At 68.2% G+C, this 55,834-nt stretch carries 55 protein-coding genes and 1 pseudogene (1 of these 56 cut by a window edge); 32 read left to right on the plus strand and 24 right to left on the minus strand.

The window, feature by feature from the left end:
* The 4 genes from secA to B4L26_RS16125 form a co-directional block, all read left to right on the plus strand.
* Positions 1–2,159 (plus strand): preprotein translocase subunit SecA (gene secA / locus B4L26_RS16110; protein WP_290720391.1); only part of this gene is annotated, 2,159 nt, incomplete at its 5' end.
* A 57-nt stretch (positions 2,160–2,216) separates the two neighbouring features.
* Positions 2,217–2,738, plus strand: coding sequence for an Rv3235 family protein (locus tag B4L26_RS16115; protein WP_290720394.1), 522 nt, complete (start codon positions 2,217–2,219; stop codon positions 2,736–2,738).
* Positions 2,739–2,759: 21 nt separating this feature from the next.
* Positions 2,760–4,208 (plus strand): wax ester/triacylglycerol synthase domain-containing protein, encoded by a 1,449-nt coding sequence (locus B4L26_RS16120; protein ID WP_290720396.1) that lies wholly within the window; start codon positions 2,760–2,762, stop codon positions 4,206–4,208.
* A 2-nt stretch (positions 4,209–4,210) separates the two neighbouring features.
* Entirely contained in the window at positions 4,211–4,714 is a 504-nt protein-coding gene (locus tag B4L26_RS16125; RefSeq protein WP_290720398.1) for a DUF6912 family protein, read from the plus strand.
* Positions 4,715–5,224: 510 nt separating this feature from the next.
* Here the strand turns inward: B4L26_RS16125 and B4L26_RS16130 are convergent.
* On the minus strand, positions 5,225–6,643 hold the full coding sequence (locus B4L26_RS16130; protein WP_290720400.1) for a DUF1254 domain-containing protein: 1,419 nt from the start codon (positions 6,641–6,643) through the stop codon (positions 5,225–5,227).
* 93 nt (positions 6,644–6,736) lie between these two features.
* On the opposite strand from B4L26_RS16130, the gene B4L26_RS16135 reads away from it, so the two are divergent.
* Entirely contained in the window at positions 6,737–7,732 is a 996-nt protein-coding gene (locus B4L26_RS16135) for an AraC family transcriptional regulator (protein WP_290720402.1), read from the plus strand.
* Between the two features lie 3 nt (positions 7,733–7,735).
* Here B4L26_RS16135 and B4L26_RS16140 read toward each other — a convergent pair whose 3' ends face one another.
* Positions 7,736–8,851 (minus strand): ferredoxin reductase, encoded by a 1,116-nt coding sequence (locus tag B4L26_RS16140; protein ID WP_290720404.1) that lies wholly within the window; start codon positions 8,849–8,851, stop codon positions 7,736–7,738.
* Positions 8,852–8,954: 103 nt separating this feature from the next.
* On the opposite strand from B4L26_RS16140, the gene B4L26_RS16145 reads away from it, so the two are divergent.
* Both B4L26_RS16145 and B4L26_RS16150 read left to right on the plus strand, forming a co-directional pair.
* On the plus strand, positions 8,955–10,289 hold the full coding sequence (locus tag B4L26_RS16145; protein ID WP_290720406.1) for a fatty acid desaturase family protein: 1,335 nt from the start codon (positions 8,955–8,957) through the stop codon (positions 10,287–10,289).
* A 61-nt stretch (positions 10,290–10,350) separates the two neighbouring features.
* A complete protein-coding gene (locus tag B4L26_RS16150) occupies positions 10,351–11,550 on the plus strand; it encodes a fatty acid desaturase family protein (RefSeq protein WP_290720408.1) in 1,200 nt (399 codons plus the stop codon).
* A gap of 11 nt (positions 11,551–11,561) precedes the next feature.
* On the opposite strand, the gene rsgA is transcribed toward B4L26_RS16150, so the two are convergent.
* A complete protein-coding gene (rsgA, locus tag B4L26_RS16155) occupies positions 11,562–12,608 on the minus strand; it encodes a ribosome small subunit-dependent GTPase A (protein WP_290720410.1) in 1,047 nt (348 codons plus the stop codon).
* Positions 12,605–13,921 (minus strand): 3-phosphoshikimate 1-carboxyvinyltransferase, encoded by a 1,317-nt coding sequence (aroA, locus tag B4L26_RS16160; RefSeq protein WP_290720411.1) that lies wholly within the window; start codon positions 13,919–13,921, stop codon positions 12,605–12,607. Before aroA ends, rsgA begins: the two co-directional genes overlap by 4 nt.
* Positions 13,922–13,964: 43 nt before the next feature.
* On the opposite strand from aroA, the gene B4L26_RS16165 reads away from it, so the two are divergent.
* Both B4L26_RS16165 and B4L26_RS16170 read left to right on the plus strand, forming a co-directional pair.
* Entirely contained in the window at positions 13,965–14,441 is a 477-nt protein-coding gene (locus B4L26_RS16165) for an NUDIX domain-containing protein (protein ID WP_290720413.1), read from the plus strand.
* A 10-nt stretch (positions 14,442–14,451) separates the two neighbouring features.
* Positions 14,452–14,817, plus strand: coding sequence for a DUF488 domain-containing protein (locus tag B4L26_RS16170; protein ID WP_290720414.1), 366 nt, complete (start codon positions 14,452–14,454; stop codon positions 14,815–14,817).
* A gap of 17 nt (positions 14,818–14,834) precedes the next feature.
* Here B4L26_RS16170 and B4L26_RS16175 read toward each other — a convergent pair whose 3' ends face one another.
* The gene (locus B4L26_RS16175; protein ID WP_290720415.1) at positions 14,835–15,035 is read right to left on the minus strand and encodes a hypothetical protein; all 201 of its coding nucleotides are present in this window, start codon (positions 15,033–15,035) and stop codon (positions 14,835–14,837) included.
* Between the two features lie 88 nt (positions 15,036–15,123).
* Between B4L26_RS16175 and B4L26_RS16180 the strand changes: the two genes are divergently transcribed.
* From B4L26_RS16180 to B4L26_RS16190, 3 genes are all read left to right on the plus strand, one after another.
* Positions 15,124–15,636 carry a hypothetical protein gene (locus B4L26_RS16180; RefSeq protein ID WP_290720417.1) on the plus strand — a complete coding sequence of 171 codons (513 nt, stop codon included), beginning with the start codon at positions 15,124–15,126 and terminating at the stop codon, positions 15,634–15,636.
* A gap of 72 nt (positions 15,637–15,708) precedes the next feature.
* Complete coding sequence (locus tag B4L26_RS16185; protein ID WP_290720419.1) at positions 15,709–15,984, plus strand: GlsB/YeaQ/YmgE family stress response membrane protein; 276 nt, start codon at positions 15,709–15,711, stop codon at positions 15,982–15,984.
* A 1-nt stretch (position 15,985) separates the two neighbouring features.
* Positions 15,986–16,669 (plus strand): NAD(P)H-binding protein, encoded by a 684-nt coding sequence (locus tag B4L26_RS16190; RefSeq protein WP_290720420.1) that lies wholly within the window; start codon positions 15,986–15,988, stop codon positions 16,667–16,669.
* A 100-nt stretch (positions 16,670–16,769) separates the two neighbouring features.
* Here B4L26_RS16190 and B4L26_RS16195 read toward each other — a convergent pair whose 3' ends face one another.
* Positions 16,770–17,228, minus strand: a complete 459-nt coding sequence (locus B4L26_RS16195; RefSeq protein ID WP_290720422.1) for a hypothetical protein — start codon at positions 17,226–17,228, stop codon at positions 16,770–16,772.
* A gap of 126 nt (positions 17,229–17,354) precedes the next feature.
* Between B4L26_RS16195 and B4L26_RS16200 the strand changes: the two genes are divergently transcribed.
* Positions 17,355–18,902, plus strand: coding sequence for a flavin-containing monooxygenase (locus B4L26_RS16200; protein ID WP_290720544.1), 1,548 nt, complete (start codon positions 17,355–17,357; stop codon positions 18,900–18,902).
* On the opposite strand, the gene B4L26_RS16205 is transcribed toward B4L26_RS16200, so the two are convergent.
* The 4 genes from B4L26_RS16205 to B4L26_RS16220 are packed head-to-tail and all read right to left on the minus strand — an operon-like array spanning position 18,830 to position 21,372.
* A complete protein-coding gene (locus B4L26_RS16205; RefSeq protein ID WP_290720423.1) occupies positions 18,830–19,570 on the minus strand; it encodes a hypothetical protein in 741 nt (246 codons plus the stop codon). The two genes, B4L26_RS16200 and B4L26_RS16205, sit on opposite strands and share 73 nt — an antisense overlap.
* Positions 19,567–19,995 carry a CoA-binding protein gene (locus tag B4L26_RS16210; protein ID WP_290720425.1) on the minus strand — a complete coding sequence of 143 codons (429 nt, stop codon included), beginning with the start codon at positions 19,993–19,995 and terminating at the stop codon, positions 19,567–19,569. The genes B4L26_RS16205 and B4L26_RS16210 overlap by 4 nt, the downstream gene beginning before the upstream one ends.
* 10 nt (positions 19,996–20,005) lie before the next feature.
* A complete protein-coding gene (locus B4L26_RS16215; protein WP_290720547.1) occupies positions 20,006–20,641 on the minus strand; it encodes a DUF1345 domain-containing protein in 636 nt (211 codons plus the stop codon).
* A gap of 2 nt (positions 20,642–20,643) precedes the next feature.
* On the minus strand, positions 20,644–21,372 hold the full coding sequence (locus tag B4L26_RS16220) for an SOS response-associated peptidase (RefSeq protein WP_290720427.1): 729 nt from the start codon (positions 21,370–21,372) through the stop codon (positions 20,644–20,646).
* Between the two features lie 252 nt (positions 21,373–21,624).
* On the opposite strand from B4L26_RS16220, the gene B4L26_RS16225 reads away from it, so the two are divergent.
* Positions 21,625–22,308, plus strand: coding sequence for a sigma-70 family RNA polymerase sigma factor (locus tag B4L26_RS16225; protein ID WP_290720429.1), 684 nt, complete (start codon positions 21,625–21,627; stop codon positions 22,306–22,308).
* Positions 22,305–22,652 carry a mycothiol system anti-sigma-R factor gene (gene rsrA / locus B4L26_RS16230; protein ID WP_290720430.1) on the plus strand — a complete coding sequence of 116 codons (348 nt, stop codon included), beginning with the start codon at positions 22,305–22,307 and terminating at the stop codon, positions 22,650–22,652. The genes B4L26_RS16225 and rsrA overlap by 4 nt, the downstream gene beginning before the upstream one ends.
* A gap of 36 nt (positions 22,653–22,688) precedes the next feature.
* Here rsrA and B4L26_RS19115 read toward each other — a convergent pair whose 3' ends face one another.
* Positions 22,689–22,763 carry a 50S ribosomal protein bL37 gene (locus B4L26_RS19115; RefSeq protein ID WP_369758845.1) on the minus strand — a complete coding sequence of 25 codons (75 nt, stop codon included), beginning with the start codon at positions 22,761–22,763 and terminating at the stop codon, positions 22,689–22,691.
* An 80-nt stretch (positions 22,764–22,843) separates the two neighbouring features.
* Between B4L26_RS19115 and B4L26_RS16235 the strand changes: the two genes are divergently transcribed.
* The gene (locus tag B4L26_RS16235; RefSeq protein WP_290720431.1) at positions 22,844–23,059 is read left to right on the plus strand and encodes a biotin/lipoyl-binding carrier protein; all 216 of its coding nucleotides are present in this window, start codon (positions 22,844–22,846) and stop codon (positions 23,057–23,059) included.
* A gap of 5 nt (positions 23,060–23,064) precedes the next feature.
* Entirely contained in the window at positions 23,065–24,606 is a 1,542-nt protein-coding gene (locus tag B4L26_RS16240) for a sensor histidine kinase (protein ID WP_290720433.1), read from the plus strand.
* A gap of 84 nt (positions 24,607–24,690) precedes the next feature.
* Here the strand turns inward: B4L26_RS16240 and B4L26_RS16245 are convergent, their stop codons facing one another.
* Together B4L26_RS16245 and B4L26_RS16250 are read right to left on the minus strand one after the other, a co-directional pair.
* A complete protein-coding gene (locus B4L26_RS16245) occupies positions 24,691–24,945 on the minus strand; it encodes a WhiB family transcriptional regulator (RefSeq protein WP_290720434.1) in 255 nt (84 codons plus the stop codon).
* Between the two features lie 189 nt (positions 24,946–25,134).
* Positions 25,135–26,103, minus strand: coding sequence for a diacylglycerol/lipid kinase family protein (locus B4L26_RS16250; protein WP_290720436.1), 969 nt, complete (start codon positions 26,101–26,103; stop codon positions 25,135–25,137).
* Positions 26,104–26,166: 63 nt separating this feature from the next.
* Between B4L26_RS16250 and B4L26_RS16255 the strand changes: the two genes are divergently transcribed.
* From B4L26_RS16255 to B4L26_RS16265, 3 genes are all read left to right on the plus strand, one after another.
* A complete protein-coding gene (locus tag B4L26_RS16255) occupies positions 26,167–26,586 on the plus strand; it encodes a hypothetical protein (RefSeq protein WP_290720439.1) in 420 nt (139 codons plus the stop codon).
* Entirely contained in the window at positions 26,583–27,329 is a 747-nt protein-coding gene (locus tag B4L26_RS16260) for a sulfite exporter TauE/SafE family protein (RefSeq protein WP_290720442.1), read from the plus strand. Before B4L26_RS16255 ends, B4L26_RS16260 begins: the two co-directional genes overlap by 4 nt.
* Positions 27,330–27,400: 71 nt before the next feature.
* Positions 27,401–28,195, plus strand: coding sequence for a ParA family protein (locus B4L26_RS16265; RefSeq protein ID WP_290720443.1), 795 nt, complete (start codon positions 27,401–27,403; stop codon positions 28,193–28,195).
* A 15-nt stretch (positions 28,196–28,210) separates the two neighbouring features.
* On the opposite strand, the gene B4L26_RS16270 is transcribed toward B4L26_RS16265, so the two are convergent.
* Positions 28,211–29,461 carry a hypothetical protein gene (locus B4L26_RS16270; protein ID WP_290720445.1) on the minus strand — a complete coding sequence of 417 codons (1,251 nt, stop codon included), beginning with the start codon at positions 29,459–29,461 and terminating at the stop codon, positions 28,211–28,213.
* 11 nt (positions 29,462–29,472) lie between these two features.
* Positions 29,473–31,089 carry a DEAD/DEAH box helicase gene (locus tag B4L26_RS16275; protein WP_290720447.1) on the minus strand — a complete coding sequence of 539 codons (1,617 nt, stop codon included), beginning with the start codon at positions 31,087–31,089 and terminating at the stop codon, positions 29,473–29,475.
* Between the two features lie 201 nt (positions 31,090–31,290).
* Between B4L26_RS16275 and B4L26_RS16280 the strand changes: the two genes are divergently transcribed.
* Entirely contained in the window at positions 31,291–31,932 is a 642-nt protein-coding gene (locus B4L26_RS16280) for a ferritin-like fold-containing protein (RefSeq protein WP_290720448.1), read from the plus strand.
* 75 nt (positions 31,933–32,007) lie between these two features.
* Positions 32,008–32,241: a DUF3107 domain-containing protein gene (locus B4L26_RS16285; protein WP_290720451.1), complete on the plus strand. Its 234-nt coding sequence runs from the start codon at positions 32,008–32,010 to the stop codon at positions 32,239–32,241.
* 26 nt (positions 32,242–32,267) lie between these two features.
* Here B4L26_RS16285 and B4L26_RS16290 read toward each other — a convergent pair whose 3' ends face one another.
* On the minus strand, positions 32,268–32,903 hold the full coding sequence (locus B4L26_RS16290) for a TetR/AcrR family transcriptional regulator (RefSeq protein WP_290720452.1): 636 nt from the start codon (positions 32,901–32,903) through the stop codon (positions 32,268–32,270).
* A 102-nt stretch (positions 32,904–33,005) separates the two neighbouring features.
* Between B4L26_RS16290 and B4L26_RS16295 the strand changes: the two genes are divergently transcribed.
* Together B4L26_RS16295 and moeZ are read left to right on the plus strand one after the other, a co-directional pair.
* Positions 33,006–34,037 (plus strand): DUF3152 domain-containing protein, encoded by a 1,032-nt coding sequence (locus tag B4L26_RS16295; RefSeq protein WP_409563414.1) that lies wholly within the window; start codon positions 33,006–33,008, stop codon positions 34,035–34,037.
* Entirely contained in the window at positions 34,034–35,206 is a 1,173-nt protein-coding gene (moeZ, locus tag B4L26_RS16300) for an adenylyltransferase/sulfurtransferase MoeZ (protein ID WP_290720454.1), read from the plus strand. Before B4L26_RS16295 ends, moeZ begins: the two co-directional genes overlap by 4 nt.
* A 25-nt stretch (positions 35,207–35,231) precedes the next feature.
* Here the strand turns inward: moeZ and B4L26_RS16305 are convergent, their stop codons facing one another.
* The 3 genes and pseudogenes from B4L26_RS16305 to B4L26_RS16315 all read right to left on the minus strand — a co-directional run bounded on the left by B4L26_RS16305 (position 35,232) and on the right by B4L26_RS16315 (position 37,343).
* Complete coding sequence (locus B4L26_RS16305; protein ID WP_290720456.1) at positions 35,232–36,089, minus strand: TIGR02569 family protein; 858 nt, start codon at positions 36,087–36,089, stop codon at positions 35,232–35,234.
* A 158-nt stretch (positions 36,090–36,247) separates the two neighbouring features.
* Positions 36,248–36,535: pseudogene (locus B4L26_RS16310) on the minus strand (MGMT family protein); the annotation flags it as partial.
* Between the two features lie 7 nt (positions 36,536–36,542).
* Positions 36,543–37,343 carry an alpha/beta hydrolase gene (locus B4L26_RS16315; protein WP_290720458.1) on the minus strand — a complete coding sequence of 267 codons (801 nt, stop codon included), beginning with the start codon at positions 37,341–37,343 and terminating at the stop codon, positions 36,543–36,545.
* Positions 37,344–37,415: 72 nt separating this feature from the next.
* On the opposite strand from B4L26_RS16315, the gene B4L26_RS16320 reads away from it, so the two are divergent.
* The 7 genes from B4L26_RS16320 (at position 37,416) to B4L26_RS16350 (ending at position 49,317) form a co-directional block, all read left to right on the plus strand.
* Complete coding sequence (locus B4L26_RS16320) at positions 37,416–40,739, plus strand: ATP-dependent helicase (RefSeq protein WP_290720461.1); 3,324 nt, start codon at positions 37,416–37,418, stop codon at positions 40,737–40,739.
* Positions 40,732–44,127, plus strand: a complete 3,396-nt coding sequence (locus tag B4L26_RS16325; RefSeq protein WP_290720463.1) for an ATP-dependent helicase — start codon at positions 40,732–40,734, stop codon at positions 44,125–44,127. The genes B4L26_RS16320 and B4L26_RS16325 overlap by 8 nt, the downstream gene beginning before the upstream one ends.
* A gap of 49 nt (positions 44,128–44,176) precedes the next feature.
* Positions 44,177–45,250 (plus strand): potassium channel family protein, encoded by a 1,074-nt coding sequence (locus B4L26_RS16330; protein ID WP_290720465.1) that lies wholly within the window; start codon positions 44,177–44,179, stop codon positions 45,248–45,250.
* Positions 45,251–45,254: 4 nt separating this feature from the next.
* Complete coding sequence (gene nudC, locus B4L26_RS16335) at positions 45,255–46,193, plus strand: NAD(+) diphosphatase (RefSeq protein ID WP_290720469.1); 939 nt, start codon at positions 45,255–45,257, stop codon at positions 46,191–46,193.
* Between the two features lie 38 nt (positions 46,194–46,231).
* Positions 46,232–46,483: a mycoredoxin gene (locus tag B4L26_RS16340; protein WP_290720472.1), complete on the plus strand. Its 252-nt coding sequence runs from the start codon at positions 46,232–46,234 to the stop codon at positions 46,481–46,483.
* A 31-nt stretch (positions 46,484–46,514) separates the two neighbouring features.
* Positions 46,515–48,650: an ATP-dependent helicase gene (locus B4L26_RS16345; protein ID WP_290720474.1), complete on the plus strand. Its 2,136-nt coding sequence runs from the start codon at positions 46,515–46,517 to the stop codon at positions 48,648–48,650.
* Positions 48,651–49,032: 382 nt separating this feature from the next.
* The gene (locus tag B4L26_RS16350) at positions 49,033–49,317 is read left to right on the plus strand and encodes a WhiB family transcriptional regulator (RefSeq protein ID WP_290720476.1); all 285 of its coding nucleotides are present in this window, start codon (positions 49,033–49,035) and stop codon (positions 49,315–49,317) included.
* Between the two features lie 66 nt (positions 49,318–49,383).
* Here the strand turns inward: B4L26_RS16350 and B4L26_RS16355 are convergent, their stop codons facing one another.
* From B4L26_RS16355 to B4L26_RS16365, 3 genes are all read right to left on the minus strand, one after another.
* Positions 49,384–50,697, minus strand: a complete 1,314-nt coding sequence (locus B4L26_RS16355; RefSeq protein WP_290720478.1) for an ABC1 kinase family protein — start codon at positions 50,695–50,697, stop codon at positions 49,384–49,386.
* A gap of 40 nt (positions 50,698–50,737) precedes the next feature.
* On the minus strand, positions 50,738–51,598 hold the full coding sequence (locus B4L26_RS16360) for a hypothetical protein (protein ID WP_290720480.1): 861 nt from the start codon (positions 51,596–51,598) through the stop codon (positions 50,738–50,740).
* A gap of 90 nt (positions 51,599–51,688) precedes the next feature.
* Positions 51,689–53,134: a zinc-dependent metalloprotease gene (locus B4L26_RS16365; protein WP_290720482.1), complete on the minus strand. Its 1,446-nt coding sequence runs from the start codon at positions 53,132–53,134 to the stop codon at positions 51,689–51,691.
* On the opposite strand from B4L26_RS16365, the gene B4L26_RS16370 reads away from it, so the two are divergent.
* Positions 53,133–54,275, plus strand: a complete 1,143-nt coding sequence (locus B4L26_RS16370; RefSeq protein ID WP_409563415.1) for a YlbL family protein — start codon at positions 53,133–53,135, stop codon at positions 54,273–54,275. The genes B4L26_RS16365 and B4L26_RS16370 overlap by 2 nt on opposite strands.
* 27 nt (positions 54,276–54,302) lie before the next feature.
* Here B4L26_RS16370 and B4L26_RS16375 read toward each other — a convergent pair whose 3' ends face one another.
* Positions 54,303–55,253, minus strand: a complete 951-nt coding sequence (locus B4L26_RS16375) for an SGNH/GDSL hydrolase family protein (RefSeq protein ID WP_290720484.1) — start codon at positions 55,251–55,253, stop codon at positions 54,303–54,305.
* 68 nt (positions 55,254–55,321) lie between these two features.
* Positions 55,322–55,834, minus strand: the 3' portion of a protein-coding gene (locus tag B4L26_RS16380) for a PPA1309 family protein (RefSeq protein ID WP_290720487.1). It continues 87 nt past the right edge of the window; the window shows 513 of its 600 coding nt (coding positions 88–600); its start codon lies beyond the right edge, outside the window — the gene reads right to left on this strand; it ends in the stop codon at positions 55,322–55,324.

A 55,834-nucleotide genomic window follows, 5' to 3' on the forward strand; every position in this document is an offset into this window, starting at 1 on the left:
ACTCGATCCTGATCGACGAGGCCCGTACGCCGCTGATCATCTCCGGCCCGGCCGATTCGTCGAGCAAGTGGTACGTCGAGTTCGCCCGCCTCGCGCCGCTGTTGAAGAAGGACGTGCACTACGAGGTCGACATCAAGAAGAAGACCATCGGCGTGCACGAAGAGGGCGTCAGCTTCGTCGAGGACCAGCTGGGCATCGACAACCTGTACGACGCGGCCAACTCTCAGCTCGTCGGGTATCTGAACAACGCGATCAAGGTGAAGGAACTCTTCCACCGCGACAAGGACTACATCGTGCGGGGCGGCGAGGTCGTCATCGTCGACGAGTTCACCGGCCGCGTGCTCGACGGCCGCCGGTTCAACGAGGGCCTCCACCAGGCCATCGAGGCCAAGGAAGGCGTGGAGATTCAGGCCGAGAACCAGACGCTGGCCACGATCACCCTTCAGAACTACTTCCGCATGTACGACAAGCTGTCGGGGATGACCGGTACGGCCGAGACCGAGGCCGCCGAGTTCGACCAGATCTACAAGCTGGGCGTGCTGCCGATCCCGACCAATAAGCCGATGATCCGCAAGGATCAGACGGACCTGATCTACAAGACCGAGGAGGCGAAGTTCGACGCTGTCGTCGACGACATCGCCGAACGGCACGAGAAGGGCCAGCCGGTGCTGATCGGCACGACGAGCGTGGAGCGCTCGGAGTACCTGTCGCGCCAGTTGCAGCGGCGCAAGATCCCGCACAGCGTGCTCAACGCGAAGTACCACGAGCAGGAGGCGCAGATCATCGCCGAGGCCGGCCGCGTCGGTGCGGTCACGGTGGCGACGAACATGGCCGGCCGTGGTACCGACGTCGTGCTCGGTGGCAATGCCGACATCATCGCCGACGCACGGCTGCGCAAGGCGGGGTTGGACCCGGTGCACACGCCCGAGGAGTACGAAGCCGCGTGGGACGAGGCGATCACCATCGCCCGCCGCAATGCCGAGGCCGAGGCCGACGAGGTGCGCGACGCCGGCGGTCTGTATGTGCTGGGCACCGAGCGGCACGAGTCGCGCCGCATCGACAACCAGTTGCGCGGCCGGTCGGGCCGCCAGGGCGACCCGGGTGAGTCGCGGTTCTACCTGTCGCTGGGCGACGAGCTCATGCGCCGGTTCAACGGTGCTGCGCTCGAGGCCATCATGAACCGCGTCAACCTGCCCGACGACGTCCCGATCGAGGCGAAGATGGTCACCAAGGCCATCCGGTCGGCGCAGACGCAGGTCGAGGGTCAGAACTTCGAGGTCCGCAAGAACGTCCTCAAGTACGACGAGGTGATGAACGAGCAGCGCAAGGTCATCTACCGCGAGCGCAGCACAATCCTCGCCGGTGAGGACCACCGCGAGCAGATTCAGCAGTTCATTGACGACGTGGTCGGCGCCTACGTCGACGGCGCCACCGCCGAGGGCTACGCCGAGGACTGGGACCTCGACGAGTTGTGGGGCGCGCTGCGCTCGCTGTATCCGATCCAGCTCTCGCCGCGCGAGGTGCTCGGCGAGAACGAGTTCGGCGAACGTGACGACATGGCTGCCGACGAACTGCGCGAGATCCTCGTCGCGGACGCCCACAATGCCTACGACCGGCGCGAGGACGAGATCGACGCGATGGCTGGCGAGGGGGCGATGCGCCAACTCGAGCGCAGCATCCTGCTCTCGGTCATCGACCGCAAGTGGCGCGACCATCTCTACGAGATGGACTACCTGCGCGAGGGCATCTACCTGCGGGCGATGGCCCAGGCGGACCCGGTCGTGGAGTACCAGCGCGAGGGCTTCGACATGTTCCACGGCATGCTCGAGGCAATCAAGGAGGAGACCCTCGGGTTCCTCTACAACGCCCAGGTCGAGACCGAGCCGATGGCCGAGCCGGAGCCAGAACTGCCGACCGGGCCGGTGGCAGATTCGGCCGACCAGTCGAAGGTGCCGGCCGGGCTGCGTGCCCGCGGCGTCCCCGCTGCTCCGGCCGAGGTGCCGATGGTGTTCACCGGCCCCGACGAGAGTGGTGACGCCGCGGAATTCGACGAGGGTCAGGCCGACGATGACCTCGAGTCGGCATCGGCGGGTCGTCGGTCCAACCGGCGGGCCAAGCGGGCCAAGCCGGCCGCGAAGAAGACCAAGCGCCGCCGCTGATCGGTACGAATAACGGTTCCGGTGGAACCGTTCGGCGCCCGGCTGCGTCCAATTTGTATGGACACCAGCAACGTCGTGGTACGCCCGGCCCCGCCCTTCGAGCATCCTGGGCGGTGGGCAGGGCGCTGTGATTGCGCCGACGAAGCCACGCACGCGCGCATCGACGCGCCGCCGGTCCGGGCGCTGCGCGTGGTGCCGTCACCGCCTCCTGCCCCCGATGCTGCTGCCATCGCTGCGCGGGAGTTTGCGATTGCCGCGATGACTGTCGTGCTGGAGGTCATCGATCGCCGCCGTCCGGTGTCGGCGATGGCGCCCTTCGTCGCCGACACCGTTGCCGATCACGTCCTCAGCCGCGGTCGTGCCCACCACAGTGCGCGGATCGGGCCAGGCAATCGGGTCGGTCTGCGCCTGCGGCGCGTACACATCCAGATCGCCGACAACGGTGCGGCCGAGTTCTTCGGCAGCTACACGTGCGGCGAGCGGGTCCGTGCCTTCGCGGGTCGGATGACAATGGTCACGAAGCCGCCGAAGCGGGCGCGCTCGCCGCGCTGGCAGATCTGCGGGCTGATGCTCGACTGAGGCAGTTAGGATCGCAGAATCATGGTGAACAGGCTGACCCCGCGCGAAGCGATGTACTACTTCCTTGACGAGGGGCGCGCCACTGTGCACCTCGGGTCGCTGATCATCATCGACCCGAGCGCTGCCGTTCCCGGCGGAGGTCTGGACTATGCAACCTTGGTCGCGCTGGCTGAGAGCCGGATCCAGTTCGTGCCCCGATACCGGCAGGTCGTGAAGCCGGTGGCGCTCGGACTCGCCCGGCCGGTGTGGGTCGACGATGCCGACTTCGACATCAACTTCCACATCCGCCGCGCGGGTCTGCCGCAGCCCGGTGGTGCCGAACAACTGCAGGACCTCGTCGGGCGCGTGCTGTCGCGGCCGCTGGACCCGAACCGCCCGCTCTGGGAGATGTACCTGATCGAGGGCCTCGACGACGGTGCGATGGCACTGCTCACGAAGACCCACCACTGCATGGTCGGCCCGTCTTCGCCCGAGCTCACGCAGGTCCTGCTCGACGACGAGCCGTCGTTCGGCGACACCGTCGAGGACATCTGGATGCCCCGCTCGTTGCCGAGTGCGATCCAACTGGCCTTCGACGCAATCACCGAGGGGCTCGCCCGACCGGGGGAGATGGCGGAGAACCTGGTGGGGGGCAACGGCCCGATCTCATCGCTGCGCTCTTTCGCGAAGGGCACGGTCACCCAGGTGACCGAACTGATCTCGCAGTTCGCCAACTCGGCACCGCACAGCCCGCTCAACCAGTCGACCTCGTCGACGCGGACCTTCGCCGTCGCATCGATCTCCGCTACGGAAGTCGCCCGCGTGGCCGAGCATCACGGGTGCGAACGCGGCGACGTCGAACTCGCGATCATCACCGGCGTGCTGCGGCGCTGGATGATGTCGTTCACCGACACCCTCGGCGCCGGTGATACGGTGCGGGTGGTGTTGCCGTTGGGGGTTCGCAGGACCGGGGACGAGGCGTTCGAGGATGCGCGGCCGGTCGATCCATCGGACTGGTTCGGGGAAGACGGCCCCGGGTTCGTCACCGATCTGCCGGTGGGCGAGTCGAATCCGTCGGTGGTGCTCGCCCAGGTGGCCGGCTTGGCGGCGCGCAACGCGCACTCCGCCTCCCGACAGTCCGGTCCGCTGCTGCCGTTGCTGCCCGACCTGGGTGTCGTCCCGTTCGGCGATGTGGCGGCCCGGTTCTTCACCAGCTGGAACCGGCACACCTACAACGTGCCCATCGCGGCCGCGCCGACCCCGGTCAGTCAGCGATGGCTGCACGGTGTCCCGGTACGCGGACTGTTCCTGGTACCGGTGCTCCTCGAGAACCGGGCGCTGGCGATCACCGTGATGACCTACACCGACCGCGTTGAGTTCGCCTTCCTCGGCGATCGGGGCGTACTCGTCGATCTACCCGCGCTGGTGGACTTCACCCACGACGCCTTCGACGACCTGCATCCCGCGCCCGGCGTCGACGGAGGTCGGTGACCATGCGCGTCTACATCCCGGCAACGCTGGCGATGCTGCAGTCGCTGAACGAGACGGGTGAACTCGCCGTCGTGGGCGGTACGGCTTTCGCGGTGACTCCCGCGTTGCGCGAGTCCTACACCGCCGGCGACGACGAGGAGCTGTCTGAGGCGGCGATGCGTGAAGCGGCCCGCGCCAGCCTTCGGCTGCTGGGGGCAGACGGCGCGGAACCCGATGCCATGCCGCCGCGGCGGGTAGTCGTCGCTGCCGACGTTGACGACCCGAAGCTGCGCCCCGATCTCGATGCCGCCGTCGTCAAGATCTCCGGGCCGGTGCCGCGATCGGCGATTGCGGCCGCCCACGTCGACGGCGCTGACGCCGAGTCGGCGGTGCTTGCGGCGATCGATGCAGTGGACGCCGCCGACCTGGGTGATCTCGACGCGGAGCTGGCGATCGGCGACGTCGAGGACTTCGACTTGGGCTGGTATGCGACGCAGGAACTCCCGTTCCTGCTGGAACTGCTGTAGCCCAGCACCCGTTTCCAACACCGCGCGCAGTTTTCCCGCTTCGGCAGCCGGAGGAAAGTGGCGCACCACGTTGGATCTACCTCGAGGACCAGACCGAGTTGGTCACTGCGGATCGATGCGGTAGTTCTGCGCCACCAACTCCAACCATTGCGTCGGCGAAGGAACGGGATCGCCGCGGCCGGCAACCGTCCCGAAGAAGGCCGCCGTGTTCGGGTTGCTGGACGTGTGGGTGACCGTGACGTCACGAGGCCGGTGCTTGTGATCAGTCCAAACGTCGTCGCACGCACGGATCTCACGTTGCCGGTGACCAACGAGTGCTGGACGAGGCACCAGTGGCCTGGCGCGACCGTCAAGTTGCGGGAAACGCCTTGGACGATCTGGTCGGACAGGTGATGTCGCGGTCGTGGGGTTGTGCCTGGGCGAACGGAGTGGTGCCGGGCGCGAGGAAGGCTGCGACGACGGCGCCCGTCAGCAGGCGACGGACGGCACTTGAGTTGCGGATCACTCCGGTCACTGTTTGACGGCTTGCGGAGTCTTCCACTCGCCGTCGAGTGCCGGCTCCTTGGGCCAGTACAGCCGCAGGATCAATTGGAACGGGCCTTCGGGCGCGGGGAGCCAGTTGGCCTCCTTGTTCGGCCCGGGGGATTCCGTCTGGAGGTAGATCGTGACGCCGCCGTCGGGATCCTTGATCAGGCCGGGCAGCATCGGCGAGTTGACCAGGTAGCGGTCGATCGGATTGGCCACCAGCAGGCTCTGCGGCATCCGGTACATGGTGATCGACCAGAACGAGTGCACCGGTGGGAGCTGACCGGGCGCAAAACGCAGCGCGTAGGAGTTGGCGCCGGTCAGTGGAGCCTTCGTCGAATCATTGGCGATAACGGGGTAGAGGGCTTCTTTCGCGACGTTGCCGTAGATGCCGAGCACCGAGCCGGCCATTCGGTAAAGGTAGTTGTCGCCCAGTTCGGCGTGCGTGCCGAACAGATCCGCGGAGGTGACTTTGCCGGTGTTGAGCTCGTCCTTCTGGAAGGTCGCCAACTCGGCCAGGGCGTCGGCCATTCCATCCTTGACGCCCTGCAACTGTTCGGGACTCATCGTGTCGGGGTTGAATCCGCCGTCGGGTCCGATGCCGATGGAGGCGAAGCGCTCGCGCAGCGCCCTCTCGTCGGGGAACACGGGGACGTACTTGAGGACGAAACCGAGGATCTCGAAGAACTTCGGCGAGGTCCGCTGCTCTTCGACTGTCAGCGGCGTGATGAAGTCGACGGGCGGGGCCGTGGCAGCCGCCTTGCCGGTGAAGGCTGACAGCGGCTGTGCTTTGTACCCCGCTTGGATTCGCTTGACGTTGTCCAGGTCGGCTGGATCGAACAGTTGGGTTCGGTAGATGATGAACGAGAAGTCCGAGTCCGCCCGGATCACCTCATCGACGCCGACGGGTTTCTCGCCCTTCCAGCCCGGACCGGCCAGCAGGTAGGTACCGCCGTCATTTCCGGTGGTGCGGCTCCCGACGTAGTGGTAGTCGTAGGTGTAGGCGTCGATGAATTGCAGCGAATAGTACCGCTTCGCGTCGATTTTGGGGACCGTCAGCACTAGGGGCTCGGCTCGCAGATCGGCACCGATGAATGAGTACGGCGTGTCGGAATTGGGGGTCTGAATGGTGGTGTCGGCCGGAGTGAAAACCCGGGCGATGCTGTGCAGCGTGTTCCAATCGCCTTTGTACTGCGGGTTTGACTTGTCGACGAAGTAGGAGTGCAGGATGCGGTAATTGTCGACCATCGGCAACCCGTACACGTATGCGCTCTTGATGATTTCGCGTAGCTGCTTCGGACTCGGATAGGTATTTGGCGTCTCTGTCGTGCGGTCGCTACCGCCGCAGGCGGCGGTGGCGAGGAGCATGGATACGAGGGCCGCGGCGATCCCAACAGCTTTCATTGTGTATTCCTCCCTTGTCGGTACCGATCACGGTGCCGCACCGAAGCGCTGACTGTCTTGACCTGAGCAGACAGGTTTTTTACTTTGAAGGACGTGCTGCTGATCCGGGGTTCGAGTCTGAGCGGCTTCGACACGCTGGTCGCCGACTTTGGCGGCGACGCCGTGGCGCTCCTGGCGGTGGCAGGCGTCGACCCCGATGACATCGGGGACCACGAACGGTTCATCGTTTTCCGGAATGCTGTGTTGGCCGTGGAGAGTGCGGCCGCGGTGCTCGGTGTCCCTGACTTTGGGCGCCGACTCGCTGATCTGCAGAACATCGACATTCTTGGACCGGTGGGGGTGGCGGCCCGCACCGCCGCTACCGTTGGTGAGGCGCTGGAAATCTTCGACACCTACATGGACACCTACAGCGCGGCGATTCTCGCCCAAGTCGGGCCCGGCCCAGACGATGGGCTGGCGCGATTCGAGTACAGCTTCCTGATGGACCCCGCGCCACCGCAAGCCCAATCAATCGAGCTCGCGCTCGGTCTCACTCTCCGCGTCTTCCGGGTGCTCCTGGGGACTACATATCGACCCGTGGCGGTGCACCTTCCGCATTCGGCGCTGGACTTGCCGTCGTCGTATCGCCACTACTTCGGCTGCTCGCCGCGATTCAATGAGCCGGTCGCCGGTTTCACCGTCCGGGTGGCCGACCTGGATCGGCCGTTGGGGCGTGACCCGCTGGTCCACCAGGTCGCCATGAACTACCTCGTCGACGTCATGCGCCACCGGGAACGTGCGATTCCGGGCTCGGTCCGCAGCATCGTGCGGCAGCTACTCCCGACCCGTAGGCTCAACATCGATCTGGTCGCCAGCCAATTCAACATGCATCCGAAGGCCTTGCAGCGGCGCCTCGCCGCCGAAGGGACGAGCTTCGCGGAGTTGGTGGACGAGACCCGGCGCGACATCGCCCAGCGATTGCTTATCGGATCGGACCTGTCGGTCGCCCAGGTGGCCCGCCAGCTCGGCTACACCGAGCAGAGCACGTTGACGCGCGCCTGCAGGCGTTGGTTCGACGCGAGCCCGACGGAGTTCCGCGCGCGAGGATGACGGTCAGACGTCGAGCGAACAGTCCCCGGCTGCGGCGCTGACACAGGTCTGGATGCGTTCACCGGCAATGTGCTCCACACCGTTGCGCAAGTCGCGGACCACGCCGGATTCAACCGGGACGACGCAGCTCTGGCAAATCCCCATGCGGCACCCGAAGGGCATGAGCACGCCGGACGCCTCACCGGCCTCGAGGAGTGTCGTCGCACCGTCGACGGTGGCTGTTTTCCCACTACGAGCGAAGGTGACTGTTCCGCCCTGCGCTCCGACGGCACCGCGCTCGAGGGCGAATCGCTCGAGGTGGAGGTGCTGCTCCATGCCGGCTTGCGCAAACATCCCCGTGACGAGGTCGAGGAAGCCGCCGGGTCCGCAGGCCCAGGTCTCGCGGTGGGCCCAATCGTCACACAGCCCGGCGATCCGGTCAGGTGTGAGCCGGCCGCCGTCGCGGGACTCGTGGATGTGGACGTCGACGGTCCCTCGCTGGGCGTAACCGGCGAGTTCCTCGCCGAACAGCAGGTCGTCGGGCCCGGGAACAGAGTGGATCACGACGATGTCGGAGTGTTGCCCGCGATGGGAGATGGTCCGCAGCATCGACATGATCGGCGTGATGCCGCTACCGGCGGTGAGGAACAGGAGTTTGGGCGGCAGCGGGTCGGGTAGGACGAACTCGCCGGCGGGTGCGGCGAGGCGGACGATGGTGCCGGGTTCGATGCCGGTCACCAGGTGTGAGGAGAGAAAGCCCTCCGGCATTGCCTTGACCGTGATGGAGACGGTCTGGTCGCGCTCGGCGATCTCGGGGGCCGAAGTGAGGGAGTAGGAGCGCCAGATCCACCGGCCGCCCACGGCGACGCCGATACCGAGGTATTGCCCGGGCTGATAGTCGAAGGAGAAGCCCCAGCCCGGCTTGATCTCGATGGTGGCCGTATCGGCGGTCTCCCGTCGGACGGAGACGACGCGGCCGCGCAACTCGCGCGCCGACCACAGAGGGTTTGCCAGATGCAGGTAGTCGTCGGGCAGCAGGGGGGTGGTGATCCGTGCGACGGCGGCGCGCACCAGTTGCGTGCCGCGGTGCCGTGCGGCGACGTCGCGCACCGGTGCTTCGAAGCGTTCCCGCCAATTCACGTGCGACACCCTTTCGGTGAATCCGCTACCCGCGGATTGCTGGACAACCTCCGCTAGCGTAACCTACGCTGACGTAAGTTACGAAACCGTAGGTTAGGACGAAATGGCCATCTCCGACATTCCCGAGTATGCCCATCTCAGCGACGCCGATGTCGCGGCACTGGGTGCGGAACTCGATCAAATCCGCGCGGATATCGAGGCCGATCGCGGTGAGCGCGACGCCCGCTACATCCGCAACACGATCCGGCTGCAACGCGGACTGGACATCGCCGGCCGCGCCATGATCGCCGCCGGTTCCACCGGAGGAGGCCGCCGCCGCGGTGCCTGGTGGGCCGGTACCGCGTCGCTGGGCGTCGCCAAGATCATCGAGAACATGGAACTGGGCCACAACGTCATGCACGGCCAGTGGGATTGGATGAACGATCCCGAGGTGCACTCGACCACGTGGGAATGGGACAACACCGGGCCGTCGGCGCACTGGAAGCACACTCACAACTACATCCACCACAAGTACACCAACGTCTTGGGCATGGACGACGATGTCGGGTACGGCCTACTGCGCGTCACCCGTGACCAGCGGTGGCGGCCGTTCTACCTGGGCAATCTCGTCTACAACACGCTGCTCGCGGTCTTCTTCGAGTACGGCGTCGCCGCCCAGCACCTCGAACTGGGCCGCAAACGCAAGACGCCGGAGGACAAGGCTGCACTCAAGGCCGACCTCGCCGACGTCGGCGCCAAGATCGGCCGGCAGGTCGGCAAGGACTACGTGTTGTTCCCGGCCGCCGTCGGCGTGATCGGACGGTCGACGGCCGCCGCGCGCGCGACCATGGGCGCGAACTTCGTGGCCAACATCATCCGCAACCTCTGGACCAACGCGGTCATCTTCTGCGGGCACTTCCCCGACGGCGCCGAGAAGTTCACCCGTAAGGACATGGACGGCGAGTCCCAGGGGCAGTGGTATCTGCGCCAGATGCTGGGCAGCGCGAACTTCCACGCCGGCCCCGTGCTCGGGTTCATGTCGGGCAACCTGTCCTACCAGATCGAGCACCATCTGTTCCCGGACCTGCCCAGCAACCGCCTACCGGAGATCTCCGTCCGGGTCCAGGCGCTCGCCGAGAAGTATGACTTGCCTTACACCACCGGATCGCTGCCAGTGCAGTACCTCAAGGCGTGGCGCACGATCGCCAAGCTGTCGCTGCCCGACCGCTTCCTGATCGCGACGGCCGACGATGCGCCCGAAACTGCCTCGGAATTACGGTTCAAGGCCGATGATCCGACAAAACACCTGGTCGCAGCGGTTGATCCGGTGACCGGACGCCGCGCCGGGCTGCGCACGGCGATCGCCGGTTTGCGTCGGCGTCGTCGAGACAGGGCGACCATTCGCGCCCTGTCGTCGTCGAAGCAGACCCGGCCCGGACGTTCGGCCGAGGCGGCCTAAGGTCCCACCACAGCGCGGGCTGGGGCAGGTCGCTGCCGGCACGCGCATAATGGGTCGCACAATGGCAATCACCGACATCCGCGAATACTCGCACCTGAGCGACGCCGACGTGGAGGCGCTCGGGGCAGAGCTGGACTCGCTGCGCCGTGAGATCGAGTCCGACCTCGGCGCCCGCGATGTGGCGTACCTGCGGCGCACCATCCGGGCGCAGCGCGCGCTGGAGATCGTCGGCCGCGTCGCGCTCTTGGGTAGCCATCGCCGCGGGTTGTGGTGGCTGGGCACCGGATCGCTGGCACTGGCCAAGATCATCGAGAACATGGAACTGGGCCACAACGTCATGCACGGCCAGTGGGATTGGATGAACGATCCCGAGGTCCATTCGGCGACGTGGGAGTGGGACATGGTGTGCGCCGCCCCGCATTGGAAGCACTCGCACAACTACGTCCACCACAAGTACACCAACGTGGTCGGCATGGACCACGATGTCGGGTACAAGACCCTGCGCGTCACCCGTGACGAGCCGTGGGAGCCGCGCTGGTTGGCGCAGCCGTTCCTCAACCTCTTGCTCGCGGCGGGGTTCGAATGGGGAATCGCGCTGCACGACTTGGAGGTCGGCGAGGTCATTCGGGGCAACAAGCCCAAGGATGTGGCCATCCCGCAGCTCAAGGAGTTCGCCCGCAAGGCGGGGCGCCAGATCGGCAAGGACTATGTGCTCTTCCCGGCGTTGAGCGGCCCCAATTTCAAGCACACACTGACCGCCAACCTGAGCGCGAACCTCATCCGGAATTTGTGGGCGTACGTGGTGATCTTCTGCGGACATTTCCCCGATGGCGCTGAGAAGTTCACCGTCGACGCGCTCGACGAGGAGACGCGCGGCGCCTGGTACCTGCGGCAGATGCTGGGGACGGCGAACTTCGACTCTGGTCCTGTGATGGCTTTCCTCTCGGGCAATCTGTCCTACCAGATCGAGCACCACCTCTACCCGGACCTGCCGAGCAATCGGCTGCCCGAGATATCGGTGCGAGTGCGCGAACTCTGCGACAAGTACGACCTGCCGTACACCACCGGTCCGCTGGTCCACCAATACCTGCAGACATTGCGGACGGTGAACAAACTGGCTCTGCCCGACCAGTTCCTGCGCGACACCGCCGATGATGCGCCGGAAACCGCGTCGGAGCGTCGCTTCGACGGCATGACGCCCCGTGCCCGGGGCCTCAAGACCGCACTGCGTCGGTTGAAGGCGGAGCGCAAGGCCCGCTGAGAAAATTCCCCTCATGCACCGTCGGGGGAAGTATTCCCTTCCTCGGTCACCGCGGGACGATTCTCCGCAGTGAGTGCGACGAGAATGTTGCGCACCGCCATCGCCCGACGTGCGGCTGCTCCGTCCAGTTGATCGAGTGCGCACTCCGGGTCGGCTGGCGGGCCGAGGTGGCTGCAGCCGCGAGGGCAGTCCTCGATGGCCTCGCGCAGGTCGGTGAAGGCCGCGACTACGTCGTCGGGGGAGATGTGGGCCAGCCCGAAAGAGCGGATCCCTGGAGTGTCGACCACCCAGGTGCCGGGGGAATCTGGGATCGGCAACGCCACCGATTGCGTCGAGGTATGCCGTCCCTTGCCCACCCCGGATACTTCGCCGGTCGCCCGATCAGCTTGTGGCACAAGGCGATTCACCATTGTCGACTTGCCGACGCCGGAATGCCCGATGAGCGCGGTCAGCTTGCCCTCGAGCAGTGCGCGCAACTGCGTCAGATCATCGTCGCGCCCGGCTGCGACGATCCGCAGGTCCAGGCCGTCGAATGCGGCCCGGAAGGCAGTGCCGTCGGCCAAATCGGACTTGGTGAGCGCGAGTACCGGCTTCAAACCGCCGACGTAGGCCGCGGCGAGGGCGCGCTCGACAAACCCGGTGCGCGGCGGCGGGTCGGCCAGCGCAGTAACGATGAGCAGCTGGTCGGCGTTGGCGACGACGATCCGCTCGTAGGGATCGGTATCGTCGGCGGTGCGCCGCAGTACTGAGGTCCGGTCGTCCACGCGGACGATGCGCGCCAGGGTGTCCTTGTCACCCGAGACATCCCCGACGACACCGACGCGGTCGCCGACGACGATTGGGGTGCGGCCCAGTTCGCGGGCGCGCATCGCGACGACGATCCGGGCGGGATCGGCGTCGATCGCGCAGCCCCACCGACCGCGGTCGACGGATACGACCATCGCCGACGCGGCGTCAGCGTGGACCGGGCGCGTCTTAGTGCGCGGGCGCGAACTCTTACCCGGGCGGATCCGGACGTCGGATTCGTCGTACTGGCGCGTCGAGCGGCCCCGGCTCACCCGGCGGTGGCTCCGGTGTCGGAGATATCGGCGTCGGCAACGGTACCCAGCATGTCCGCCCACATCTGTGGGAAGTCGGGCAGCGTCTTCGCGGTGGTGCCGATGTCGACGACCTCGACGCCGGGCACGCACAGACCGATCAGCGCCCCTGCTGTCGCCATGCGGTGATCAGCGTAGGACTGCCAGACGCCGCCGTGTAGCGGTCGTGGAGTGATGATGAGCCCGCCCGCGTTGTCCGGTGCGTCGAACTCGACGACGTCGCCGCCGAGGCGATTGATCTCGGTCGCCAGGGCCGCCAACCGGTCGGTCTCGTGGCCGCGCAGGTGACCGATGCCGCGCAGCCGCGACTCGCCGTCGGCCAGTGCGCACAGTGCGGCGATCGTCGGGGTCAGCTCTCCGATGGCGCGCAGGTCGACGTCGATCCCGCGCAACCCGCCGCCGGTGACCGTCAGGACGCCGTCGTCGGCGCGGGTGGCCGTGGCGCCGAGCGCGGCGAGGATGGCGACGAACTGCGCACCCGGCTGAGTCGTGTGCGCGGGCCAGCGCGGTACCCGCACCATTCCGCCGGTGGCGGCCGCGGCGGCCAGGAAGGCGGCGGCGTTGGACAGGTCGGGCTCGATCACCCAATCGCGGGCGGCGATCGGCCCGGGGGCGACGCGCCACTCGTCGTCGCCGGCCTCGACCGTCACCCCGTGGTGGCGCAGCATTTCCAGAGTCATCTCGACGTGCGGCGCCGAGGGCATCGGCGCGCCGCGGTGCACCACGCGCACACCGTCGTCGAACCGCGCACCCGACAACAGCAGCCCCGACACGAACTGGGATGACGCCGATGCGTCGATGACGATGTCTCCGCCGCGCAGGCCGCCGCGGCCGACAACGGTGAACGGCAGCGCCGAGCCGGTGATGTCGGCGCCGAGGGAGCGCAGGGCATCGAGGATGGTGTGCAGCGGCCGGGAGCGGGCCTGCTCGTCGCCGTCGAACGCGACGGCACCGTCGGCCAGCGCCGCGACCGGCGGCAGGAAGCGCATGACCGTACCGGCCAACCCACAGTCGACGGTGGTCCCGTGCAATGGTCGCGGGGTGACGGTGATGCGGGTGGGATCGGTGCTGTCGATGTCGATCCCGGTGCCCATCGCTGCGAGGCCGTCGCGCATCAGGTCGGTGTCGCGGCTGCGCAGGGCGCCGGAGATGGTCGACGGCCCGTCGGCCAGCGCGGCGAGGACCAGGGCACGGTTGGTGATCGACTTCGATCCGGGCACGTCCACGGTCGCCGACAACGGACTGCGCGCGACGGGAGCGGGCCAGGTGGTCATGGTCCTCAGTCTCTCATGGTCGCGATCGACGATAATCGTGGAGATGGTGGCGCACAGTGCGGGAATGCTGGTCTACCGAGGGTCGGCGGACTCCGGTGGGGTAGAGGTGTTCCTGGTGCACCCGGGCGGGCCGTTCTGGGCGCGCAAGGATTCCGGCGCCTGGACGATCCCGAAAGGGGAGCACGGGCCCGACGAGGATCCGCTTGCCGCGGCGCGTCGGGAGTTCATCGAGGAGACCGGACAACCGGTGCCCGATGGTCCGGTCCTCGACCTGGGTGAGGTGCGCCAGCGCGGCGGCAAGGTGGTGCGCGCCTTCGCGGTGTGCGGTGAGGTGGACGCGTCGGCCGTCGTCTCGAACACCTTCACCATCCAGTGGCCGCCCCGGTCGGGCCAGATGCGCGAGTTCCCGGAGGTCGACCGAGGGCAGTGGTTCTCCGCTGACGGCGCCGCGCTGAAAATCAACCCCGCGCAGACCGAGTTCCTGGCGCGTCTTGGGGTGGCGGTCGGCGGAGATCGGTAGCGTCACCGGTATGACGATCACCATCGGCCGTGTTTACGACGACGTGCCCGCCGGGGCCCATCGGATCCTCGTCGACCGGTTGTGGCCGCGGGGGCTCCGCAAGGAGGACCCGCGGATCGGGGAGTGGTGCAAGGAAGTCGCACCGAGTACCGAACTGCGCGAGTGGTATCACCACAACGAGGGCAACGCTGATGTCCACGAGATCTTCGTCGCGCGATACCGCGAAGAACTCGCCTCGGGCGAGCAGGCCGACGCGCTCGCCCATATCGCGTCGGAGGCGGCCAAGGGCGACGTGGAGCTGGCGACCGCGACCAAGGATCCGTCGACGAGCCACGTTCCGACGATCCTCGAGGAGCTCAACCGCGCTGGCGGCTAGTCTGCGCTGTCGCCGGTTCAGTCTTCGTTACTGTTGCGCGCGCCGACGAACTCGATCAGCTGCGGATCGGCCGAGGCCAAGCGGTCGACCTCCTCGCCGCCGTCGCATCGGTAGAGCCCGATGACCAGCGTCCCGCCGCGCCGCGACAGCACCCGCCATACCGCGCCGGAATCGGACCATCGTCGCAGGGTGTCGACGGGATCGGGGCTGACGGTCATGTGTCGATCCTAGGCTGTCAGACCCCCGTGGTTCACTTCGAACACCAGTTCACCGACGGTCGGTGGCAGGGTCGGTCAGGAGGCGGCGATGGCGGAGCGGGACGGAATCGATTCGGGCGGGTCCACGACGGACGTGGACGCGCGGTGGGCGGCATTCGCGGGATGGTTCGCCCAACGGTTGTCGGAGTTGCCGGCGGCGTCGGTGCTCGACGCCGGACGCGGCGACGCCACGCCAGAGACCGACGGTTACGACGTCGAATGCGCGCAGGTGCAGCGGTTGTACGGGGACCGGTACCTGTTGCGCTGCTCCACGACGCTGATGATCATCCCGCTGCTGGACTGCTACGACGGCGACAACGTCGCGCTCGACACGTGGCACCACGACGACCTGTTCGAGGACTGCACCCACGGATACCTGGTGAGCGAATCGCCGCAGATGGTCGCCGACCTGGTGGTCGGCTGGTTCCGCGAGCGCTGCGGCTTCGCCGAGCCCGACCTCATCGGCTTCGCCTACATGCGCGCGAAGTCGTTGCCGCACACGGCAAGCAGGGTGGATTGGATGACGCGGACGGTGTCGCGCAGCTCGGTGCGCGACTCATGAGGACCGGTGACGAAGCTGCTGACGTGGCTAGAGTGCTTGGTACGGGCACCGTTGAGAGACGAGGGAGACGACATGGATCTTAGTGTTGGCGGAATCGTCGGGCTGATCATCTTCGGCGCGGTTATCGGCATCCTTGCGCGCGTGGTGATGCCGGGCAAGCAATCGATCTCGGCGCTGGTCACGGTAGTCCTCGGCGTCATCGGTGCTGTGGTCGGCTATTTCGTGGCCGCTAAGCTCGACGTCGCCGACACTTCGGGCATCGACTGGTGGCGTTGGATCATCAGTATCGCCGCTGCCATCGTCCTCACTTTCGGGTACGAGTCCGTCACTTCGCGGGCGTCGAAGTAGCGTGCGCGTCGTCGTTGTTGGCGGCCACGGAAAGGTCGCTCTGCGTGTGGCGCGCCTGCTCTGCGAGCGTGGCGACGAGGTCACCGCGCTTATCCGCAATCCCGATCATGCCGCCGATGTGCGAGACTCCGGTGCCAACCCGGTGGTGTTCGACGTGGAAGCGGCGAAGGAGTCGGCGTTCGTCGATGTCTTCGTCGGGCACGACGCAGTCGTGTGGTCGGCCGGAGCGGGCGGAGGCAATCCATCCCGGACTTACGCCGTCGATCGCGACGCGGCGATCCGTTCTATGGAGGCGGCGCTGGAAGCCGGAGTTCGGCGATACGTGATGGTGTCCTATTTCGGTGCTCGACCCGATCACGGTGTGCCCGAGGGTGATTCGTTCCATCCGTACGCCGAGGCCAAGGCGGCGGCCGATGCGTTCCTGCTCGATTCCGACCTGGACTGGACGATCCTCGGGCCCAGCCGTCTGACTGATGCCCCCGGCGGCGGTGTGTCGGTGAGCCGGGTCGCCCACGAGCCGGGCGGGGCAGCTGTGCGTGAAACCGGTGCGGAAGGTCAGGTCAAAGGGTCGGTGAGCCGCGACGCCGTGGCCGCAGTCGTCGTCGCGTCGCTGCACGACCCGGCGACGATCAATACGCGCCTGGAGTTCAACGACGGTCCGGACCACCCGGCCGATGCCTGGTAGCAGGCCCGACGAGCCTCCAGCCCCAACGTCGTTTCGTCAATCCTGCGTCGATCGACGTCGGATCGACGAAGCGGTGTGGGATTGGCTGTGAACCGCGGACCTAACCCGCCCAGGCGGCGATGACACCCGCGACCAACACGCAGGTTCCGCCGACCTCGCCGACGATTAGCGCGACCATGAACCCTTTGATCAACCAGCCCGGTCGGGGGCTGAACTGATTCTCGGTGTCCCGCAGTGCGCCGTGGAGGATGTAACTGCCGATCGCGCCGACAAAGAAGATGAGCGGGACCGCCACACTGATCGCATTCACCCACGACGGCCACGCGGACAATGCGGCGAGTGCTGCCAGGACCAAGGTCGCGAAGGAGTACATCAGTGCGGCCCGGTGTGCGATATCGACGTAGACATGCGCCTGCCCATCCGGCGATGCCATCACCTGTTGGTACTTCCACACGCCCAGGAGCATCGCCCAGGCGAGCAGGACGCCGGCGGCGACGATCGTCGCGATGGTCACGCCGTCGAGGGAGTCGATGAGGGACGCGGCGGAATCGGAAGACATAGGGGCTGCTTTCGTGAAGGCGGTAGGGTCGGGTCAGGGGATTTGGGTCGATCAAGCACACGGTGCCATTCAAGAAGCGGGGGAATCGTGACTGACAACGACGTTATCGCGACCGGTCGAGACGGTGTGGGAGTCGCGCAGCCGACGTACGACGCCATCGTCGTCGGCGCGGGCTTCGGCGGCATTGGTGCGGCCATTGAGCTCAAACGGCAGGGTGTGCAGAGCATCGCGATCGTCGAGCGCGAGGACGACCTCGGCGGAACCTGGCACGTGAACCACTATCCGGGTCTCGCCGTGGACATCGCGTCGGTGACTTACAGCTACTCTTTCGAGCCCAACCCGTTCTGGTCGCGGCTCTTCGCGCCGGGGGCCGAGCTCAAGCGCTACGCCGAGCACGTCGCCGACAAGTACGACCTGCGCCGACACATGGTCTTCGGCGAGCAGATCGAGCGTGCGGAGTGGGATGACTCCGCATCGTTTTGGCGGGTCTACAGCGAGGACGGCACCGAGCGGACTGCCCGGCTCCTGCTTACCGCCACCGGGTTCCTGTCGCAGCCGCACACGCCGGCGATCCCCGGGATCAAGACATTCAAAGGCACCGTCATCCACACCACCGCGTGGCAAGACGGTCACGACTTCACCGGTGAGCGCGTCGCGGTGATCGGTACCGGCGCCACCGCAGTCCAGCTGATCCCCGAGATCGCCAAGCAGGCCGATGACCTCACCGTCTTCCAGCGCACCCCGATTTGGGTGGTGCCGAAGTTGGACTTCGCGATTCCACGGGCCGTGCAGCAGTTGTTCGCCCGCGTTCCAGCCACCCAGAAGGCGGCACGGCTGGTGAACACGAGCTTGCTCGAGCTGCTCATGGTCACCGGCGTGTTGCATTTCAAGCAGTTCAAGGTCGCCAACCGCGGCGCCGTCGCCCTTGCGAAGGCCCACCTCAAGCGCCAAGTCCCCGACCCCGAGCTGCGCGAGAAGCTGACGCCCGACTACGACTTCGGTTGCAAGCGTCCGACCTTCTCCAACGAGTACTTCGCGTCGTTCACCAAACCGAACGTCGCGCTCCAGACCTCGTCCATCGTGAAGATCGATCCCGACGGGATCATCACGGCCGACGGCGAGAAAGTGCAGATCGACACTTTGGTCCTCGCCACCGGTTTCGACCTGTGGGACACCAACTTCCCGGCGTTCGAGATCCGCGGCCGCGACGGCATGGATCTGGGGAAGTGGTGGCGCGCCGAGAGGTTCCAAGCTTACGAGGGAATCACTGTGCCGAAGTTCCCGAACTTCTTCACCCTCAACAGCCCGTACTCCTACAGCGGCCTCTCGTACTTCACGACGATCGAGGGGCAGATGCGCCACATCGCCCGGCTGCTCGGCGAAGTGAAGCGTCGCAAGGCCACGAGGTTCGAGGTGACCGAGGAGGCCAACGCGCGCTTCCTCGATGACGTGACCCGTCGGCTGGACTCGTCGGTCTTCTATCGCGGCGACTGCTCGAGCGCGAACAGCTATTACTTCAACCATGCCGGTGAGGCGACCCTGCTGCGGCCCCGCTCGACGCCGGGAACGCTGCACGAGATGGCGACATTCCCACTCGAGGACTATTCGTTTGCGGGTCCGGCGGTGACCTCGGTGGGCCGTCCGGCGACCAAGTCGCCCAGCGCCAAACCGTAGCGGCCCCAGCGGGCGTCGAAGCCGTCGGCACGTCGTGTGGCCCGCTCGAGCTTCGACGGCGAGTAGTGCCGTTTGGCCCACGTCGATTGCGGCCGCGCCAAGCGGATGGCGCCGATCCAGGCGATCGGCGGAAGGAAAGCGCCGACGATGGCGGTCGAATACTTTCCCTTCCGCACGCAGACCACGACGGCCAGCAGGTGCACCGGTAGGTTCGCCAAGACGACCAGCGATCCGACGTGGAGCGTGCCGTCGTTCTCCAGCGGGTTCACGCCCAGCGCCATAAGGCCCAAGACCGCACCGGTCAGCATCACCACTTGGACCGACAGTTGCCCTTCGCTCGACCAGTAGACGTCCTGCAGATGCAGGAGCAGTGCGAACTCGTCGAGGACCAGGGAGGACCCGACGCCGATCAATATGGCGCTGATCGCCGCCATCGGTGCGGCACCGTGCGCGGCGACCGAGCCGAACCCGCCGCCGATCGTCAAGATGATGCCGGGGATGGAGTGGTGGATGTGGACGCCGCTTGCGACATTGTCATGGAACGGACCCTTGCCGGCCCGGATCAGGCGGGTGATGGTGCGCGTGATGACGAAGGTGGTGAGGAAGGCGATGAACAGCAGCGTTAGTGGCAGTCGGCCGGGTGCGGTGAAGTTGTCGACGACGCTCATCGGCGCGCAACGATCCCGCTTCTGCGTTGTTCGATGATCAGGCAGCGGTCCTCGACGTAGGCCATCCCGGCATCCGCGGCGATTGCGCGCGCCTCGGGCGAGGTGATCCCCAGTTGCAGCCACAGTGCCGTGGCACCCGCCTCGGCTGCGGCGCGTGCCACGGCCGCGCAGTCTGCTGACGGTCGGAACACGTCGACGAGGCCGACCTGTTCGGGGATGTCGGCGATGCTCCGGTACACCGGCTCGCCGACGATTTCCTCGGCGTGCGGGTTGACCGGGATGATCCGCCACCCGTGCTGCTGCATATAGGCGGGCACCTCATTGGCAGCTTTGGCGGGATCGGCGCTCGCGCCGACGACGGTGATCGTGTCGTAGGCCGTCAGAATCTTCTCGACGATGGCATCGGTCGCGGCGCGGTCGGTCATACTCGCCAGCCTACGGGCTCAGGCTGCCGATCAGATTGATCACGAGGGCGAGGATCACGGTCCCGAACAAGAAGGAGAGCAGGGCGTGGATGAGGGCGGCCCGCCGCATCGTCGCCCCGGACAGCGCGGTGTCGGAGACGGTGAATCCCATCCCGATGGTGAATGCCACGTAGGCGAAGTCGGTGAACACCGGCGGTTCATCCTGGTTGAAGTCGATACCGCCGATCGGGTTGGTGAAGTACAGGCGCGAGTAGTAGCCGGCGAACAACGTGTGGATTGCGGTCCAGGACGTCACGACCGCGACGATCGTCCCGAACACCATCCACGGGTCGCCGTGACGGAACAGCACCACGATGACACTGGTGAGGCTGAAGAGCGTCGCGATCACGACGATGACCACGGCCCACGGGGTGGTGATGTCGCGCCGTTGCGCGTGTGCCTCGGTCTCCTCGGCATCCATCGGTCCCAGTGCCACCCAGGTGAGGATGATCAGAACCGTGGCCGCAGCGATCCAGAATGACAGCCGCACCTCGACGCGCCATCCGATCCACAGCCCGACCGCGATAAGGCCGCCGATCGCTGCCGAGTACAGGACCCGGCCCAGCGCTGAGAGGTTGCGCAGGCGTTGTACGGCGGCGGTCGACATGCTCACGAGACCGGATCCAACAACTGTGGCCCGTTGTTGGCCACCCGGTTCACCAGCGGCGCCACCTCGCGGATCTCGATGGCCTGCGCCAATTCCAGCGCGGGCGGCGCGAGAAGCGCGGGCGACGCCGGCGCGTCGGGATCGAGCCACTGCTCCCACCACTGCACCGGCATGATCAGCGGCATTCGGTCGTGCACCTGCTGCAGCGGGCCGACAGCGTCGGTGGTCAGGATGGTGCAGCTCAACAGCGGAGGGTCGTCGGGTGCGCCGTCTTTCGCGCGCCATGCCGACCACAACCCGCCCATGAACAGCCGCGTGCCGTCGGCCGGGGACATGAAGTAGGGGACCTTTATCGCCTTCCCGTCGTCGTCGACGGCTTTACGCCACTCATACCAACCATCCATCGGCACGAGGCACCGCTTGTTCTTGACTGCCGCGCGGAACGACGCCTTCTCCGCGGCGGTCTCGGCGCGCGCGTTGAACAGCGAACTCTTGCCGATCTCCTTGGCCCACGGCGGGATCAGGCCCCACCGCATGGCACGGATCCGCCGCGTTGCCTCGGAATCGGGATCCTCGCGTGCATGCCGTTCGACGACGGTCAGGATCGTCGTCGTCGGCGCAACGTTGTAGTTCTCCCAGTCCTTCTCGAGGGTGACCGGCACCTCGTTGACGGCGTCGATCTCCGCGGCGAGCTTCGCCGGATCCGTGGTCACCGCATACCGTCCGCACATGGCTCCATGCTAGGCAGATGCCCCGACACCGGGAATGCTGACCGACTGCGACGCGTTGACATCTCGCAGAAGGCGCGGCGATGACGCGGAACGGCAACAGGTGGCGGTGCAGAGGTGACGACGGTGTCATGCACGACGGCGGACCCGGTCGGGTGGACCGCGGACCCGGTGGCGCAGCGTACAATTTTCGGCTCGGTAGACTTGGGCAAGCGTCTGGTGGATCTGCGCCCGGCGCGAACCGAAAGGACCGACTTGACCGAAGCGGCCACCGATCAGCCCGACGAGCAACCGACGCCCGAGACCGACGCCGATGAGCGCGTCGAGACCGACGAGGAGCGCACCGCGCGGTTCGAGCGCGACGCACTGCCGCTGCTCGACCAGCTCTATGGTGCCGCGCTGCGCATGACGCGCAACCCCGCCGACGCCGAAGACCTCGTCCAGGAGACCTACATCAAGGCGTTCTCGGCGTTCTCGTCCTTCCGCGACGGCACCAATCTCAAAGCGTGGCTGTACCGGATCCTGACGAACACCTACATCAACAGCTACCGGAAGAAGCAGCGACAGCCAGCGCAGTACCCGACCGACGAGATCACCGACTGGCAGCTCGCGCAGACCGCCGAGCACAGTTCGACGGGTCTGCGATCGGCGGAGATCGAGGCGCTTGACGCGCTTCCCGACGACGAGATCAAAGAGGCCCTGCAGGCGCTGCCCGAGGATTTCCGCATGGCGGTGTACTACGCCGACGTCGAGGGGCTGCCGTACAAGGAGATTGCCGAGATCATGGACACTCCCATCGGTACCGTGATGTCGCGGCTGCACCGGGGTCGGCGCCAGTTGCGCGACCTGCTCGCCGATGTGGCGCGCGAACGGGGTTTCAATCGGGGCGACGGGGTCAAGCGGGATGACAAGGCCGCGGAGACGGAGGCGGCACTGTGAGCGAGCACGATCCCGAGTTCGAGGCGCTCGACTGCACGAATGTCCTCGCCGACGTCTGGCTGCTGCTGGACAACGAGTGCGACGCCGGTGCGCGCGCACGGTTGCAGGAGCACCTCGACCGCTGCCCGTCGTGCTTGGCGCAGTACGGCATCGAGCGCCAGATCAAGGAATTGATCGGGCGCAAGTGTGGCGGCGATCGGGCACCGCAGGGCTTGGCGGACCGGCTGCGCGTGCAGTTCCGCCAATCGACGGTCATCACGGCGAGCTCGGACGGTCAATCGGTGACGCACACCCGGGTCACGCACACGACCGTGGAAACAGAAAACCCGGGCGACCGGCGATAGCACCGGCGGCACCCGGGTTCGATCCGAGGTATCGGATCAGGCGTTCGGCCGCTTGCCGTGGTTGGCGGCGTTCTTCTTGCGAGCGCGCTTCTTGCGTCCACGCTTACCCATTGGGACTCTCCTTCTCCGGTGGTAACCCGCCCATTGTTCCATGCTGCCCACCGCAATCGGAAAACGGTTACCGTTGGCACATGCCTGAAGACGTTGTTGCCGAGATCGTGGCCACTGTTCTCGAGGTGCGTGTCGCCGACGGCCAGTCTGTCGACGTCGGCGACACGCTGGTCCTGCTCGAGTCGATGAAGATGGAGATCCCCGTCCTCGCCGAGGACGCCGGGGTGCTCGACGAGGTCAAGGTCGCCGTCGACGACGTCATCCAGGCCGGCGACATCATCGCGACCTACAAGTAGTCGGCTTGTCGACCCTTTCCGACCTCCTCGCCGCCCATACCGGGCTGTCTGCCGAACAGGGCGGGCACCTGCAGCGCCTCGTCGGGGAATGGCAGCTGCTCGCCGACCTCTCGTTCGCCGATCTGCTGCTTTCCGTCCCCGAGGCGACACTCCCGGAATCGTCGGTCCCGGAATCGCCGCCGGGTTTCCTGACTGTGGCACAGTGCCGACCCAACACGGCTGCGACGGTCCTACCCGTCGACGAGGTCGCCCACGAGGTCGACGAGGACAGTGCCGGGGTGCTGCGGTCGGCGATGGCCCGGCCGGCGATCCTCATCGACTCCGGCACCACACACGCCGGCGAGTCCATACGCCGCGACCTCACCCCGGTCCGCTACGACGGTGAGGTGATCGCTGTGCTCACCAGGGCGGTCGCCGACGCCGCGCACCGCGTGCCGTCGCCGCTCGAGCGCGCCTATCACGCATCGGCCGACGACCTGTACCAAATGGTCGCCGACGGGACCTTTCCGCCCGACGAGGGGACCGAGGCCGGATTGTCGACGCCGCGCGCGGGCGACGGTTTCGTGCGGATCGATGCCAACGGCCTCGTCCGATACGCGAGTCCCAACGCGCTGTCGGCCTTCCACCGGATGGGCTTCAACAGTGATCTGACGGGGGAGCGGTTGGCCGAGGTGCTCGCCGACCTCGTCACCGATGCCTTCGGCGCCCAGGACGCCGCCGGAATGATTCGGCTCGCCGCGTCGGGTCCCGCCGTGGATCCCGGAGCCGAGTTGCCCGTGTTGCGCATGGAGGTGGACTCCCGGCGTGCGACGGTCCTGGTGCGCGCCGTCCCGCTGCGACCGCGGGGAGTCGCGACCGGGGCTATCGTGCTGATTCGCGACGTCACCGAGGTCAAGCGCCGCGACCGTGCCCTGATCAGCAAGGACGCGACGATCCGCGAGATCCATCACCGGGTGAAGAACAACCTGCAGAGCGTCTCAGCCCTGCTGCGCCTGCAGGCGCGGCGGACGGTGAACCCGGAGGCGCGGACCGCGCTCACCGAGGCGGTCCGGCGCGTGGCGTCCATCGCCCTGGTCCACGAATTCCTGTCCGGCAGCGTCGACGAGGAGGTCGACGTCGACGAGGTCGTGCGCCGTCTGCTGCCCGTCCTGGTCGACGCAACGAGTGCCAGTGCCGGACACGTGCGGGTCGACGTCGACGGCCGCTTCGGGGTGCTGCCCGCCGAGCTGGCGATGCCACTGGTGATGGTGCTCACCGAGCTCATCCAGAACTCCGTCGAGCACGGTTTCGCCGATGGGCGCGCCGGGCGGATCGAAGTCACCGCGCAGCGCGGCCTTCGCGACCTGACGATTGTGGTCCGCGACGACGGGGAGGGGATCGCCGACGACTTCGACGTCGAACGCAGTGGGCACCTCGGGCTGCAGATCGTGCAGACGCTCGTCCAGATCGACCTGGGTGGCACAGTGGAATTCGGCAACGCCGAGGATGGTGGCGCATCGGTGCGGGTGGTCGTCCCGCTCACCGGACTGAAGGGCTCGCGGGACTGAGACGCCCTGGGCGACTACAAGGACTCGGGAGACCAACGAAGAGCCCCGGACACCCGATGGTGTCCGGGGCTCTTCTGAAGCGGTTTAGACGCTGCTGCGGGTGCGGGTGCGCGCGTTGCGGCGCTTGAGCGCGCGGCGCTCGTCCTCGCTCATGCCGCCCCAGACGCCGGCGTCCTGGCCGGAGTCGAGTGCCCAGGTCAGGCACTCGGCGGTCACCGGGCAGCGGTTGCAGACAAGCTTTGCGTCAGCGATCTGCGCGATGGCCGGTCCACTGGTCCCCACAGGGAAGAACAGCTCCGGGTCTTCGTCACGACAGATAGCCTTGTGGCGCCAATCCATTTCTTCAAATCTCCTCTTACGCGCGCCGATGCGCGCCCGTCAAAGCCTCGTCGGGCGTCGGCTGGTGTTTTTCCTTTTGGCTGTTGTCACGGGCGGGCTACTGGAGAGTAACTGACGCTCGTGGGTCCTTGTGAATACTTTCACGAATCCGGATTAAGTCAAGAGGCTTTCGTTAACACGTGTGCAACGTCACTGTGCATCCGGGGTCGATTCCGGGGGTGCAACGACCGCCAACGCGTCGTCGCGGTACCCGCACTCCAGCGTCGTGCGCTCCCCGGCGTAGTCACCGTCGATCTGTACGGGCAGCGGCACAGGGGCCGCGAGCGCGACTGCAGACACGTCGTCGTCGCGGAACACGTGGCCCGCGTGCGGGTCCGCGCCGGTCAGCAGCCGCGTCGCGAGCGGCAGATTGCGTGCAACACCCATCGTCGACGACGCAAAGATTCCCAGCCCACCCGAGAGCGAGGTGCCCGGGTTTGTCTCGATCACCTGGCCGCCCAGGTAGGTCCATGGCGTGGTGTTGAGTACAAACGCGAAACTCGTATTGGGCAGCGTGTGCGACGACCCGTCGCGGTCGGTGACGGTGACACTGAATCGCTGCTGGTCGGTGCGGTGGCGCAGGAACGTGACCACCGTCGTGAAAAAGTAGCGGCCCGGAGTCGCGGCCTTGCCCCGGTGGCGCTTCTCCTCCATCGCTGCGACGACCCGGGCATCGATGCCCATGCCGCAGTTGAACAGGAACCAGCGGCCGTCGGCGATGCCCAGGTTGACCGAGCGGTTCGCGCCGGACTCGAGCAGCTCGATCAGCTGGGCGGTGGCCATCAGCGGATCGGCGTCGATGCCCAGCGCCCGGGCGAAGACATTGGCACTGCCACCGGGGATGATGCCCAGACGGGGCAGCGTCGCGGGACGGGGGTCGGCCGGGCTGCCGAGCAATCCGTTGACGACCTCGTTCACCGACCCGTCACCGCCGTGCACGACGATGGCGTCGTAGCCACCGTCGTGCAGTGCCCGTCGTGCCAACTCCTCGGCGTGGCCGCGGTGCGTGGTCTGCTCGACCGTGAGGTCCATCCGGGAGCCCAGCGTGTGCGCCAAGGTGTCGCGGCCCGCGGGGGTGGTCGCGGTGGCGTAGGGGTTGACGATGAGCAAGGCGCGCACGGAACACCACCCTACGTGCGAGCCACCCGCACCGTACGGCAGTGTGGGCAATACGCTTGAGCCATGTATTCGGCTAGCGTTCCGCGTTCGATCCGATGGGCCGGGTTCTCCGTCGCACTCCAGGGCGGTATCGGCCTTCTCGCCGCTGCCATCCTGGTAATCCGCGCTCTGGGGGGCCACCACGAGGACTTCGCCAGCGGCTACGGATTGGCCCTGTGGTGCGCGCTGATCGGCCTCGGCGTACTCGTCGGTGGTATCGGCCTTCTGCGCGGGAAGCGGTGGGGACGTGGCATAGGGGTCGTCGCCCAGCTGCTGCTACTGCCCGTCGCGTACGCGCTGTTGACCGACAGCCATCAGCCGTTCCTCGGTGTGCCGCTGGGGTTCTGGGCCCTGGGCACTTTGGTCGCGCTGTTCTCCCGCGACGCGCTGGAGTGGGCCGCGGGCGACCCTCCGCCCGACGCCGGGCCATCCGAGGAGCGGTGACACTCGCCGACCTGGCACTGCTCGTCGCCGCCGGTTTCGCCGCCGGCGTCGTCGGCTACGTCACCGGTCTCGCATCGATCCTGAGCTATCCGGCGTTGCTCGTCGTCGGTCTGCCGCCTGTGACGGCCAACGTGACCAACACGGTGGCGCTCGTCGCGGTGGGGGTCGGGAGCTTTGCCAAGTCCGGTCGTGAACTGCTCGACGGCGACGGCGGCAAGTTGCTGGCCAGGTCCGGGGCGGTCGCGCTGGTCGGCGGCGCGGTTGGCGCGGGCATCCTGTTGGTCGCCCCGGACAAGGTGTTCGTCTTCGTCGTCCCGTACCTGGTGGCGCTGGCCTCGATCGCACTGCTCCTGCAACCGAGGTTGCGGGAGCGGATGGCCGGTAATGACGCGCACCCGGCGTGGTGGATGCTCGGGGTGTTTGTGGTGTCGGTCTACGGCGGCTACTTCGGCGCCGGTGCTGGTGTCATGTTCGTGGCCATGGCCATGGTGTTGTCGAATCTGCCGCTGTGGCGGGCGACCCTGCTCAAGTCAGCGCTCCTGGGAATCGCGAACGCCGTCGCAGCCGTGGCATTCATCGTCTTCTCGCACGTCCACTGGCCCGCGGCGGTGGCAATGGGCGTCGGCTGCCTGCTCGGTGGTTGGGCGGGTCCGCCCATCGTCGCGCGTCTCCCGGCGACTCCGTTGCGGATCGCCATCGGCATCGGCGGTCTAGGGCTGGCATTCTGGCTCGCGCTGCGTTGACGGACTCTGCCTTGACGGGCTCTGGGCTGACTGGCGGAGCCGGTCTGTGCAAAGGACCGTAAGGTAAGCGCATGACCACCATCGTCGCGATCGCCAACCAGAAGGGTGGCGTTGCCAAGACCACCACGACCGTCTCGCTCGGGGCCGCACTGGCCGACCTGGATGTGTCGGTGCTCGTCGTCGACCTCGATCCGCAGGGCTGCCTCACGTTCTCGCTGGGCCACGACCCCGACCAGCTGCAGGTATCGGTCCACGACGTGCTGCTGGGTGAGGAGGAGATCGCCGACGCCCTGTTGACCACCGATGACGGGGTGACGCTGCTGCCCGCCACCATCGACCTGGCCGGCGCCGAGGCCCTACTGCTGATGCGCCCGGGCCGTGAATACGCGCTGAAGCGGGCGTTGGCCGAGGTCGGCGAAGATTTCGACGTCATCCTGGTCGACTGCCCGCCGTCGCTGGGCGTGCTCACCCTCAACGGGCTGACCGCGGCCGATTCGGTAATGGTGCCCCTGCAGTGCGAGACGCTCGCCCACCGAGGCGTCGGACAGCTGTTGCGCACGGTGACCGAGGTGCAGCAGATCACCAACCCGAACCTGGACCTGCTGGGTGCGATCGCCACGATCTACGACGCGCGCACCACCCACAGCCGCGACGTGCTCGCCGACGTCGCCGACCGCTACGACCTCTCGGTGATCAACCCGCCGATCCCGCGGACCGTGCGTTTCGCCGAGGCGTCGGCATCGGGCGTGTCGGTGTTGCGCGGCCGCAAGAACAAGGGCGCCGTCGCGTATCGGGAACTGGCCGAGAATCTGTGGAAGCACTGGTCCACCGGAGCCCCGCTAGAGACTTTCGCCCTGGATCTGTAGCCGAATCGGCGCAGGTCAGGGGCCATAGACGGCGAGGGTGTCGCCGCGCTGCTCCACCACCGCATCTCCGAGCGCGGCGGGCACTATCGCCTGCGCGGCGTCGTGCGTTTCCCGCGCCACCGCCAGGTGACCGGTGCGTTGACCCGTGGCGGCGTCGACGACGAGATAGCCCGCGTCGTCGGGGATCAGCATCCGTGCGCCGATGGCTACACCGGGCCCGCGCGTGCCCGTGGCTGTGAACACCGGCCGCATCGACAAGCCGTCGAGGACGACGGTGTCGTGTCCGGTCCACACCGACGCCAGGCCGTCGGCGGTCACCGGCACCGAGCCAGCGGGCAGTGCCGCGCCCCCCGGGACGCGGTAGCGGCCGGTTTCGGCCCCGTCGGAGTTGAACACGCGGACCGCTGGAGGAATCGGTTCGGGGGAGTTGGCGCCGCCGTCGTAGACCGCGATGTTCGTATCCGACATGGCGATGACGACGGGCGCGGCGAAGGCGGTGCCGCTGGTGATCACCGTCGAGCCGTACGACGGGATCTTCTCCTCTTTGTCGAGCAGGGCGCCGATCACGGTGAGGCGGAAACCCGGATCGCCGTCGCAGTGTTCGATCACGGCCACGCGATCACCCGCTGTCATGCCTGATTTCAACCGGCAGCCACGACCGTCGCGCCGTCCCATATCCGGCTTCACGCGCGCGTCGATCCGGCCGTACTCGACTCCGCGCACGAGGTTGGAGCCCCAGGTCTCCAGCCGGGTCGGACCGATACCCAGGACGTAGCCGCCGTCCGATTGCAGGTCGAGGGTGGCGTCGGCGTCGGAACTGCGAGTGCCCCGCCGCACGCCTCGGTTCGCGTCGATCGCGGTGACCTCACCGCATCCGCGCGGGTTGCGATAGGCCACCAGTGCAGTCGGAGTGGTCGGGTACCAGGCGGCGAGCAGTGCGCAGATCGGCAGCGGCCGCCGGTACTGCCAGAGCACCGCTCCCGAGCGGGGGTCATGGGCGACCACGGCGCCGTCGTGGGCGGTCAGGACGACGGCGTCGGTGACCTGCGGGGATCGGGTGGCCGCGGACTTGGCGCTCCACCGGTGCAGCAACCGTGCCGGGACGTCGGCGGGGTAGGCCAGCGTCGTCGGGGTCACCGTTGCCGGGATGAGCGTGGTGCGCCGCGCAGAACTCGAGTGCCAGGTGAGGACGGCGGCGACGACGACCACGACGACGATCGCCGCTGACACGGCGAAGTCGACGGGACGTCGTCGCAGCGGTTGCATCCGGGGGGTGCTCAGTCGGCGGCCGGTGCCGCCGACGCGTTCGCTGCAGCGCTGCCCGAGCCCTTGCCACGACCGCCACGGCCGCCGCGACGACGGCGGCGCTTCGGGGCGCCGTCACCGGCAGCCTCACCGTTGGTCGGCGCACCGGTGGTCGACTCACTGCCGCTGCGCGCCGTCGATGCCTCGTCGCCGGTCTTGGCGTCGCTGCTCTTGCCGCCGCGGGTGCGCTGACGGGAGCGCTGCGACTTCTCGCGCGCGGGCCGCTCGATGCGGGTCTGCTTGTCGCGGGCATCGCGGCCGGCGCGGGTGCCCGAAGCGGTCTTCGGGGCACCGATGCGCCCGGTTGCGGACTCGGCGATGCCCAGTTCCTCGCGCAGATGCTCAGAGCTGGAGTACGTCTCGACCGGGTCGGGCACGCCCAGTCCGAGGGCGTTGTTGATCAGCTCCCACCGGTGGAGCTCGTCCCAGTCGACGAGTGTGATCGCGGTACCGGTGCGACCGGCCCGGCCGGTGCGGCCGATGCGGTGCACATAGGTCTTGTCGTCCTCGGGGCACTGGTAGTTGATGACATGGGTGACGTCGTCGATGTCGATGCCGCGCGCGGCGACGTCGGTGGCGACCAGGACGTCGACCTTGCCCTCGCGGAACTGTCCCAACGCCTTCTCGCGGGCACCCTGACCCAGGTCGCCGTGGACCGCGCCGACGGCGAAGCCGCGCTCGGCCAGATCGTCGGCGACCTTCTGGGCGGTGCGCTTGGTGCGGGTGAAGATCATCGTCGCGCCGCGGCCGTCGGCCTGCAGCACGCGCGCCACCAGCTCGGCCTTGTCCAGGGCGTGCGCCCGGTAGACGTACTGGGTGGTGCGCTCGTGCACTGCCGAATCGTTGGCGTGCTCGGCGCGGATATGCGTCGGACGGTCGAGGAAGGTGCGGGCCAGGGTGACGATCGGGCCGGGCATCGTCGCCGAGAACAGCATCGTCTGACGCGCGGTGGGAACCGCGGCGAGGATGCGCTCGATATCGGGGAGGAAGCCCAGATCGAGCATCTCGTCGGCCTCGTCGAGGACGAGGACCTCAACCTTGCCGAGGACCAGGTGGCCCTGCTGAGCCAGGTCGAGCAGGCGACCGGGGGTGCCGACGACGACGTCGACTCCGGCCTGCAGCTCGGCGATCTGCGACTCGTAGGGACGGCCGCCGTAGATCGCGGTCACCTTCAGCGGGCGGACGGTGCCGTCGGCCAGCGTCACATTGACGCCCTTGCCCGCAACCTCGAGGTCGCCGGTGACCTGCAGGCATAGCTCGCGGGTCGGCACGATCACCAGCGCGCGCGGAGTGTTGTCGAGGGGGCGGATGCCCGAGGTCGGCGCCGTCAGCAGGCGGTGCAGCAGCGGGACGCCGAAACCGAACGTCTTGCCCATGCCCGTGCGGGCTTGGCCGATCAGGTCGTCGCCGGCCAGTGCCAGTGGCAGCGTCAGTTCCTGGATGGCGAAGGTGTGGGTCTTACCGTCGGCGGTCAGTGCCGCGACGATGTCGTCGTGCACGCCGAGCTCGGCGAAGGTGGGAGCGGTGTGCTCCTCGTCGATGATGGTGGTCTGCACCGAGTCGTCGGTGCTCGCGCCTGTAGTACTCATATGTGGTTGTCCAAAGCCTCTCGGAATGCCTCGCGCGCACCGGTGGCCTGGCCTGCTCCGCTGACCCGTCGGCTCCCCGAGTGGGGGCGCGGGTGGAGAGATGCGCGCACAATAGTCGGCGCCGCGGTCCGGCTGTCCGGTGCGGTGCCGTCCACCAGTGTACTTGGTCGGCCGTACCAGACCCGCCTACCATCGGTTGTCATGGACGAAAGCCCGGGCATCGCCAAGCTCTACTCCGTTCTGATCGCCGGCGAGTATGCCGCGCACAGCCGGTTGATCACCGAGCTGGGAATGGCGCCCGACGTCGATTCGCGAATCGCAATGGGGCGTCTGGCGGCCTCGGAGATGAACCACTTCGACGAGTTGGCGGCCGAGCTGGTCAAGCGCGACATCGACCCCGTCGCGGCAGTGCTGCGCTACGTCGACGTGTTCGACCGCTACCACGGCACTACCAATCCGAAGACTTGGGACGAGGCCATGGTGAAGGCCTACGTCGGCGACGGCTTGGCGGCCGACTTCTATCGAGAACTGGCCGGGGTGCTGCCGGCCGACGCGCGCGACGTCGTGTCGACGGTGATGTCGGAGACCGGCAACTCGCAGTTCGCGCGGGATTGGGTGCGCTCGCGGGTCACCGCGGATCCCGCGCTGCGCTGGCCGCTGACGCTGTGGGGCCGACGGCTCTTGGGTGAGGCGATCACGCACGCGCAATGGGTGCTTGCGGCCGAGGAGGACGTCACCGACCTGCTCTTCTCGAGTACTACCGACCTTGCCGCCGTCTCGCGCTTCTTCGACACCGTCACCGAACTCCACGCCCAGCGCATGGCGGACCTGGGCCTGGGGTAGTCCCGGGCTTCCGCTGTCGGCGAAACCACCGCCGCGCATCGCCGTGCGCCCTTCGGTCTGGGCTAGGCTCTAGCCATGAGCGTGGAAGTCAAGATCGGCATCGTCGACAGCCCCCGTGAACTGTCCGTGCAGGTGGCCGATGACAGTGAGAAGACGTTCGAGTCGGTGGCGTCGGCATTGAGCGGCAAGGCCGATCTGCTGACGCTGGTCGATGACCGCGGGTCGCGGTTCCTCATCCCGTCGTCGAAGATCGCCTACGCCGAGGTCGGCAGCGCCGAGGTGCGCCGCGTCGGCTTCGGCTCCAAGTAGCGATCAGAGCCAAACAGCCGCCTGGATCAGTGGGCCTTCTCGACGTTCTGATTCGGAACGTGTGACAGGCCGCCCCACAGCAGCGCGACGGTGGTCTCCACCGCGACGTCCTTCTCCACCGGCCGGTGCGCGTCGATCCAATACCGCGCGTTGACCTGGCTGGCGCCGACGAGACCGGCCGCCAGCATCCGCGAGCGGTAGGGGTCGTAGCCCGAGTCGTGCATGACTAGCTCGTAGATGGCGTCGACACACGCCTCGATCGCGCCCTCGACACGTTTGATGACGGCGGGATCCTTGGCATCTGAGGTGAAGATCAGCCGGTAGCCGGAGTTGTCCAGGTCGACGAAGTCGAAGAAGGCCTCCACGGCCGCCCGGACGCGCTGCCGGTTGTCGGTGCTCGCGCGCAGCGCCCCGTTGATGGCGGTCACCAGTTTCTCGGCGTGGGAGTCGACGACGGCGGTGTAGAGATCCAGTTTCGAGGGGAAGTGCTGGTAGAGGACGGGCTTGGATACGCCTGCGTGGATGGCGATTTCATCCATCCCAGCCGAGTGGTAGCCACGCTCGACGAAGATCTCGCTGGCGGCGTCGAGGAGCTGCAAACGGCGGGCGCTCCGGGGCAGTCGGACGCCGTTGCGTCCCGCGGAAGTCTGACTAGAAGTCATGCCTGAAGCCTACTCCGGAGGACGCGGGAAGCTTTTCGGTAGCCTGGGCGTTTTACAGGGGCCTTACATGGAATCTCGTGGGGCCTGTGAGAAAGTTAACGCGTGAACCGATCCGACGACGGCCGTTCCGGCGCCCCTCGCCCCACCCCGCGCGAGCGTGGGCGCGGGCACGCTGGCGAACCGCCGTCGGGCGGCTATTCGGTTCCCCGCGCGCGGCCGGGCCAACCGTTGAGCGCGGACTGGGATCCGCCGACGGGAGCAGAGCCGGACGCAGTCGGACGCGGGGCAATCGTCGATTTCGTGAAGACCTACGGGTGGCGCGCTTATGCCATCCCGGTGCTGGCGGTGCTCACCGTGGTGCTGGTCGTCATGACCGTGCGAGGCGGCCAGGCCGACGGGGCCTCCGACAATGCTTCACCCGACGGTGGTCGCAACACCGCGGTCGGGAAGGAGTCCGCTCCGATCGGTGCCCCCACCGCAAACATCCCCGAGGCGTCGTTGCCGGTCGGTGCGCTGCCTCCCGGCGGTGCCTTCACCCGCGACGGGAAGAAGTCATTCCACGTCGTCCCGACGAGGGTGTCGACGCGGTACGGGACCGGCAAGCAGCTTTACACCTACACCGTCGAGGTGGAGAACGGGCTCAACCCCGTCGACTTCTCCGGCGACAAGGCCTTCGCGTCGATGGTCGACGCGACCCTGGCCAACAAGAAGAGTTGGCACGGCGGCGGCAAAGTGTCGTTCAAGCGGGTGAAGGCCGGGGAGAACCCGGACCTGCGGATCTCGTTGACCTCGACGAACACCACTCGTGAACTGTGCGGATATCAGATCAAGCTGCAGACGTCGTGCTTCTACCCGCCGACGCGGCAGGTGCTCATCAACGAGGCCCGGTGGGTACGGGGCGCAATCTCCTTCGCCGGTGACACGCACAGCTATCGCCAATACCTGATCAATCACGAGGTCGGTCACGGCATTGGCTACGAGGCCCACGAACCGTGCAAGCACGAGGGGGCGCTGGCGCCGATCATGATGCAGCAGTCCTTCGGGACGAGTAACCGCGACATCATGGCACTGGACCCCGATATGAACGCCAACCCCGCGTTGACCTGCCGACCGAATCCGTGGCCCTTCCCATGACGCTCCCACCGCTGGTCGAGCCAGCCGCGGAACTCACCCGCGAGGAGGTCGCCCGGTACAGCCGCCACCTGATCATCCCCGACGTCGGGATGGCCGGGCAGAAGCGCTTGAAGAACGCCAAGGTTCTCGTCATCGGTGCCGGTGGGCTCGGCTCACCGACACTGATGTACCTCGCCGCCGCGGGCGTCGGGACGATCGGCATCGTCGACTTCGACGTCGTCGACGAGTCCAATCTGCAGCGACAGGTGATCCACGGGCAGTCCGACATCGGCATCGCGAAGGCGCAGTCGGCGCGCAACTCGATGCTCGAGATCAATCCGCTGATCACTGTGCACACCCATGAGTTCGCGCTCAGCAACGAGAACGCTGTCGAGTTGTTCGCGCAATACGACCTCATCCTCGACGGCGCCGACAACTTCGCCACGCGCTACCTCGTCAACGACGCGGCCATCCTCGCCGGAAAACCCTACGTGTGGGGCTCGATCTACCGCTTCGAAGGCCAGGTGTCGGTCTTCTGGGCCGATGCGCCCGACGGACAGGGCATCAACTACCGGGACCTGTACCCGCAAGCCCCGCCGCCGGGCATGGTGCCCTCATGCGCCGAGGGCGGTGTCCTCGGCATTCTGTGCGCGACGATCGGCTCGATCATGGGCACCGAGGCGGTGAAGCTCATCTGCGGCATCGGCGAGACACTCCTCGGTCGCCTGATGGTGTACGACGCGCTTGAGATGACGTTCCGGACGGTGCGGATCCGCAAGGACCCCGACGGTGCGAAGGTCACCGCGCTCATCGACTACGACGACTTCTGCGGCGTCGTGTCCGACGAGGCCCAGGCGGCCGCCGCCGGTTCGACGCTCACACCGGCTGAACTGGCTGCACGACTGCAGGGCGGGTCGTCGGTCGCGCTCATCGACGTGCGCGAACCGGTCGAGTGGGACATCGTCCACCTCCCTGGCGCCGAACTCATCCCGAAGGGTGAGTTCGAGGCCGGCGATGGCCTCGGGAAGGTCCCCCAGGACCGGCCGGTGGTCCTGTACTGCCGGACCGGGGTGCGATCGGCCGAGGTCCTCGCATTGTTGAAGCGGGCCGGGTTCGCCGATGCGACGCACCTGCAGGGCGGGATCACCGCCTGGGCGCACCAGGTCGATCCGACCATGCCGGTCTACTAGGAGTCGGAGAGTCCCAAAGCCCGGGTTAGACGCGCAGGCGGACCAGGTCGACGACCCGCATCAGGCCCGGCAGCGCGCCCGCGGTTGAACGCGGGTGCAGCGCGTGGACGGCCAGTCGGAACATCGTGGCGCGCAGCAGCATCTGCCCCCACTCCGGCTGATCGGCCCAGCGGTCGAGCAGGTTCTCGTCGGCGCCGCCCCACGCCAGTGCATCCACCGCGACGACCGCCGCCGCCCAGGATGCCGGACGCCAGTAGGGGACGAGGTCGGTGATGCCGGGTGCTGCGGCACCGGCGAACAGGACGGTGCCGAACAGGTCGCCGTGCACGATCTGCGACGGTGAGGTCGTCGGCCGACGCAGTCCGGCCAGCGTCTTGAGCGCGTTGAGGCTGGCGATGCCGTCGTCGGTGACCGGCTCGAGCATTCCGGCCGCGCGCGCGGTGCGCATCGGAGGCTCCTCCCACGCGGCGCGGTCGGCGGCGGTAAACACGTCGACGTCGGTGTGGGGCGGCGCGGGCGGTTGCGTGAGGAACCGCGGTCGCTCCAGGTGCGCGAGGGCCGCGTGCAGGCGTTCGGCCACCTGTAGAACCTCGTCGAAGCGGGGCTCGGGTGACCCGGCGATATAGGTGTCGGCGCGCCACCCGGAGATGACGTAGCGGCCGTCGGTGGCGCGGAACGGCCGGGCGATGCGCAGGCCGTCGACGAAGAGGTTCTCGCGCGTCGCAGCCGACCAGGCGGCGCGCGCGTGGTCGGGGACCATGGACAGGACGACCTCGCCGACGCGCCAACCGCCCACCCACTGGTCGCCCATCGCGATGGGCGGGTGAGCCGTCAGCCCGAACGTCCGCAACACATGTTCGGGTGGCTCGATTGGGGTGGTCACGCCCCAAAGATTACCGAGGTGGCCGACTGATTCGGGGCAGCGACACTGTGCCGAGGGAGTTAGTGGCGGCGGTCCTCCCGCATCCGTTCCAGGTCGTCGTCCCTGGGGGCCGCTCCGCGTAGTTGCTGCAGTTCACGCTGGCTGTCGAGCTCGGGCGTCCACCGACAGTCGCGCAGGAGGACGCGACCGTCGACGATGGGGACGCCGTCGTCGGCGAGCAGGTCGAGCTGCAGTTGTGCCTTGTGGGCGGCGGGCCGGCCACCGGCGCCGATCACCCGGTGCCAGGGCAGGTCGGCGGAATCGGTGCGCATGATCCAGCCGACGATGCGCGGGCTCGACAGCCCGGCTGCGGTCGCGAGGTCGCCGTAGGTGGTGACGCTCCCGCGCGGGATCGCCGCTACGAACGCGCGGACGCGCTCGACGTCGTCGTCGGTGACCTTGCCCACGGCTCGATTATCCTCGGCCGACCGCCGCGCGGACCAGATCGGCGACTAGGCCGGGTTCCAGGAACGGGACCATGTGCTCGCAATCGGCGTGGTGGATGCGCACCGAATCGGCGCGTTCGTTGGCGCAGGCGGCGAGGAAGGCGGCGTCGATGAACGGCGGGTCGACGCGGTCGGCGATGACGATGTCGGTCGGTAGCCCGGGCGGCGGCAACTGCGCCGGGGTCGCCATCTCGCTCCATGCCACCGCGGCGGCGGGCTGGCTCACGCGCCAGGCGAACCGCCCGGCCGGCAGCCCTACCTGCTCCGAGGGCCGCAGGTGCACGGCGATCTCCTCGTCGAGAATCGCATCGGGCACCGCCGCCCAGCCCTCGGCGCGCTTGGCGCTGTATGCCGCCTCGGGCGACGGGTAGGTCCAGTTCGCCATGCCGTTGGTGGCGACGTCGAGGGCGCGAGAAGGATCAAGTCCCTGCGCCGGGTCGAGGAGCACGAGGGCCGTGATGCGGTCGGGGAGACGCTGGGCAAGCCGGATCGCCAGCGCGCCGCCGAACGAGTGGGCGACGATCGTGAGCGGTCGACCCAGGTCGACGACGAGGAGTTCGAGGGCGTCCAGATGGGCGTCGTAGGACCACGGCGGCTCCCACGACGACGAGCCGTGGCCCAACAGATCGGGTGCGACGATCCGATGGTCGGGAAGGTCCGCGGCCAGCGGTGCCCACCGTCGCCCGTGTCCGGTGAGCCCGTGCAGGGCCAGCACGAGAGGGGCGTCGGGGGAGTCGGGGCCGAAGGTCTCAAGGTGCAGTGCGCTCATGGTGGCACCGACTGTAGTGACCACCGCGCGATCCCGCGCGAGGGTGTCCGACCGGCGTGATTCGATAGGGGCATGGTCCGCAGCCCGGCTCAGCGCCCTCTCGTGCGCACGACGCTGGTCGGCGCGGCGGCGCTGCCCGAAGCGGTGCGGGAGTGGCCGCCCGCCGTTTCGCGGTTGATCGAGACGCCGGTGCTGGCGGATCCGGAACAGCCGTGGCGGCCCTATCGCGTCCACGGTGGCCCGGGCACCGGCAAGACCTCGGTGATCGTCGATGCAGCGGTCGCGCGGCTCACCGATCCCGCCGTCGATCCCGAATCGGTCCTGGTCCTGGCGGCGAGTCGTCGCGCCGGCGTCGCGCTGCGTGAGCAGATCACCCGACGGGTGCTCGCTGCTGGCGGCTCGCACGCGACGGCCGCACGCGAGCCGCTCGTACGGACTGTCCACTCCTATGCGTTTGCGGTGCTGCGCCTGCAGGCCCAGGCCCACGACAACCCTCCGCCGCGCCTGATCACCGGGTCCGAGCAGGACGTGGTGCTGCGCGAATTGCTCGCCGGCGACGTCGCCGACGGCGCACCCGGCTGGCCCGAGGCACTGCGTCCGGCGCTGCTGACCGAGGGCTTCGCACAGGCGTTGCGCGATTTGCTGATGCGCGCGGCCGAACGCGGTGCCGGACCCGAGGAGCTCATGCGGTTGGGTCGGGCCCACCGTCGTCCCGAGTGGGTCGCGGCCGGACAGATGTACGCCCAGTACGAGCAGACGATGTTGTTGCGCGGATCGGTCGGCGTCGCCTCGCCGCAGGCCAGTGCACCCGCCGTCGATGCCGCCGAGCTGATCGGCTCGGCGCTGTCGGTGTTCGCCACCGACCCGGATCTGCTCGACGGGCAGCGTGCCCGGATCCGCCATGTCCTCGTCGATGACGCCCAGCACCTTGACCCGCAAGCCGCCTGGTTGATCCGGCTGATCGGAACGGGCGCCGAATCGACGATCATCACCGCCGACACCGACCAGTCGGTCTTCGGATTCCGCGGTGCCTCGCCCCGGTTTGCCGACGACCTCGTCGACGCGGGATCGGCGTGTGACATCGTGCTGGACCGCGACTTTCGCGCCGCCGGTCCGATCAACGCGGTGGGCGCCGCACTGGCCGCACGGCTGCCCGGCGCACGGCCGCACCCGTACCCGTGCCCCGTCTCCGACGATGGTGCCGACGAGGATGTGGACCCGGCCTCGGCGTCGGTGAAGGTGTACGCGTCGGCGGCCAAGGAGGCGACCGCCGTCGCCGATCTACTGCGCCGCGCCCACCTCTTCGATGACGTGCCGTGGTCGTCGATGGCGGTGGTCGTCCGGTCGGTCCCGCGTGCACTGCCGGCGCTGCGGCGCGCCTTCCGCTCGGCCGGGGTCCCCGTCGTGACCCCCGCATCGGATCTGCCGTTGCACCGCCAGCGCGCCGTCGCGGCATTCGGATCGGCCCTGCTGGCCGCCGATGGCCAGGAGCTCGAACCCGAGGCAGTAATCAGCCTGCTCACCGGCCCGATCGGCGGTGCCGACCCGGCCGCGTTGCGACGGTTGCGCCGCGGTGTGCGGCGCGTCGACGACTCCGTCGATTCGATCGCCGCGCTGTCGGCCGCCATCGCCGACGACGCCGCAGCGGCGCGTTACGACGACGAGCTCGGCGACGCCGAGGCCCGGCCGCTGCGTCGGGTTCGCACCGTGGTGGGTGCCGCACGCGCGGCCATCGCCGCGCGCAACGGTGTCGAGATGGTCCTCTGGGAGGCCTGGCAGGCCTCGGGCCTCGAGCACCGGTGGTCACCCGCGGCGCTGCGGGGCGGACCGGGCGGGGAACAGGCCGACCGCGACCTCGACGCAATGCTCGCGCTGTTCGAAGCGGCCGAATCATTCGCCGACAACCTGCCCAGCGCCAGTGTCACCGCCTTCGTCGAGCACATCGCCGCCTTGGCCGTCCCACGCGACTCGCGCGCGCAAGCGGTGCGCGATGAGGCCGTCACGATCTGCTCGGCCCATGCTGCCGTCGGGCGCGAATGGGACGTGGTCGCGGTGCCCGGCGTGCTCGACGGTCTGTGGCCCTCGTTGCGCCCTCGCGGTTCCATCCTGTCCACTGGCGCTCTCGTGGACCTTCTCGACGGAATCGACCCCGAGGCCGTTGACACCGTCGCGCGCGGCGCCGTCGCCCTCGCCGACGAGCGGCGGCTGCTCCTGGTCGCCTGCTCGCGGGCACGTCGCCGGTTGCTCGTCAGCGCCGTCGAGGACGGCAGCGGCGAGGCGGCGCCGTCCCGGTTCATCGGGGAGATCGCCGCACTGCTCGGCCAGGCCGCCGAGTCCGACGCCGACGAGCCCGAGGTCCTCGCGGTCGATCCCGGCATCGACCGCGTGTTGGCCCTGCCGTCGCTGGTCGCGGCACTGCGCGCCGAGGTGCTCGCCGGCGTCGACGGCGAGGAGCCGACACCGCGAGCGGTGGCGGCCGCAGACCTGCTAGCGCGGCTGGCCGACCTCGACATCCCGGGCGCGCACCCGCGGGAATGGTTCGGACTCGCCGAAGCAAGTACCGACGACCCGTTGTGGGTGCCCGCCGACGGGCCCCGGCGGCTCTCCCCGTCGAACATCGAGTCGTTGACGCGTTGTTCGCTGCGGTGGGTGCTCGAGGGCAACGGCGGACGTGACGGCGACCAGGCGCCCGCCATCACCGGCACGCTCGTCCATACGCTGGTGCAGGCGCTGGCCGGCGAGATCACCCCCGACGAGGCGACCGCCGCGCTGCGCGGCATCTGGGACCGCGTCGACACCGGGGCCGACTGGTTCTCCAGGCGCGAGCTCGACCGTGCCGAGAAGATGCTCGACAACTTCCGCGCCTGGTTGAGCGCCTCACGTGACGAGTTGAGCGCGGTGGGCACCGAGGTCCCCGTGGATGCCGAGCTAGCACCCGAACCCGGTTCCGACGAGCCCTCGGCGGCTGTCGGCGTGCGAATCGTCGGACGCATCGACCGGCTCGAGGCCGATCACACCGGCCGGCCCGTCGTCGTCGACGTGAAGACCGGCAAGACCGTGCCGAGCAAGGAGGTCGCCGCACAGCACCCGCAACTGGCGGCCTATCAGCTCGCGCTGCACCTGGGTGGAGTCGACGGCTTTCCCGCTGGCGTACAGCCCGGCGGGGGAGAACTGGTGTACGTAGCCAGCCCCAACAACACCACCGGCGCGGCGGTGCGAGAGCAGCAGCCGCTGACACCCGAACTGATCGACCAGTGGAAGCTGATCCTGCGCTCCGCTGCGCACGCCAGCATCGGGCCGGTATTCACCGCCACCCACAACGATGGGTGCGGACACTGCGGACTGGTCACCTCGTGCCCGGCTCAGCTGACGGGGCGGAGCGTCGTCGATGACTGAACCGATTCGCGAGTTGATCCCCGCCACCAGCATCGCCGGCGCGCTCGACCTGCCGCGGCCCACGCCTGAACAGGTCGCTGTTATCGAAGCACCCCTCGAACCGGTCCTCGTCGTCGCGGGTGCGGGAGCGGGCAAGACCGAGACCATGGCCGCCCGCGTCGTCTGGCTCGTCGTCAACCGCTTCGTCGGGCCCGAGGAGGTCCTGGGGTTGACCTTCACCCGCAAGGCCGCCAGCGAGCTGGGTGCGAGGATCCGGCGACGCCTCGCGGCCCTTGCGGGTGCGCCAGTGCTCGCGCAATGGGATCCCGACGGGTCGCTGCGCACGCGACTGGCCGCCGCCGACCCCGAGATCAGCACCTACCACGCCTATGCGGGTCGCTTGATCGCCGACTACGGACTGCTCCTGCCGGTCGAGCCGTCGTCGACACTGCTGAGCGAGACCGAGCTGTGGCAACTGGCGTTCTCGGTGGTCGCAAACTATCCGGGCGACCTGCAGACCCGCAAGGTGCCCACCGGCGTCACCGAGACCGTGCTCAAGCTCTACTCCGACGCCGCCGAACACCTTGTCGGACTCGACGACATCGCCGATGCCGCCCAGGAGTTCTACGACCTCATCGACACGCTCCCGAAAGGGAAGGGGCAGAACGAGCAACCGTCAGCCAAGATGCGGGGATATCAGGCCGTCATCGACGAGCGGCGGGCGCTGTTGCCATTGGTCGCCGAACTGGCCGCACGGATGCGCGAACAGAGCGCCCTCGACTTCGGCTCGCAGATGTCGCTGGCCGCGCGACTGGTCGTCGGGCATCCGGAAGTCGTCGCCGCCGAGCGGGCGACGGTGCGCGCAGTCCTGCTCGACGAGTACCAGGACACCGGGCACTCGCAGCGGGTCCTGTTGCGCGCGTTGTTCGGTGGGGGAGCACCCGTCGCCGTCACCGCGGTCGGCGATCCGATCCAATCGATCTACGGCTGGCGCGGTGCGTCGGCGGCCAACCTGCCACGCTTCGCCACCGACTTCCCCCGACCCGATGCCAGCCCGGCCAGGCGGCTGGAACTGCTCACCAGCTGGCGCAACGCCGCCCACGCGTTGCGGTTGGCCAACGCCGCGTCGGACGAACTGCGTCGCCGCGGGGTACCTGTCTCAGTGCTGCGCCCGCGACCCGATGCCCCCCTCGGCACGGTGACGATGGCGATGACCGAGACGGTGCTCGACGAGCGGAAATGGATCGCCCAACAGATCGCGGCGCACTACAGCGCCGCGGCCGATGAGGGCCAGGCACCCCCGACGACGGCGATCCTGGTGCGCCGCAACGAGGATTCCGCCCCACTGGCCGTCGAGTTGGAGGCGCTCGGCATCCCGGCCGAGGTCGTAGGCATCGGCGGGCTGCTGCACGTGCCGGAGGTCGCCGACGTCATCGCGACACTACGGCTCATGGCAGACCCGATGGCGGGCACCGCCGCGATGCGTCTGCTCACCGGGCCGCGCTGGCAACTCGGTGCCGCCGACCTGGCCGCGCTGTGGCGGCGGGCGCGCGAACTGGCCGCAAGCAATCGGGCCGCGCAACTGCCGCTGGACACCCCCGAGCAGTTGGCCGCGGCGCTGGCGGCGACGGTGCCCGACGAACTCGTCGACGACGCCGGGATTGCCGACGCGCTCGTCGACGCCGGTGACGCGTCGCGATACAGCGAGCAGGGCTACGGGCGCATCCGGCGGCTCGGCGCCCAACTCGACGCGCTGCGCCGGCGCATCGGCCAGCCCCTGCCGGAGCTGGTCGCCGACGTCGAGGAGACGATCGGTGTGGGCGTCGAGGCACAGATCCGTGCGCACCGCATGCGGGGCGCCACCACCGGGCGAGAACACCTCGACGCCTTCGCCGCCTACGTCTCCGACTACGCCGATAAACCGGGGGCGACGCTGCCGGGCTTGCTGGCCTTCCTCGACACCGCCGCGACGATCGAGAAGGGACTAGAACCCGGCCGGGTCGAGGTCGCCGAGCAGCGCGTGCAGATCCTCACCGTGCATGCGGCGAAGGGCCTCGAGTGGGACGTCGTCGCGATCCCGCATGTGTGCGGCGGCATCTTCCCGAGCGGGCGGTCGGACGGGACGTGGCTGGGTAGTGCACGCGAGCTGCCCGCACAGTTGCGCGGTGATCTCGCCGACCCGAGCGCCACCGACGGTGCGGGCGAGGGATTCCCTCGGCTCGAGGTATCTGGCGCCACCGACCGCAAGGAACTCGAGGTGGCCGTCGAGGAGCACAAGGAGGCGATCGCAGCGCGACGCCTCGAAGAGGATCGCCGACTACTGTATGTCGCCCTCACCCGCGCCAAGGAGTCGCTACTCATCAGCGCGCACCACTGGTCGATGGGTTCATCCAAGCCGCGGGCCGTCTCCGAGTTCTACGCCGAACTCGCCACCGTCGTCGCGCAGGCGGTCGCCGACCCGGCCGTCGACTCGGAGGGACTCGTCGTCGACATCGACGTCCCCGTCCCCGACGACGGCACCCCGAATCCGCTGGCCGCCCATGTCATCAGCGCACAGTGGCCCGCCGACCGTCTCGGGCCGCGGCGCGAACCAGCCGACCGAGCAGCGGCACTGGTCGCGCAACGCTTGACCGCGCGGGCGCAGCCGTCACTGTTCGACGACGAAGGCGCCGCCCAAGAGCAACCCCCCGTCGACGCCGACGTGCAGATGTGGCGGGCCGAGGTCGACGTCCTGCTGGACGAACACGCGCAGGCCAACCGGGCCGGCGTCGACGTCGAACTGCCGGCGCACCTGTCGGTGAGCCAACTCGTCGATCTGCGCGCGGATGCGGGCACCTTCGCCCAGCGACTGCGCCGACCGGTGCCGTTCAAGCCGAACGCGCTGGCGCGCCGCGGTACCGCTTTCCACGCGTGGGTGGAGCGTCGCTTCGGTGCGACGCGGTTGCTCGACATCGACGAACTGCCCGGCGCGGCCGACGAGACGGCGGTGCCCGACGAGGACCTGGCCCTGCTGATCGCGCGGTTCTCCGCGTCGCGCTGGGCCAACCGCACGCCGATCGAGGTCGAGGTGCCATTCGAGACGGTGATCGGTCCCACGGTCATCCGCGGGCGCATCGACGCGGTGTTCACCGAGCCCGACGTCGACGGTGAGCCGCGGTGGATCGTCGTCGACTGGAAGACCGGGGCACCGCCCGAAGCGAGCCAGCGCGAGTCCGTCGACATCCAGCTCGCGGCATACCGCATCGCCTGGGCGAAGCTCGTCGGCGCACGGCCCGACCAGGTGCGCGCCGCCTTCCACTATGTGCGCCCCGACGTCACGCTGGAGCCCACCGACCTGCCCGACGCTGTCGCGCTGGCCGCGTTGCTGACCCGCGGTCCAGCTCGAAGCGGTGCTAGATTCCCACAGTGACCATCGCTGACGGGACGATCGCCGACGGCCCGCTGACCGGAGCGCGCCGATGAAGAACCGGCTGCGCCGCGGGCGCGGGAGCGCGCTGGCGACCAGCCCGGAGTATGCCCTGGTCAACATCGTGCGCATCCCCGACGCGCAGATGAGCCCCGGCCGGGCGATCGGGCGTCGCATCCTGTTCGCGCTGCTGGCGCTCATGTTCACGTCGGTGGTCGTGTTCATCGACCGGTCGGGATACCGCGACGTCCAGGGCAGCCCGCTGTCCTTCCTCGACTCGGTGTACTACTCGGCGGTGACCCTGTCGACGACCGGCTACGGCGACATCACGCCGGTCTCGCCGGAGGCGCGGCTGGTGAACATCATCGTCATCACCCCGCTGCGCGTGCTCTTCCTGATCGTCCTGATCGGTACCACCCTGGAGGTGTTGACCGAACGGTCGCGACAGGCGCTGCGGATCCAACGCTGGAGGTCTACCTTGCGCAACCACACAGTCGTCGTCGGCTATGGCACGAAAGGCCAGACCGCGGTCGACGCGATGCTCGGCGACGGTGTGAAACCGTCGGAGATCGTCGTCGTCGATCCGTCTCAGGCCGCGCTCGACGTCGCCGAGGCCAATGGCCTGGTCACCGTGCGCGGCGATGCCACCAAATCCGACGTGCTGCGCCTGGCCGGTGCGGCGCACGCCGCGAGCATCATCATCGCGACCAGTCGCGACGACACCGCGGTGCTGACCACGCTGTCGGCACGCGAGATGAACAAGACGGCCACCATCGTCGCGTCCATCCGGGAGTCGGAGAACACCCACGTGATGAAACAGTCGGGTGCGAACTCGGTGGTCGTGACCTCCGAGACCGCGGGTCGGCTCCTGGGGATCGCGACGCAGACGCCCAGCGTCGTCGAGGTCTTCGAAGACCTGCTGACCCCCGACGAGGGGTATGCGATCGCCGAGCGGATCGTCGATCCGACGGAGGTGGGCGGCTCGCCGGCCCACACCGTCGACATCGTTCTCGGCGTCGTGCGCGACGGCAAGCTGTACCGCGTCGGCGAGCCGGAGGTCGAGTCCATCGAGCTGGGCGACCGGTTGCTGTACGTGCGCCGTGGACCCGCAGACAAAGACCGCTGACCCCATGTCATTCGAGACACAGTCGTTCGAACTGCCGCAGCCGCCATTGTTCTCCCGGTCGACCATCGACCGGGCGGGCGAGCTCCGCGGAAACCACGGTGCCGCGACGGTGGGCTGGGATCATGCCCGGGTGCTGCTGATCGACGGGTCGGGCCGGTTCGGCGTCGATGAGGCACAGGGCGGGTTGCGCTGGTTGCCGGGTCCGCAGGTCGCCGACGGTCCGCCCGACGACGCGGTCCTGCTCGGCGTCGACGAGGAGGCGATGCTGTGGGCGCGCCGCGTCCCCGAGATCGCCGAACCGATCGCCGACGCTCGGATGGCCGGGCACCACCTGGGTGCCGACGACGCTGGTCTGTTGGTGACCGCTCTCGGGATGCTCAACTGGACCGACAACGCGGAGTTCTCCCCGACAACCGGGGCGCCGACGAGGATCGAGAAGTCCGGGTGGGTGCGCCGCGACCGGTCGTGTGGGCGCGAGGAATTCCCGCGCACCGATCCGGCGATTATCACCGTCGTGCACGACGGCGGCGACCGGATCCTGCTCGGCCGCCAGGCGATGTGGCCCGACAAGTGGTATTCGACGCTGGCCGGGTTCGTCGAGCCGGGGGAGTCGCTGGAGCAGTGCGTGATCCGCGAGGTTCGCGAGGAAGTGGGCATCACCGTCACGCAGCCCCGCTATCTGGGCAGCCAGCCGTGGCCGTTCCCGCGCTCGTTGATGATCGGGTTCGCCGCCCTGGGCGATCCCGACGAGCCGCTGGCCTTCCTCGACGGCGAGATCGCCGATGCACAGTGGTTCACGCGTGAACAGGTGCGCACGGCGCTGTCGGGCGCCGAGTGGACCGATCCGGTCAACGGCGACGACGCCCCGCCCGCCCCGCTGCGGCTACCGGGCTCGGTCTCGATCGCCCGGGCGATGGTCGAGGCCTGGGCCGCCGCCGACTAGGCGGGAACAGGTTCGACGGCCGCGGTGTTGTTCCAATCATGAGTACCGACGCTCCGGCATTGACGATGTACACCACCACCTGGTGCGGTTACTGCAACCGCCTCAAGACCGGGCTGAAGAGCCTCGGCGTGACGTGGGACGAGGTGAACATCGAGGAGGATCCGGCGGCCGCCGACTTCGTCGGCAGTGTCAACAACGGCAACCACGTCGTCCCGACGATCAAGTACGCCGACGGCACCACCGCGACGAACCCGTCGATCGTGGACGTCCGCAAGAAGCTGGGCCTGTAAGGCTCGTCCGGCACCCGACCAACCCGACGCGATGTCGGGGGCGGGTGGAATAGTGGTCGGCGTGGTGGACCATCTCGCAGATCTCGACCCGGAGCAACTCGCCGCGGTGACCGCACCGCGCGGGCCGGTCTGCGTGCTCGCCGGGGCCGGGACGGGTAAGACGCGCACCATCACCAGACGCATCGCCCACCTCGTCGAAGGCGGTCAGGTGAACCCCGACCAGGTACTCGCGGTGACCTTCACTGCCCGAGCCGCCGGCGAGATGCGCTCCCGACTGCGGGAATTGGGCGTTTCGGGTGCGGGATCCTCGGGGGTCCAGGCCCAGACCTTCCACGCTGCGGCACTGCGCCAACTGCGCTACTTCTGGCCGCGCGCCATCGGCGACACCCGGTGGGAACTGATCGACTCCAAGCTCCCAATCGTCGGACGTGCGGCCCGTCGGGCCCGACTGGCGACGACGACGGAAATGCTGCGCGATCTGGCGTCGGAGATCGAATGGGCCAAAGCCAGCCTGATCGGTCCGAGCGGCTACGCCGCCGCCGCGGTCGATGCGGGGCGCGACCTACCAGCGCCGGTCGAGCAGGTGGCACAGGTGTTCGCGGCCTATGAGGCGGCGAAGGTCACCGACGACGGCGATCGGCTCTTCGACTTCGACGACCTGCTGATCTACACCACCCAGATCCTCACCGACGATGCAGGACTCGCTGAGGAGTTCCGCTCGCGCTACCGGTGTTTCGTCGTAGACGAGTATCAAGACGTCACCCCGGTGCAGCACGGGCTCCTCAAGGCGTGGCTCGGCGACCGCGACGACCTCACCGTCGTCGGCGACGCAAACCAGACGATTTACACCTTCGCCGGCGCACAGGCGAGCTTCCTGCTCAACTTCTCTCGCGAATACCCGCAAGCGCAGGTCGTGCGTCTGGTGCGGGACTACCGTTCCACGCCCGAGGTCGTCGACCTCGCCAACCGAGTGATCGGCGCCGCGCGTGGTCGGGCGGCGGGAACCCGACTCGAACTCGTCGGCCAACGGCCACCCGGGCCGATGCCGCGTTTCGCCGAGTACCCCGATGAGCCGGCCGAGGCGGCGGCCACGGTGGCCGACATCGGCAAACTGATCGCCGAAGGTGTGCCGGCGTCGGAGATCGCGGTGCTCTACCGCGTGAACGCCCAGTCGCAGGTCTACGAGGAGGCGCTGACGCAGGCGCAGATCCCATATCAGATCCGAGGCGGCGACGCGTTCTTCGCGCGCACCGAGATCCGCCAGGCGCTGCGCGAGATCACCGCGGCCGCGCGGACCGCCGACGCCGCGGCGGGGGAGGATCTGATCGATACGCTGCGGGTGCTGCTGTTCCCGCTGGGCCTGACCCCCGACGAGCCGTCGGGCGCCGAGGCCAAGTCGCGCTGGGCGTCATTGAGCGCACTCGTCGAGTTGGCGGAGGACCTCCGCACCCACGACTCGGAGCTGAGTTTGGGGGGCCTGGCCTCCGAGTTGGCCTCGAGGTCGGCGGCGGGACACCCGCCGACGATGAACGGCGTCACGCTGTCCTCGCTGCACGCGGCCAAAGGGTTGGAGTGGGATGCGGTGTTCCTGGTCGGCCTCACCGATGGCGCCGTACCGATCTCCCATGCCATCGACGCCTCGGCAGAGGCAGTCGAGGAGGAGCGCCGCCTCTTCTATGTGGGGGTGACGCGCGCCCGTGAGCACCTGCGCCTGTCCTGGGCGCTGGCCCGTAATGAGGGCGGTCGGCGGGGACGGCGGAAGTCGCGGTTCCTCGTCGGCCTACTCCCGACCTGCGAGCGGTGCTCGTCGAACCTGATGGGCTCGCGCGCGCTGGCATCGGGGCTGTGCGACTCGTGTGCCGGTGTGCCGCGCGGGTCCGCTTCGGCGCGCTCGGGCGTGGCCGCGCGGGCCGCGACCATGCCGCTGGCCCCCGCCGATGCGGCGCTGTTCGACAGTCTGCGGCAATGGCGTGCAGCCGAGGCGAATCGTGAGAAGAAGCCGGCGTTCACGGTGTTCGCCGACAAGACCTTGCGCGAGATCGCGACCAGCCGACCGGCGGGCCTGCACGAGCTCAAACGGGTCAGCGGCGTGGGGCCGGCGAAGCTGGAGCGTTACGGCGATGCGGTCGTCGCCATCGTCGCTTCGGCCGCGGTCCCCGCGACGTAGCGGCAAAACCGCAGGTAGAAAATAAGTTGTGCCCGTGCAGAGGCCGTCGTAGGCTGGGCAAGTCAACTTAGTGGGGACGATCCCCGCTGTGTCCGCGATTCGAGACGGAAGGAGTGCGGACCCGTGAGCTCGATCAATCACTTCGGCCATGCCGTAGCTGCGACGCGACCGTGGGCGCTGCATTCATTGCCCAAATCCGTCTTCATCGAAGGCGACAAGTCGATCGCAACCGTGGCGCAGCGAGCGCTTCGGCGATTCTCCGTACCGGATCATCCAAGGGTGACGTAGTTCCAACCGCCCTTCCGGCCACGGTGAATCGCGACAGCGAAGACCGTGGCCGTTTTCTTTTCCCTCGATCCCCGTACACAGCCTGGAGACTCTGATGACTTGCCTGACTGATTTCACCGGTACCCCGCCCATACCCGGCCTCGCCTCCCTGGGGCTTCCGTGCCGGGAGGCCGACGCCGACCTGTGGTTCGCCGAGGCCCCCGCCGACCTGGAGATGGCGAAGGCACTCTGCCGGGGCTGCCCGTTGCAGCGGGAGTGCCTGGAGACCGCCATCGAGCGCGCCGAACCGTGGGGCGTCTGGGGCGGCGAGATCTTCGACCGCGGCCAGATCGTGGCCCGCAAGCGACCTCGTGGCCGCCCCCGCAAGGTTGCGGGATGAACAAGCCCGGCAAGCATTTGCTTGCCGGGCTCGTTCTTTTGTTGATCCTCGACCTACCGGTCGACGTCAGTCGATGCCGGGCACCCATTCGGTCATGATCGCCCGGTACGGGGCGTAGGCCTCCAGCTGCGCGGCGATGCCCACGCACCCGAGCAGCACCCGGAACACCATCACGAAGTTCTTCGGCACGTTCAGGTTGCGCGACGTCTTGTACACGTCGCCCCGCAGGTCGGTGGCGTTGCCGGCGGCGCGCTGCAACCACTGGCGGGTGAAGTGGAACTCGTCGGTGTAAAGCGGATCGACGAACGGCTTGAGGTAGGCCTCGAGGTCGTCGGGAGTCACCTTCGCTGCATGGCTGGGTCGGATGAAGTCCGTGGCCACCAGCAGATCGCGCAGTTCGTCGTAGCTGCGGTCGCGTGCCAGCTTGAAGATCGGCCCGGTCTCCGGCGGCAACCCATCGGGGTAGACGCCGACGGCACCGAAGTCGAGGACGCCGAAGCGGCCGTCGTCGGCGATGAAGAAGTTGCCCGGGTGCGGGTCGCCGTGCAGCAAGCCGACCCGGTAGGGCGACGAAATCTCGAACTCGGCCATCCGCGCGGCGGCCGCGTTGCGCTCCTCCTGGCTGCCCTCGGTGATCAGGCGCGACAGCGGGATGCCGTTCACCCATTCGGACACCACGACCTTCGGTGCGCTGGCCACGACCTTGGGCACGAGGAAGTTGGGATCACCGTCGAAGGCCTTCGCGAAGGCGCGCTGGTGCTCGGCTTCGCCCAGGTAGTCGAGCTCGGCGTCGGTACGGTCGATCAGTTCGTCGACCATCGCCTTGACGTCGGTGCCGGGGGAGAGCTTCTGGATGAGGCCGGACATGCGCCCGAGGGTCTTGAGGTCGGCCCGCAGCGCGTGGTCGGCGCCGGGGTACTGGACCTTGACCGCGACGTCGCGACCGTCGGACCACACCGCGCGGTGCACCTGGCCGATGCTCGCCGCGGCGGCGGGAGTGTCGTCGAATTCCCGGAAGCGCTCGCGCCACTTGGTGCCCAGCTGCTGGTCGAGCACCGCATGGACCTTGTCGGCCGGCAGCGGCGGCGCCTCGGCCTGCAGTTTGGTCAGTGCGTCGCGGAAGGGCTCACCGAACTCCTCGGGAATACCCGCTTCCATGATCGACAGCGCCTGACCGACCTTCATCGCGCCGCCCTTGAGCTCGCCGAGAACGGAGAACAGCTGCTCGGCCGTCTTCTCCATCAGCTCCTGGGTGACCTCATCTTTGCTCTTGCCGGCAATGCGCTTGCCCAAGCCCCCGACGGCGCGCCCTGCGACGCCGATTGGAAGTGCTGCCAACTTTGCGTTCCGGCGCCCCGACCCCCGTGTGATATCGCTCATGCGGCAAGGATAGTCGACTGGATCGGAGCCTGGACCGGAGCTACGCACGACGGCCGTGAGCGCCGCATCCGCAGAGCGGATGGGCCGGCCATTCCTTGTGCCGTAGACGCACCGGCCGGGCATGGATCTCGACTGTGCGGTCGACGAGGTCGGGTTGGGCCACAGGCGTGGAACCACCGTCGGTGCGCGGAGCGAGACCGGCGCTGACCTGCTCGATTTGCTCGAGTGCCACTCCGACGGTGAGGCCGGTGACCGCGTGTCCGGCGACCCCGGACCGGTTGACCAGCTGGGCGCACAGGAGCGGCCACTGCGGATCGAGGGTGGTCCGGTGGTGGTCGGCGCAGCGCAGGCAACTCGACCGTCCGGGCAGGACGAGCGGTCCGACGACGCCCACCCCGTCGCGCAGAAGCACCGAAAGGTGCGGGATCCGCCGGCGCATCAGGTCATCGACGAGGACGGGGTCGTGGTGGGCGTAGTCGGTGAGGACGACCAGCGTGGGGCTTGGCGTCGGCGCCCGCCAGGGGCGGGCGCGTGGGGCGGCGCTGAGGGCTACGGGATAGCCGGCGGCGGTCATCGCGGTGTCGAGGCCGTCGCGCAACGGTCCGGCGCCGTGGAGATGGATCCGCAGCTGCGACAGCGACCCGGCGTCCGATGCGCCGACGGTCCGCAGTCGCGTCACGATCGCGTCGAAGTCCGCACGCCCCAGACCCACCTCGTCGCACCGCTGCGCGATCAGAAGCTCGAACTGGGGTTGGTCGAGCAGATGGAGCAGATCGGCGACTGCCCGTGCACTGACCTCCGGCGGCAGGTCGACGAGAACGCTGCGCTCGGGATCGCAGCCGAGTTGCAGCTGGTTGGCACCGCGCACGAGCACGGGGGAGAGTACCGCGGTCCTGGCCATGGTCACAGTTTGCTGCCCGTGGTGCGGTTCAGTCAGCGCACGAAGGAGGTTTTCCACAGGTGAACGCAGTGCCTGACCTGGTTGTAAGTGCTAATTCCCGGATTCGTCGGTGTCGGTGTCGCCGGCGGCCTCTTCGTCGGCGATCACCTGACGGAGCGCTTCGAGTGGATCCGTGTCATCCCCGGCTGCGATGCTGGCGATGAAAGCGGCCGGAGCGTCCAAGTCGCTGCTGTCGGGCAGGAGGTCCGGGTGGTCCCACACCCGGTCGCGGGTGGTGACGTCGGTGGCTTGCAGGAGTCCGTCCCACAGCGCGGCCGCCTCGCGCACGCGGCGGGGGCGCAACTCCAGGCCCACGAGCGTCGCGAAGGCCTGCTCGGCCGGACCGCCGGAGGCGCGTCGGCGCCGCATCGTCTCGGTGAGGGCCGCGGTGGCCGGGATGCGATCACCCAGGGCCCGGGTCACCACGTGCTCGACCCAGCCCTCGATGAGGGCCAGCAGCGTCTCCAGCCGGTCCAGGGCGGCCTTCTGCTCGTCGGTGGTGGTCGGCTCGAACGACGCAGCCGAGCCGAGCAACTCCTCGATCCGACCCGGATTCGCCATCAGCTCCTCCGGGTTGATCCCCTCGCCGAACGCCTCGCTCAGTCCGCCGAGGTCGACGGTGATGCCCGCCGCGTACTGCTCGACGGAGGAGAGCAGCCGCTGACGCAACCACGCGACATGGGTGAACAGGCGCACGTGTGCGGCTTCGCGTGCGGCGAGGTAGACGATGATCTCCTGGGCGGGCAGGTCGAGACCGTCGGCGAACGAGGCGATCGCCTCGGGCAGCAGCACGGCGGTTCCCGCTGGTGCGAGCGGCAGCCCGATGTCGGTCCCGGTCAGCACCTCCGTCGCCAGCTTGCCCAGGCCCTGGCCCAACTGGGCGCCGAACACCGAGCCCGACATCTGGCCCATGATCCCCATCATCGGGCCGGCGAATGCCGCGGCCTCTTCGGGCAACCCGTCGGCCCAGGCCTGCGAGAGCCGCCGCGCGAGCGGGTCGCAGAGCTTGGACCACGTCGGCAGCGACTCCTCGAGCCACTGCACCGGCGTCCAGGCAACCGAGTTGGTCACGCCACTGGGCAATGCGCTCGCGTCGTCGAGCCACATCTGGGCCAGGTGCACCGCGTCGGCCACCGCACTTGTCTCTTTGTCGAGGACCGGCGTGAAGTCGCCGATCTCCTGGCGGGCGAGCTGCTTGGCCAGTTCGTAGTTCACCGGCGCGCCCGCGCCTGCCCCGGTGCTCCCTGAGCCCATGGCGCTGAACATGGTGCCGAGCTGGGAGAACAGCTGCCCGATCATCTCGGGGTTGAGCTGGGAGGGGTCGAAACCGGCGCCGAGGGCCCCGAACTGCGACGGGTCGAAGGACGACGGGTCGATGTTGAAGCCGAAGGGGTTCGAACCGGCCGACCCGCCGGAGTCGGCGGGCTTGTCCTTGCCGTCGTCGCCACCGTCGCGGTCGGGGTCGTTGCCGGAGAAGCCGAACGGGAGATCGCTCATGGCTCCACCGTACCGACCTATTACGCTGGCGCAGGTGAACGCTTCCGTCGGCTACCGCCGAATACTGACCCTCGCGGTGTCTGTGCTGCTGCTGGGCTTGTTCGTGTTCCTCGGCAACAACGTGCAGGTGCCGTACGTGGCGCTCGGCCCGGGGTTGACCGTGAACACCCTCGGCGACGTGCGCATCTCCGACGGCAAGGCGCCCGACGGCAAGCCGCTGGAGCGCACCGTGCCCGTCGTCGAGGTGAAGGGCGTCCCCACCGACCCCGTGGACGGTCACTTGAACCTGACCACGGTGTCGGTCATCGACGGACTCTCGCTGTTCGACGCCCTGGGGCGATGGGCGTCGCGCAAGTACTCCCTGGTCCCGCGTGAGACCCAGTACCCGCCGGGGCGCTCCACCGACGAGGTGCGCGAGCAGAATGCCGCCCAGATGTCCGGTTCGGAGCTGACCGCGCAGGCCGCGGCACTGCGACAGTTGAACCGTCCGACACGGCTGATCATCCAATCGGTGGGCTCCGACGGCCCGGCCAACGGGGTGCTGCGCACCGACGACGAGGTGCGGGCCGTAGCCGGTACCCCGGTCGCCACCGTCGAGCAGATGCAGACGGCGGTCCGCGCGCACAAGCCGGGTGAGCGGATCGACCTCGACATCGTGCGGGCGGGCGCCCCGATGCGGGTGACGGTGACGCTCGGCAAGGTCGAGGGGACAGACCGGGCCGGGACCACCAAGACGATCACCTATCTGGGCGTCACCCCGGTCGTCGTCAACGCCGACCCGGCGATGAAGATCACGATGAACGTCGGCGATATCGGCGGGCCGTCGGCCGGTTTGATGCTGTCGCTGGCGCTCGTCGACAAGCTGACGCCGGGCAGTCTTACCGGCGGCAAGTTCATCGCCGGCACCGGCACGATCACCGACGATGGCAAGGTCGGCCCGATCGGCGGGATCACCCACAAGATGGAGGGTGCCCGCGAGAAGGGCGCCACGGTCTTCCTCGTGCCGGCCGACAACTGCCGCGAGGCGCTGACCGACGTGCCCGACGGGCTCACACTCGTCAAGGTCGAGACCCTGCCCGGCGCGATCGACGCGCTGAACAACGTGGTGGCGGGCAAGGCGGCCCCGAGCTGCACCCGCTAGCGACCCGCTATTGCGGGCCGGGAACGGTCAACGCCGGATGGATGCGGCGATCCGGTCGGCGATGACGGCGCGCCCTGCCTTGTTGAGGTGGAACGGGATTTCCCCGGGTGGCGCGGTCCGGCCGTAGTACCAAGGCTGGCGCGAACACGCATCGTGACCGCGGTCGGAGATGTCGATGAACTTCCCGCCGACGGCCTCGGTCTCCTTGCGCAGCCGTGCATTGGCCTCGTCGAACATGGCGCGGAACCACTTGGAGTCGGCGGAGCGCAGCTGAACCCCGCGGCAGCCGTGTGATCCGAACATGCCCCCGATCCCGACGGTGAAGAGCTGGGCCTGCGGGACGCGCGCGCGCACCGCGCGCAGGGTGGTTGCGGACTGAAGGGTCATCTTCTGCATGCCCTTGGCCCGCCGGGCCTTCTGGGCCGGGTTCAACCGGCAATTCGGGTTGACCATGATGTTGCATTTCGACAGCATCGTGGACCATCCCAAGTCGTTTCCGCCCATGCTGATGGTGACCAGCTGTGCATCGCGCGGGACGTGCCGTAGTTGCGGGTCGATCAAGGTCGTCGAGCCCAGCGATCCCAGTGAGCCCGACGACGAGCCCAGCGAGCCCATGGAGTTTGACGAGCCCAAGGGTCTCACCTGTGGGTAGTAACGCAGGTGGGCGCTCTCGGCACCGACGCAGGCGAGGTTGATGAAGGTGCGCGGATGGATCTTGTCGCGCAGTAGCGATGGGTAGTTGTCGTCGGACCGCCGGCACGGGTTGAGTTGGTAGTCGACGGTGAGGGCCGGTGACCCGGCGGCTGCGCGTGAGTCGCCCATCGCGACGTAGGTCCCGTGCGTGTAGAGCTCCCCGGTGGGCAGGACCCGGGCAGGCGGAGCGGCGGCGACAGATGAGTCCACCGTCGCGAGTAGTGCGACCAGCGCCATTGGCACGGCGAATCGGGCGAACCGGGCATAACCCGTCCGGTAATTCATCCGTATATATCTATCAGAGAAATTTGCTGTGGTAACAATCCGGTCTCATTTGGTGCAGGTCGAAGGTCTCAGTAATCCTGCTCAGCGTCGAGGGTGGCCGCCAGCGCTTCGAGGATTCCCGGCGCGAGATCGGGGTGCGACAACAGCTCCAACCGTCCGGGCGTCTCGGCGTCAGCGGAGTCGCGCAGCTGCAGTAGGGCCAGGCGGGATCCGTCGCGAAGAGCGCCGGCGATGAGGCGGGCCTGTTGTTGGCCGGGGTGGCTGCGAGCGGTGTCGCGGGCCGCCGCGTCGGCGGCCTCGGGGTCGGCGAGCAGCGGGACGAATGCCTCGTCGAGGTCGTCGGAGGCCTGGGGCGGCAGCACGATGATCTCCTGGACCAGGGCGCACCCGGCTACCGCAGCCGGCCACGACGTAGTGGCCAGGACGTGTTCGAGTTCCTCGGCCTGCGTCTGCGGGTCGTCGGACAGGGGCAACTGCTCCTGGGCGATGGGGGAGAGTTCGGAGTCGTCGTGTTCGTCGACGAGGTCGGGATCGGTCTGGGCGAGCACCCCGGTCGGCACGAGCGCGAACAGCATCGGCGG

It is taken from the genome of Gordonia sp. UBA7599 (genome assembly GCA_002477755.1).
Taxonomy (GTDB): Bacteria; Actinomycetota; Actinomycetes; order Mycobacteriales; family Mycobacteriaceae; genus Gordonia.

Bases quoted from the DNA above. Each gene is read 5' to 3' on its own strand.
- B4L26_RS16115 (WP_290720394.1), top strand. From the start codon at position 2,217: ATGGACACCAGCAACGTCGTGGTACGCCCGGCCCCGCCCTTCGAGCAT.
- B4L26_RS16120 (WP_290720396.1), top strand. From the start codon at position 2,760: ATGGTGAACAGGCTGACCCCGCGCGAAGCGATGTACTACTTCCTTGAC.
- B4L26_RS16125 (WP_290720398.1), top strand. From the start codon at position 4,211: ATGCGCGTCTACATCCCGGCAACGCTGGCGATGCTGCAGTCGCTGAAC.
- B4L26_RS16130 (WP_290720400.1), bottom strand. From the start codon at position 6,643: ATGAAAGCTGTTGGGATCGCCGCGGCCCTCGTATCCATGCTCCTCGCC.
- B4L26_RS16145 (WP_290720406.1), top strand. From the start codon at position 8,955: ATGGCCATCTCCGACATTCCCGAGTATGCCCATCTCAGCGACGCCGAT.
- B4L26_RS16150 (WP_290720408.1), top strand. From the start codon at position 10,351: ATGGCAATCACCGACATCCGCGAATACTCGCACCTGAGCGACGCCGAC.
- aroA (WP_290720411.1), bottom strand. From the start codon at position 13,921: ATGACCACCTGGCCCGCTCCCGTCGCGCGCAGTCCGTTGTCGGCGACC.
- B4L26_RS16165 (WP_290720413.1), top strand. From the start codon at position 13,965: ATGGTGGCGCACAGTGCGGGAATGCTGGTCTACCGAGGGTCGGCGGAC.
- B4L26_RS16170 (WP_290720414.1), top strand. From the start codon at position 14,452: ATGACGATCACCATCGGCCGTGTTTACGACGACGTGCCCGCCGGGGCC.
- B4L26_RS16175 (WP_290720415.1), bottom strand. From the start codon at position 15,035: ATGACCGTCAGCCCCGATCCCGTCGACACCCTGCGACGATGGTCCGAT.
- B4L26_RS16180 (WP_290720417.1), top strand. From the start codon at position 15,124: ATGGCGGAGCGGGACGGAATCGATTCGGGCGGGTCCACGACGGACGTG.
- B4L26_RS16185 (WP_290720419.1), top strand. From the start codon at position 15,709: ATGGATCTTAGTGTTGGCGGAATCGTCGGGCTGATCATCTTCGGCGCG.
- B4L26_RS16195 (WP_290720422.1), bottom strand. From the start codon at position 17,228: ATGTCTTCCGATTCCGCCGCGTCCCTCATCGACTCCCTCGACGGCGTG.
- B4L26_RS16205 (WP_290720423.1), bottom strand. From the start codon at position 19,570: ATGAGCGTCGTCGACAACTTCACCGCACCCGGCCGACTGCCACTAACG.
- B4L26_RS16210 (WP_290720425.1), bottom strand. From the start codon at position 19,995: ATGACCGACCGCGCCGCGACCGATGCCATCGTCGAGAAGATTCTGACG.
- B4L26_RS16215 (WP_290720547.1), bottom strand. From the start codon at position 20,641: ATGTCGACCGCCGCCGTACAACGCCTGCGCAACCTCTCAGCGCTGGGC.
- B4L26_RS16220 (WP_290720427.1), bottom strand. From the start codon at position 21,372: ATGTGCGGACGGTATGCGGTGACCACGGATCCGGCGAAGCTCGCCGCG.
- B4L26_RS16235 (WP_290720431.1), top strand. From the start codon at position 22,844: ATGCCTGAAGACGTTGTTGCCGAGATCGTGGCCACTGTTCTCGAGGTG.
- B4L26_RS16245 (WP_290720434.1), bottom strand. From the start codon at position 24,945: ATGGATTGGCGCCACAAGGCTATCTGTCGTGACGAAGACCCGGAGCTG.
- B4L26_RS16255 (WP_290720439.1), top strand. From the start codon at position 26,167: ATGTATTCGGCTAGCGTTCCGCGTTCGATCCGATGGGCCGGGTTCTCC.
- B4L26_RS16265 (WP_290720443.1), top strand. From the start codon at position 27,401: ATGACCACCATCGTCGCGATCGCCAACCAGAAGGGTGGCGTTGCCAAG.
- B4L26_RS16270 (WP_290720445.1), bottom strand. From the start codon at position 29,461: ATGCAACCGCTGCGACGACGTCCCGTCGACTTCGCCGTGTCAGCGGCG.
- B4L26_RS16275 (WP_290720447.1), bottom strand. From the start codon at position 31,089: ATGAGTACTACAGGCGCGAGCACCGACGACTCGGTGCAGACCACCATC.
- B4L26_RS16280 (WP_290720448.1), top strand. From the start codon at position 31,291: ATGGACGAAAGCCCGGGCATCGCCAAGCTCTACTCCGTTCTGATCGCC.
- B4L26_RS16285 (WP_290720451.1), top strand. From the start codon at position 32,008: ATGAGCGTGGAAGTCAAGATCGGCATCGTCGACAGCCCCCGTGAACTG.
- B4L26_RS16290 (WP_290720452.1), bottom strand. From the start codon at position 32,903: ATGACTTCTAGTCAGACTTCCGCGGGACGCAACGGCGTCCGACTGCCC.
- moeZ (WP_290720454.1), top strand. From the start codon at position 34,034: ATGACGCTCCCACCGCTGGTCGAGCCAGCCGCGGAACTCACCCGCGAG.
- B4L26_RS16315 (WP_290720458.1), bottom strand. From the start codon at position 37,343: ATGAGCGCACTGCACCTTGAGACCTTCGGCCCCGACTCCCCCGACGCC.
- B4L26_RS16320 (WP_290720461.1), top strand. From the start codon at position 37,416: ATGGTCCGCAGCCCGGCTCAGCGCCCTCTCGTGCGCACGACGCTGGTC.
- B4L26_RS16325 (WP_290720463.1), top strand. From the start codon at position 40,732: ATGACTGAACCGATTCGCGAGTTGATCCCCGCCACCAGCATCGCCGGC.
- B4L26_RS16330 (WP_290720465.1), top strand. From the start codon at position 44,177: ATGAAGAACCGGCTGCGCCGCGGGCGCGGGAGCGCGCTGGCGACCAGC.
- nudC (WP_290720469.1), top strand. From the start codon at position 45,255: ATGTCATTCGAGACACAGTCGTTCGAACTGCCGCAGCCGCCATTGTTC.
- B4L26_RS16340 (WP_290720472.1), top strand. From the start codon at position 46,232: ATGAGTACCGACGCTCCGGCATTGACGATGTACACCACCACCTGGTGC.
- B4L26_RS16345 (WP_290720474.1), top strand. From the start codon at position 46,515: ATGTCGGGGGCGGGTGGAATAGTGGTCGGCGTGGTGGACCATCTCGCA.
- B4L26_RS16350 (WP_290720476.1), top strand. From the start codon at position 49,033: ATGACTTGCCTGACTGATTTCACCGGTACCCCGCCCATACCCGGCCTC.
- B4L26_RS16355 (WP_290720478.1), bottom strand. From the start codon at position 50,697: ATGAGCGATATCACACGGGGGTCGGGGCGCCGGAACGCAAAGTTGGCA.
- B4L26_RS16360 (WP_290720480.1), bottom strand. From the start codon at position 51,598: ATGGCCAGGACCGCGGTACTCTCCCCCGTGCTCGTGCGCGGTGCCAAC.
- B4L26_RS16370 (WP_409563415.1), top strand. From the start codon at position 53,133: ATGGCTCCACCGTACCGACCTATTACGCTGGCGCAGGTGAACGCTTCC.
- B4L26_RS16365 (WP_290720482.1), bottom strand. From the start codon at position 53,134: ATGAGCGATCTCCCGTTCGGCTTCTCCGGCAACGACCCCGACCGCGAC.
- B4L26_RS16375 (WP_290720484.1), bottom strand. From the start codon at position 55,253: ATGAATTACCGGACGGGTTATGCCCGGTTCGCCCGATTCGCCGTGCCA.